Here is a 44,294-nt window from a genome sequence, read left to right on the forward strand (position 1 = left end):
GCAGTTCCAGAAACCGCTGACATTCCTGTACAGGCACTGACGCCGGCCCGGACTGATCCCGTGCGCGGTCTCCGCTTGCGGTGTCCGCGCACGGCCGGACCCGTCCTTTCGGCTCACGGCTCATCGTAACGGGTTCTCCCGGCAAACAGGCAGAGAGATATCTCTGTCTGTTTGCCATGCCCAAAAAAGATCCTGGATCCCCGCTTGTCCCTCTTGCTTATATGCAAGCCTTTATCGGACCTGCCTATACGTCCTTTTTCGCCCGATTATAGTGCATATGCGTCATCCGAGGGATAACTCAACTGATTGACATTGGGTGTGACCAGAAACCAACGGACTTAGATGTGAACCCTAATGTGGGGTGATTAGGGAATGGCTTCATGCCCCGGAGGACCAGAGAGGAAGCCCAAGAGACGGTTCCATGGTCCGTTTTCCGGCATACATACCTCGGCGTATGGACCAGAGAATAGTCCCGTTCCTTGGCCACACTGCCTTATAGAAATCATAGTGACATTAAATCAGCCCTGCAGTGTCTAATCCCTGCAGGGCCGATTTTTCTTGACGTTATATCAGTTTCATCGAATCATTCTCCATCTTCTCCACAGCAATACTCCCGTTCCAATGAGTAGGATGCTGTCGAGGATCGTGAAGAACCGTGTGCCGGGGCCGCCGGTGCCCGGCAGTTTCACTCCGGCATCATTAACTACTTTTAATTGGTAACCAGGAATGTCATTGAGACGGTCCTTTTGTGTCTGTCCCCCTGTTTTTCTACTGGCATGAACAAGGGGACGGATACAAAAGGTCCGTCCCCGCAAGTCTTTTGAAGTTATCATGCTATTAAATCAGCTCTGCAAGGTTCTGTACCTGCAGAGCCGATTCTTCTTGGAATTATTTCATTATCGTCAAATTGTCAAATTAGTCTCCGTCTCCTCCAAAGCAGCCATCCTGCTCCTGCAATCAGGATAGATCCAAGGATGGTGAAGAGCCTTGTCCCAGAACCGCCGGAGTTCGGGAGGGCTGCGCCGGGTTCGTTGCCAACGACAATATCATAATTAGCAATACTCACCATGTCTGTCGCATTACCGTTAATAGGATCACCCGCTTTATGACCATCATTGTCGTCACTTCTATATACGAGTAAGACTGTCGGTGCAATGTTTTCATTATTATACTTCACCTGGAAAATCGGGTTCTCGGTTACCTGGATGTAGCCGTCGGGACATTTCATCTCTACAATCTCATAATACCCGGCATCCAGATTGATGAAGGAGAAGATCCCAGGATTCTGAGGATTGTCCTTAACCACTACAGACTCCCCGGCAGGCACTTCTGCGGACTGTCCGTTTGGACGCCAGCTCGTGTCCTTGACCCATTCCCAACGAGAAACGCCCTCATCTCCGCTCATCTTCACCAGTTTTTTCTTCACCAGCTGGAACTCGGCTCCTTTCAGCAAAGTAGAACGATCTGGGATATTATCCTTGTCCACCTTGTAAAGGGTAACCTCAATCGGTGGCTTTTTCTGGTTGGTAAGTGTCCACAAGTCGGTTTTTTCTTCGGTTTCTTCATCGGTTTCTACACTCTTTTCCCACTTCACGAGATATTCCGAAGTCTGCCCATTCCAGTATGTAGGCGGATCGGGATTCAAATCGATCGGCGGCGGATTGGTTGTATTCACTGAATCCGCAGTAGAACCTGCAGCAGGGCGAATTCCTGTTTCCTTGACCTCATACTCGTAAACATAAGACATAGTTTCGCCTTCATGGTACTCGAATAGCATGAGGTTTGTGAAGCTGCCTTCCCAAATATTTTCCTGGGAGCCTGCTGCTTGCGCCCCTCCTTGTATACCCGCGTCATCATTTGCAATAATCGTGGGCAATCCATTGGCGTCTGTTGTTGTGAGCTTCATAGTGTATTCGTGCGTTTCTTCAAGGACCATAAGATCCGTGACATCTTTCTGGTTGTCGAGTACTTTTTCCAACAGCTCACTAATGTCCCATATGATCCCCTGAGGACTATACATGGTGACTTTCCACTTGTGGTAGTCTCTCTCATTCTCAGCAAAATCTTCATACCACTGGTCATTACCGGCATGCAGATCAAGGGTAATCTCTGTGGCAGAATTGATCGCAGGAATCGTGTATGTTACACCGGAACGGTGGTCTATGCTGGCAGAATCCGCACTAAACCCATAGCCCTCTACAAAATGATCATACTGATTAGTAACTCCGGTCGGGTTTGCCTCAATTGGAGTAATATTGAATTCGGCTCCTGCCGGGACATAAACTACAGTAGATAATTTGTTCTTAACATGTCCTGAACCAGGAACACCCTTCTCATCCTTCAGAACGACCGTTATCGGATAAAGCTTAGCCGTATGTCCATTCACATCTGTCGCCTGTGCTTTGTATTTCCGTTGTGTAACAGTGAAAACAACTTCTTCGTTCTTGTGGTTGTCAAGATTCAAATCCGGCTCGCCGTTTGCATATTTCCATTGTTTCTTGACATCGAAGTGTGTCACTTGATCCGTCGGACCCAGAGGCTCATTTGTGATGGTGAAAGAGTAGTCGCCAGGCTGCATTTCTCCATCTTCCTGCTGGGTATCATCTCCCGGCTGTGGATCATCTCCCTGTAGATCATCATCCCCCTCTTGCTGGCTACTATCTCCTTCTTGCTGTGGATCATCCTTTTCTATTATCTCACCACCTGAGATCATAGATTTGTACTCAGTGAGAGGAGTATCCTCTGTAATGAAGTACTCGTATTTATAGTATACATACTCCCCATTCTCCCCAATCTGCTGATCCCACGAGGCACCGGTCTTCGGAAGCTTATAGACAGTTTCTTTCCATTGGTTCACGGCATAACTAAGCTCCCCTGTATATCCGTCCATCGCTGAAACGAGGATCTTAGTCACATCTTGTGAATCAATATATTCCCATTTCTTTTGCCCTGGATTCTCATCATCATCAACCCACTGGTAGCGTTTTCTGTGGATCGAGTATTTGATAGTCTCAGAATGGTTAGCACCATTTGGCTGATCATCTGTCCATACCTTCTCCACTTCAACGGCGGTGGTATTGATGTTGTTGGTGAAGATTGCTTCAGGCGAATCATCTCCATTCACGCCGGGCAATACCTTTAACGTTGTGTAATTGATAACATCTGATGCTGTTCCATCATCCGGGTCATCCTCATTACCCGGGTCATCTCCGTTATTCGGGTCATCCCCATTGCCCGGATCATCTCCGTTATTCGGATCATCCCCATTGCCAGGATCATCTCCGTTATTCGGGTCATCCCCATTACCCGGATCATCTACGTTATCCGGATCATCCTCAGGGATTTTGGATACGCTGACCAGCTTTGTTCCGTTAATTGGATCTATCTCGGTAACTGTATACACACCCGGAAGCATATCTGTCACAGTGACGGTATTTTCAACCCCGTTTGTTATTGTAATGCTTACCTTGCCATCTTCGATCAGAGTTCCGTTTACCTTACCCTTTGCAGGTTTTCCCTCTGCATCTGTAATGGTAAAGAAGTATACGCCATCTGCATAGTCTGCCCAGTCGGTTTCTACTGCAGAAGCACCATCTACGGTTACATTCTTTGTGATCTTCAGGGAGCCTGTATCAATCTTGTTCTTAAAAGTAAGGTGGTTATCCCGGTTCCCGACAATTTCTCCGGTAATAGTATTATTACTTATGGAAGTAATGGTCTGGCTGGATTCAACTGTAGTGCTGACAGTGCCATCTTCATTTTCTGTCTCTACTTTGATCTGCTTCAGAATACTTATCAGATCATAATCGTCATATCTGTGATCATCGGGATCCTCACGATCAAGAAGCTCTTCGATCGTATAAGTTGTTCCCACCGGTACATTCGCAATGTAGAGAGTCTCAGTCTGGGTGATCGATAAAACCGCAGAAACCGTTGTCGTGGACGTTGTTTCAATTGGATTGCCCTCTCCATCCTCACCGTGATCTACTGCCGGTGTCATCTGATTGCCATAGAGCACAACCGTGCCAGTCTCGGGCTCCTCTCCTTCATCACTGATAAGGTAGGTAATAGTCTGTGCCCCAACCCGGTTTGGGTCACACTCACCTTCGTGAACAACCTCAACCATATTGCCGGTTCCATCGTCTTCTTCCCACGTGCTGCTGATAACTTTATAGCTTTTGCCGCTTTCATCCCACAGCATCCACACATTTTCATCCGTATCTTCATCATGAACGATATCTATCTGATAATAGTTTTCGTTTCCATCGTTATAGAAAAGTCCCTTAATATATGAGGGTATGCTTATACCATACCAGGGAATATGATCTCCTTCAAAAGGCCCTGGATCCGTTGGGCTGACCAGCGTAATCTCATATTCAAATTTCGTATCATCATAAGGAATGTTGTTCTGGTTCTGGTCAACCACAACTTTGTCCAACTTGATATAACCGCGTAAGGTGTTCTCAATTTGAAGTGCTGAGAGACTCGTCCCTGCAGCTGTCATACTCTTAATTGACCCGTCCTGATTAAATTCTACATTTCGAATCACACCGTCAACCAGCATGGGATGATATACCGGCGCGTCAAAGTCAAACTCATAGCCAATATTTTCTCCACGCTCTTTGATCGTATAATCGTGCCCAGGTTCCAAAATGTAATATGTCGTACCCTCATGAGTGACAGAGGGATAATCATAATCATCCGGATCCATATTATGGGCTATCATCTGAGCATAGCTGAGCATGAGGCCCGCAGAAATGGAGAAGTCCGCCGCCCAGCGAGTGCCAATCTGATGCGTTACTTTACCATATCTTACTGTCTTCATTGGGCTGCCAGGTGCCCAGACATAATGGCCTCCCACAACCTCGCCCTGATCATTATATTCGTTTTCCCATCCAATATTGACCGTTCTATAAGGAACTGTGTTATCTCCCTGATAGATATCGAACGTAACCTTGAATTGTTTTGAAGTACCATCAGGATTATACAGATACTGTGCCAGGATGCTGGCATCTCTTTCCACGTTCCACTGCTTCTCCAGCCTTGACTTGGTATCCTCCAGCTTCATTGGATCCGGGAAATCCATGGGGATCGGCTCCTGTGGTACAACACTGACCACTTCTCCGTCCTCTGTTGTGAGGATCGAATAATCAAGTTGCTGCCCATCATTTGTCAGAACAGCAAATCTGCCATTGTATATACCTTTATCGAAATCGTCACCGACTCCGGGATAATATGAAATACTTGGATATTCGGAACAGCCGCCCGTATAACCTGTTATATTGCCGTCTTCATCCGTCACCGGTTTTGCCCGATAATACAACACGTTGCCGTTCTCATCTTTAACAGCTTCTGTGCCGTCCTGGTCCCAGCTGATAGGAATCAGGACAGCATATGTCCCTGGCTGCTCATCTTCTCCGGGATAATATGCCAGTTCCGGATACTCTGTAGACCCGCCAGTATAATACAACACATTACCTTCTGTATCCGTTACCGGTGTAGCGTTCTCCTCATTCCAGGTACTATCGGCACCCTCCGGTACGTTATTGAAATCAGGAAGCACTGTAAGCCCATTGTTCAGCGCCGATACATAGTCATACGCATCCTGATTGGGCCAGACAACAAAATCCGCCTCATAGGTGTAGTCGTCCATGAGCATCCCAATGGGTGACAGATCCCAGATAAGCTTACCATTGTTATTGACATCCGCCAGAGCCATCTTATACACCGTCTCTGTTCCGTCGTCCCCGGTCAGTGTGACGGAGTAATACACACCATCATCATAGGAATTCTTCGGGTCAGATGCTACCGGATCGTTCGGATCTGACGTTTTTTCGTGCCTGACCACCTGAACATCACCATTCGGATAAGTTACATTGTTGATCGTGAAGGTCACATCAGGATCGCCGCCATCCCCAGGCATAGAAGCTGTGACGGTGTATAGAGGCGTCGTGCTTCCTTTCTTTGTGACTTTATAAAGGGCACTGGTAGGCTTGCCATCCGTAATATTGAACGTCATGGCATCCTGCCGGAGACCGTCTGTAATCTTGACCTGGGCGTGAGACTGGGTCACAGATATTTCAGAAAAAATATTCTGGAATGCCTGAACAAGTTTTTCGGTGTCTGTGGCGTTGGTGAAATATTTCTGAGCTGCTGGAGAATCCGGAAAATAGTCTGTTGGTTCCTGATTGTCATGAACGTTATCATATTCATATTCAGATTCACCATATGCGTAATTCGTTAAACGAACCAGATATTTATAGTCGTCGTTAGTACCATATGTGAAGATATTGTACAGCTTATAACCATTTTGTACTATTTTTCTGGCTTCATCTGTAGAATCCTCATAAGCCGGTTCACAGGAATTTCGGGGACGATTTCGATTATCTTTCTGCGTCGCATTATGACCACTTGTTCCATAATAAGCACCGTCTTCTTCAGTAATCGACCATGTGGTTGCAGTCGGACCGCCGTCGGTCAAAAAAACGACGTAATAATCTTCTTCGTCACCATCCCCGCCTACTCCATTCACTCCATTCTTTTTTTTGTCAATTACATCATATGCATATTTTAATGCTTCTTCCCAGTTAGTTCCCCTGGCGACACTTGAATCATCGTTGATACCGTTCATCAAATTAGTCTTATCAGTTCCCGTTTGCCAGTCTACCTCAGTATGGCTATTCCAATTTCCACCAAGATAGTTCTTTTCCTGATCCTTCCCTTTAAAGGTGGCAAAGCTGATAACAGCTATCTCGACATTATCACTATTCTCTCCGCTGGCATCATTCTTTCTCATGAGGTTGGTAATTACACCATCAAGGGCTGCCTGCTCTGCGTCTAGCCTCGTACCATTTGTAATTCGATAATAGATTCCATTTGCGGGATTATACTCGTACGGAATCCCCATTCGTGAATAACGCCATACACCGTCATGATAAGTAATCCAGACATAAGAACCATTAACATTGCCGTACAATGTTGGCCCATTCTCATAATCGGTTCCAGAATATTCAATATAAGCTTCTCTGACAGTATTAGTCACCATACTGCTCGAGCGGTCCATAACAAACAGTACATTAGATTTTTTTGTCTCTGTAACGGTATATTCTTTACTGTCACCAGTCACGCTCAAAGACAGTGTATACGTACCATCTTCTTTTCCATTTTTCTCGTTCGGAACAAGACTCTTCTTAGGGTCAGGTTTTTCTAAAGGTGCAGGCGTACCTAAAGACGACAGCCTAAGTTTGGGAACATGAAGTGCTCCTTCAACATCTTCCGTCTTATGACCGACATATGTTCCTATTACAGAGAAGCTGTCCTGATCATAACGATATTCTATCAAACGACCTTCTTCGTCTGTCTTTGTCTCAATTTCTTCAATCAGTTCAACCTCTTCATCATTCTTAAAATGAGAAACACCAGTAAGATACTCTTCAATTTCGTCAACACCTAAGCCTTCTTCGTAACTGATATCCACCTGTACGGATGTTTTCGGTTCAATCTTATTTTCCCCATGCATTAGAGTGATGTCGAAGAAACGAGCCTGGTCAATATTCACCATCGGGACATCTTCAGGAATATAATCCTCATCCTGATCACGTTGTTCTTCCTGTTCGAAATAATCTTTATTTACCTCTATCCAGGTTCGGCCAATAAGCTCCCGGTATTCGTCTGTTCCTTTCTCGATTTCCGTCACTACAAGTTTCGTTCCCGCTGGAATCTCAGCATCATCGTCGAATGTCAGCGTAATTTTATATGTCTTTCCATCTGCAGTCAGAACATTTGTACTAATTTGATAATCTGTCACCCGGATGTTAAATACTTCTCCATCCTTCATCGTCACAGTCAGACTCTCTTCGCTAGTGAACGGGAGCATGCTAATTAAAGCCCAGTCACCGGCTTCCACTGTCTGCGCATTAATCTCCGCAATTTGCTCTTCTGTCAGCTCCGCGCTGTACTGACACTCCAGCTCACGACTCTCCTTAATCTGACCAACTGTGGTTTCTTTCCCAACTTTGCTTACATCAATCAACTCAGGGCTGCTGAATTCCACAGAAGCAATATCCGTAACAAATTTCTTCGCCGCATCGTTTGCCTCAACATCAAGCATGCCCTTAGCATCCTGTGCTTCATCGTCTTCTATTTCAGCATCATTTTTATCTGAGTTTGTATCACTAATTACACCCAGCACTTCCACGAGATCAATAAAGCTGACAAATCCTCCCCCGGGGAGTGAAAATTCGTATACTTTTCCATCCACTTCCCAGTGAAAGTCCACGGTATAAACAATGGCGTAAATGGAGAAGGAATCAGCATCAAAAGTCAGAGTATCTGCCGGTTCATTTCCAGTTTCTTTTTCTGTGTCTTTGGCAGTTTCGTTTTCATTTTCCTTCTCAGTTTCTTTTTCCCCGTTTATATCCTTTTCCGCATCTTCCTCTTTATTTGCATCTTTTCCGATGTCAGTGGAGGATTCCTCTATAGTTTCCATTACAGTCGGTTCCTCTTCCACATGCACGACAACAGGAGCCGTGGTCTGGTCTTCGACTGCGGCTTTTATAGCGTCTGATGTCATGCTGACCCGGATCTGTTTTCGCGGTTCAATCTCTTTACCGTTTGCGTCACGGAAGGAAATGTCCACGGCATGGAAGCCGCGGGTCTTATTGCTGACGGAGTCGTTGGAAGTCACTGCATTTTCCACAGCCTCTGCGACGCTGTCCAGGTCATCTCCGGTCACATTGGCGAGGACCATGGTAGTACCCTCCGGGAAGGTGTCTTCATCCGCTTCGACATGAACTTTTATGGTCGTTGTCTCCGCAGCGGACTCCATCGTATCTGTGTCAGATCCCAGTTTTCCGCCATGGACGAAAATACTCTGGTCAAAGGTAACTGCGGGCATACGAACAGAAGACTGCCGATCCTCCTCTTCAGCCTTTTCTGAATTGTCCTCTTGAGATTCATATTCCTCAGATGCTTCTATTTCTTCGACACGCACTTCCTCCATCTTCAGTGTTGTACTGATTTCGTCAGTGCCCTTAATACCGAGTTTTTTATCCTCCTTTACTTTCTCTGCAAAAACGATTTTCGCTTTCTTTTTGACAGTTGTTGTAATGATTTTTTTCACAAGCTGCTGTCCGGCGAGGTTTTTGTCTTCAGAGACCTCTTTCTTTTCATCGGTCTCAGCATCATCTTCTTTTGTATCAGCTGTCTCAGCTTTGTCTGCCGAATCTGCCTGGTCTGAGGTCTCTCCATCGTTGGCTTCCGCATCTGCCTGGTCTGCATTCTCACCATCGGCAGCTTCCGCATCTGCCTGCTCTGCGTTCTCGCCATCGGTGGCTCCCGCATCTGCCTGCTCTGCGTTCTCGCCATCGGTGGCTCCTGCATCTTCCATCCTTACATCGGTGTCCGTATCCGTCGTGATCCAGTCCACCTGCTGCATATTGAAATCCAGGGTCAGCCAGCCGCTGACTGTCTCCCCGGCCTTGGTCGGCTGTCCGCCGGCATCGTAGCCGTGCCGGTTTTTCTCGATCGTATAAGGAGAGAAGGTGATGATCAGGTCCTGTCCGATCAGCTCTCCGGATCCACGGCCGGATTCGTCCAAATCAAAGACATTCTCAACCTTGACGGTTGCGCTGACGCATTCTGTGCCGTCTTGTTCCGGATGCTCTGCCAGGTACTTTTCCCTGTCATCAGAAGGATTTCTGCTACCTTCCACAGCCTCCAGCCCCAGATAGGCTTCATGCTTTTCCTGGTCAGTTATTTCAAGAGTGTTGAGATTCACATAGCTCTTTGAGATCCCGTTCTCAGTCTGATTGATCGCCTCGACCTGCCGGTCGGTGAGGTGCAGGTTTGAAGGCAGGCGGTATCTGGCCACCGGATTCGTCGCATTGAGATTACCCGCCGGAATCGTGTATGCCAGATAAATACGGATGAGATCACCGGGAGCAAGAAGACTGTCAGTTCCATCTTTGTCATCTTTTGCGGCATCATCCATTTTCTTCCAGTCGGTAACTGCCAGACTGTCTTCCACCGCTTCTCCGTCAGATGCTTTATGATAGTAAATCCCGGTACTGTTAGTCAGAGCCCTGTTGAAATCAATCGTATCCAGAACAGGGGTATAAGTGTTCTCTGCCTGGTTGATTCCTCCGGTCTGTGCGATAGCGCTGTTTTCCGGAACTGCTGCAGCTGCCCCCGAGGAGCCTGTTCCGGCTGCGGCATCGGTACTCGTCTCTGTATTTGTAACAGTTCCTGTTTCTTTACCTGCATCTGTTGTGTTTTTGTCTGTGTTTGCAGCTGTATCCGTTGGAGCTGCATCGCCCGCATCTGCGTCCGTTGACTGTGCGTTGGCTGCATCCGGATCAACTGCATCTGTTCCTTCTGCATTATCGGCATTGCCGTTCTCAGAATCTGCGTCGACGGCTTCATCCGGGTCTTCCGATGATTTTTCATCTGCTTCTGAATCCGCTTCCGCCGGGTCTATTGAGTCCGCCGGATCCTGTGATTCTGCTGAATCCCCTGTGCCTTCATTCAGCTCGTCCCCGGAAGCAGAAGCATCCCCGTTGTCCTGCAATTCTTCTTCAAAATCTTCCTGCAGGCTGTCATCATCGCTGCCTTCATGGCTGTCTGTATACTCATCGTCCGAATATCCATTATCTGCCTGGTCAGCTTCCTGGCTTCCGGAATCCTGATCATCTGTCTGCTCACCATCAGTGAGTTCCAAATCAGCCATTTCCTGGCTAATGTTTCCCTCGACGGACATAGTATCGAAATCAGACGCTCCATCTTCAAACGACAGATCATCCTCTGTTGGCAGACTATCCTCAACCGACAGACTGCCCTCAACCGACAGATTTCCCTCCATTGACATGTCAGACAAATCCGACATATCTGACAAGCCATCTTCAAAGGATGCGCCAGCCTCGTCAGACAGGTTGTCCTCTACTAAATCGCTTTCTTCGGCAGGCAGGCTGCCATCTTCTGACGCGTTTTCTTCAAGAGACAGACTGTCCCCTGCAGACGTTGTTTCCCCATCAGGCAGACTATCCCCGTCAAACGTGTTTTCTTCGAAGGGCAGATCTTTCTCATAAGATGAATCTTCCCCGTAGGGCAGATCATCTCCATAAGACGAATCTTCCCCATAAGACAGATCTTCCCCGTAGGACAGGTCTGAAGTTTCTGCTGCTGCCGAGTTCAGGCCTTCTGTCACCTCAGTTTCTTCAAAATCTGCCGTTTCTTCCACGCCTTCATAACAAGCAGCAGAATGCGTATGCGCCTCAAGCCCACATATCAGAACCTCTTCATAGCAGTCCTCTGTATGTTCGTGGTCTTCGGACTCCTCCAAGCCGCACACAAGCATCCTTTCATAACAAGAATCATCATGCTGATGCGCAGGAATTCCGCATAAAGCCTCCTCCTCCATTGTAATAGCGGGGAGCACAAGCGCATATGTAGTGATAAATACGACGACAGCCGCGGTAATCGAGACAAAACGTGTAAGAAGCCTGCGATTCTGACGGCTGCGAAGCTTTTCATAAACACGATTGATTAACGTTTTCATAAACACACTCTTTCCCTGTACTTTTACAGTTATTCCGAAATCATTGCACAAGGTTTTCCCATCGATATGTCAATATGTTTATATCTCTCCAAATGTTCAATCCGTTTTAACGTACCTGATTAAATCTGTCTGTTACTGTGTCTGTTACCATCTTTGTTTTCTTTGTTTTGCGCATCAGGTTTCTGTTACAAGGCTGAAGTTTATCCTGGATTTATACTAAAATAGCTTCAATTTATACAAATAAATATAGGTATACTATCATACTAATTTTAGCAAAGACACTATCTAATACTCCGTCAAAACATCGGCTATCAGTGTGCATTTTCGGGTGTTAAAATGTAAATTTTTTGTGTCTAAAATATGATGTTAAAACATACTTTCAGGGTTGTGATATTCCGGCTCCGAAAGGCTAAGGTCACCTATGACAGGGGAAAGATAAAGCGATATTCCGGCTCAGAAAGGACAAGGTCACCTATGACGGGAAATAGTAAAGCGATATTCCGGCTCCGCAAGCACAAGGTCACCTATTCCTGCGAGACAGCAAAGCGATATTCCGACTCCGGAAACACAAGGTCTCCCACTTGGAAGTCTGCCTCTAATTTGAAGAAAAAAAAACCGGCCGAAGCCGGATTTTCCCTAATTTTAAGTGAACCACTGCTTGCTTAATGTGATAGCCCCCTGCCTGTAAAAATCAACAAAGATCACCCGTGGATTCTGTCTGGAGGACGGCAGAAATACAAGCCTGGCAGACTGCAGAGATACAAGCCTGGCAGACTGCAAAGATACAAGCCTGGCAGACTGCAAAGATACAAGCCTGGCAGACGGCAAAGATACAAGCCTGGCAGACTGCAAAGGTACAAGCCTGGCAGACTGCAAAGATACAAGCCTGGCAGACGGCAAAGATACAAGTCTGGCAGACAGTAGAAATGCAGAAGGAATGCAACAGAAATACAGACGAAATGCGAATCAGCTGCGCTGTCGCCGAACGATTTCGGGGATCTCGCTGAGTGCAAAGATTCGTGGAACTGCGTCCAGAACGGCGCGGCTCTCCAGAGCTTCGGGGTCCTGCAGCGCCCTGGCAAAAGCGGGCTCAAGGTCTTTGGAAGCTTCTTTTGGGAAAAGACCGTCTGCTGCTGTGAGGAATCCGGACGCCGGCTTTCCTTTACCGTTCATCTCGCTATCTGTTCCATGCTGTGCTATGCCGGGATGTACTGTACCAGGCTGTTCAATGTCGACTCGTTCAGTGCTGGTTTTTGCCCGGTCGGGATGCAATGTGCCGGGCTGTGCCGTACTGATCTGAGCCATACCAGGCTGTGCTATGCCGGGATGCACTGTACCGGACTTTGCAGTACCGATTTGTGAAGTACTAATTTGTGCAGTACTGGTTTGTGCCATACCAGGCTGTGCCAGGCTGGGCTTATCGGCAAAAGCAGTTTCAGAATGACGTAAGTGATTCTTTTGTTTCCAAGGCGGGATAAACCAGCGCGCCTGCATGCCGGCCGCTGCTGCGCCGCCGTAATCGCGGACGATATTGTCGCCGATAAAAAGGCACTCTCCGGGCAGGCAGCCGGCCTTCCGTGCACAAAGCATGAAGAAGGCGTTTCCGGGTTTGTCAGTGCCGGCTTCCTCGCTGGATACAATGAAATCCATGTATTCCATGAGTCCCAGCCTGATCAGCTTTTCATACTGCATATAGACAGTCATGTCAGTCCCCAGCCCGATCCGAACGCCCATCCTCCGAAGCTCCTCCATTATTTCCCGGGCTCCGGGAGACAGTGCCATATTGTCAAGCACTCCGCGCCAGTAGGCCTTTGCCATCTCCAGGGCATGGGGATGGAGCGGCAGCTTCTTCTCCTCCAGAAGGTTCTGAAAGCGGAGCAGGCGATTATGGGCAGAACCCACATCTCCCATTCGCTCTGTGAGTTTCTCCCTGGACTCCTCGTACAAATCCTTCATCCTTGGATAGTCCCATCCGAAAACCGGCTCCGTATAAGCTGCAAGCGCCCGGATCCCGAACTCATTCGCTGCGTCAAAATTGTACAGCGTGTTATCCAAATCAAAAATAACAGCTTTAATCATCTCCACCTCCCGGAGAGTGCGCCAATTCGATAACTGATATGTGCCAGTTATAACGATCTATCCGAAATGCCGGCTAAAGCGGTTTACGGTAATTCCCAATAAAAAACTGCCCCTTAAAGACCATATTAATGACCGTAAAGCCATTATGTGTAAACAGGGAGGCGTGAAGCCTCCCTGCTGCGTTCTTTCGGACATATTTTAAACACAACGCATTAAAAATTCCATACATTATCATAAAAATTATAAAGGCCTTCAGCGCAAAATTATAACAAATCTTCAGCGTAAAAATCTTCAGCTCAAAAATCTTCAGCGTAAAAATCTTCAGGTTACAGGAGTACAGACCTACCTGAAGAAAGGAAGGGGACGGTCTGAACTATAATATCTTCTTCAGAAAAGCTCCACTGCACCTGCCGCTTCGCCGTTCACGACATAATAGGCCCTGCCTTCTTCCGCCTTGACATAGATTTCGAGAGATGTGATTTCCTGAACTGCGACAGCATCCTGAACCTTCTGGACAACAGCATCATATGTGATCCCATTATCGGCTTTATTCTGAATCACGAAGTTCGGAACGACTGCTTTCTTCCCGGGCTTCCTGGTGCGCTTCGGCTTCTCTGCAGCAGCCTCACCCTCAGAAGCGGTCTCTTTTTTCGCAAGAGATTTGCGCGTGCGCTTCGGCTTCTCTGCAACAGCCTCACCCTCAGAAGCGGCCTCCTTTTTAGCGCGGGGTTTGCGCGTGCGCTTCGGTTTTTCAAGTGTGGGTTCTGCAGTAGCAGCTTCAGCCCCGGGAATCCCGGAAGGCTCTTCGGCCTCCTGAAGAGCCTGCATCTCCCTCATTGCTTCTTCCAGAGCTCTGTATTCAATCTCCGCAAGTTCTTCTCTTGTCTTTTTTGCCATTATCTGTGCCTCCTTTGTCAGAAATTGAGTAACCCCTTGAATTTCCGGACAGCCGCCTGCTTTTTTCAGGTATCATAGTCTGTAGCAGGAGGATCAGGATTGTCCACGGGGGGTTATAATTCTATTTAAAAAGTTTTGAATGTACTAACTGTATATATTGAACACTTTTCTGTCAAGTAAAGAGCACAGACATCAGCTGACATCACCGGCTGCCCCCACGGAAAGCTTTACCGGCTGCGTCCACGGAAATCATCACCGACTCCCTCCCGGGAAAAAACACCGGCTGCGTCACAGAAAAGGCCACCAGCCGCCTCCGCGGAAAACATCACCACATCACCTCTTCGTTCCAGTAAATACCACCTATGCACCCCGGCAAAAAATGAACATTGCGTAAACATAAAAATACGACAGTACAATCTCCCCTCTTTCTGTGGTACAGTAAATCAGAAAGGTAAAACAAAGACAGCAAAGACATAAGGAGCCTTTTATGTACGATTGTCCAAACTGCGGGGGAAACCTGCGCTTCGATATTTCTCTCCAGAAGCTCCACTGCGATTATTGCGGCACCGATCTGGATCCTTATTCCTATGAAAAAAAGAAAGATGCCGTCGAGAGTCAGGTGTTTGAGACAACGGTTTATACCTGTCCGCAGTGCGGCGGGGAGATCATGACCACTAATGTGTCCGCGACGGGGTTCTGCACCTACTGCGGGGCCTCGACGATCCTGGACAGCCGGATCCGGAATGAGAAGAGGCCGGCCCGGATCATCCCTTTCCAGAAGACCAAGGAGGACTGCAAAAAATCTTTTGCCTCCATGATGCGGCGGTCTCTGTATGCGCCGAAGGAACTCAAGAGTTCGGAATATCTGGAAAACTTCCGCGGGATCTATATTCCCTACTGGATGTACGATTTCAAGATCAACCAGATCAAAGGTATGCGCGGCTCAACTTCCGCGAGGCATGGGGATTATATTGTCACAAAGCATTATTCCCTTAACTGCGATATGGACACCTCCTATAATGGTGTCTCCTTCGATGCGTCTTCCTCTCTGGATGACAGCCTGAGTGAGTCCATCGCCCCCTTTGACGCAAACGGGGCAAAGGACTTTACGCCATCCTTCCTCTGCGGTTTTTATGCGGATACGGCGGATGTACCGGCGAACACTTATAAAGGTGATGCGCTTTCTCTCATTGCTGAAGACGTCGTTGACCGGGCAAAGTCCCAGATCTTTCCAGGCAGAGGGGCCGTGACTCCCGCGGACCCGGAGCGTGTCCTGCGGTACAGCAGTTCCAAACCCGCCTGCGCAATGTTTCCCGTCTGGTTCCTGACCTACCGGCACAAAGACCGCGTCGCCTACGCTGTCATGAACGGGCAGACAGGAAAAATCTCCTCTGACCTGCCTATCGTAGAAGGAAAATACCTCGCGGGTTCTCTTATTTTCGCAGTCCCGCTCTTTTTCCTGTTTAATGCGGTACTCACCGTGACCGCCCCCACCGCCCTCCTGCTCACCATGATTCCCGCCGCCGCGGCCGGATTCGCTTTCCTTTCGGAGATCCGCGCGCAGATTGCCCTGGAAGCGCATGAAGGAGACAAGGGATACCAGACTGTCGTCCGCATTGCTCCCGAGGCCAGTGTACAGGAGACAGCACAGGTAACTGTTCAGGAAACAGGTCAGGAGACAGATCAGGATTCGGTTTTTAAAACTGCCCAGGAGGCAACGCAGGAACCTGTCCAGGATTCGGTTCAGGAAACAGCCCGGGAGACAACACAGGAATCCGTTCAGGATTCAGTTCAGGATTCAGCCCAGGAGACAACACAGGAATCTGTCCTGGATTCGGTTCAGAAAACTGCTCAGGAGTCAGCTCAGGATACAGCTCAGGATACAGCTCAGGAAACGATTCAAGAAGCCGGCCCGGAAGACAAAACCACAAAGAATTCTGTAAAGAATCCTGAAAACGATTCTGAAAATAACCCTGCCGGGAAATCAACAAAGAAAACCACAAAGAGTTCTGCAAAAGGCTCTGTTAAGAAGAATGTCAAGAAGGAAAAGAAGAAAAAGGGCGGGAAAAGTTCCCTGACGTTCGCCATACTGGCCATCTGTTACTTTTCCTACTTCATATTCGGATCTATTGATTCCTTTACAGATGTCGTCCGCCTCGCCCTGACTATTGTTCCTGTCCTGCTGGGAATCTGGCTGACTATCCAGAGCATACAGCTGCACCGGGAGCACGGTGCAGCGAAAGCCGGCGTTTTTCCGGGCATCGGCGGTGCCATCCTTGCGCTCGCCGTCGTTGAACTGGTCACCATTTTTCACCCGGTCTCCGACCTCTACTATTACGGTGCGGGAATAGCTTCGATCCTCCTCACCGGCTTCACACTGATTGCGGTCGTCCGCCGCTACAACCTCATGGCAACAAGACCGCTGCCGTCCTTCTTTGACCGGAAAGGGGGTGATGTACGTGGATAAAAAATATAGTATCCTGTGCCGTTCACAGCAGGAAAACAGAGCTGAAGCGAAGTCTCTCCTCACAGCAGCTCTGGTCCTGACCCTGTTTTTTGCTGTAATTCCCTTCCTGCAGATAACGGCAGAAGCCTCCGTTTACAAAAACTCTGAAACCGGCTGGCAGGTCATCGTGGACGACAGGGCGGACCTGTTAACAGACGAGGAGGAATCCCGACTGGCTTCTGAAATGGAGCCGGTCACAGCCTATGGAAACGCTGCCTTTATCAGCTGCTACGCGTCCGGAAGCACTTCCTCCTATGCAAAAGGCCTGTACCGGGATTTATTCGGCTCTGACAGCGGTACTATTTTCATGATCGACATGGAAAACCGCAATATCTGGATCCAGAGCAACGGTGCCATCTACCGCACCATCACCAAATCCTATGCCAATACGATCACGGACAATGTCTATAAATATGCCTCCCGGGGCGACTATTACGGATGCGCCTCCAACGCCTTTTCCCAGATCTGCACCCTGCTGGAGGGCGGACGCATCGCGATGCCGATGAAATACGCCAGCAACGCCCTCCTGGCCCTCGCAGTGTCCCTCCTGGTTAATTTTTACTACGTGTTCTTCTTATCCAGAAGACACGCCCCCTCCCGCAGCAGACTGACCGAAGTCTACCTCAAAAAGTTCCAGTTCGACAATGCAAGCGCCGTTTACACCCACACGACACGTGTCTATGATCCCCCCTCCAAATCCAGCGGCGGCGGTGGCGGCGGTGGAGGTGGCGGAGGAGGTGGCGGCGGTGGCGGCCACTCCTTCTAATGTACCATCTCAATCATTAATGAAAACAACGCACATGTACGGGGGGCAGCGAAAAAGATGGCAAGGAAAATAGCGATCATCATCTGTATTCTGATGACGGGAATGCTGATCTGCATATATCCCGGTGTCCGGGAAACACTACAGGAGACTTTTGAAGGGATAGCAGCGGATGAACAGACGGCGGATGCTGACACAGCCAACGCTCATGCGACCGATGCCCGTGCAGCGGATGAGCAGACGGCGAATGTTCGTGCAGCGGATGCTCATACACCTGATACTTACCTACCTGATGAGGCCGCGACAGATACGTTTGGTGACAGATTCCCCGATTTCCAGAATTATTCTCCGGTGACCGTGATTCCGGAAAATATTTCGCCCGGGTCCGCTGCAGGACAGGTTCTGAACAGCATTATGCCCGGAGATGAATTTGATAAAATAAAGTTGGATGCGAGCGGAAAGAGTCTGTCCTCCGATGATCTCTCCTGGTTCGGCGATGCAGCAGCGGCGGACTTCTCAACAGGTATTGTATATCTGCCCTGCAAAATAGTGGGCGCAGAAGCTGAAGGCGGAGGGATGTCGCCGAAGCAGAGCAAGGCTGTCTGGGGAAGCCTTCTGGCCGGTCTTACTCCGGTTTCCGGGGCAGAAAAAATCTGGTATCGCGAAGATCCAATGACAGAAGATCTCGCCGGAGCCATGGAAGAAGGGCACCTCTTTGAAGCCCTCCTGCAGAAAGCGGATGGCACTGTGGCATTTTCTGTGATGGTGTCAGGACTGCCCTTCCTTATGATCGACCAGACAGACGGGGAAGATATCGTCGACCAGGAAGACCATTCCGGCCAGATCGCGGTATTTCCACTACAGACATTTGATGTTTCCAAAATCCATGCAGGTACAGGTGATGAGAAAGCAGGTGCCGGCTCAGATGCAGAACAGGCCGACGCTGGTGCAGAGAAGACAGATACAAGTGCAGTGGAAACAGATGAAGAAAATACAGAAAAAGCAGATGCAGGTATAGAGAAGGCCGCGTCCGGAGCCGCAGGAGGTCTTGAAAGCATTCTTGAAAATATCGCGGATATTATGGAGACAATCGAGCGTACAGGTACAGGAAGTGCTGCATCCGGAACAACACTATCCTGTCCATGTAGCTTCCATGTGCGCGGAAATTTTGCCGCTTCCATGGATAAGAAGCCCTGGAAGGTATCCCTGAAAAACAAAAACGGAGAACAGCTGAAAGAGAGCATCCTCGGGATGCGAAAGGATGATGACTGGATCCTGAACCCCATGTACTCGGACATGTCGAGGGTGCGCGAGAAAACCGCCTACCAGCTCTGGGAAAAAACCTCTGCCGTGACAGAAACCTATGTGCCCTCCTCCCGCCTGCAGTACGTGGAACTCCTGTTCAACGGATCTTACCATGGAATCTACGGACTGACTGAACCGCTGGACGGCAAACAGGTCGGTCTTTCCGATGGTGATCTCCTCTACAAGATCCGCCAGTGGCCCTGGGAATTTGACTATCTCTCCCTGTACAGTCAAAGGGAAGGAGAGATGGAAGTAGAGAACGGACGCGGCGGTGCAGCCGTCCGGATGACCTATCCCAGGGAATGGACAGAAGCTGCGGACTGGGGGCCGATGGAGGCCTTTCAACAATTTTGCTTCAAGACCCGTGACCTTTCCACCCTGGAGGAAGCAGGAATCGGCTATGACCGCGACAGCGTCATCCAGCTCAGCCTTTTCTGCAGCCTGATTCAGGCGCCGGACAACACCTGGAAAAACTCTATCCTGATTGCAAAAAAGGTGACTGATGAAACAGACCAAAACGGCGATTCAGTTACAGCCGGCCTGCGCTATGTCCTGTACCGCGACACATGGGATCTGAATTACACCTTTGGCGATCATTCAGTAAAACCCGTTGAGATGAGACAGACCGAATTCAGCCTGGACAGAGTCGCCAGTTTTGACACCGGCTATGACTGCACCTATGATTACAGCACCTTCCGGGCTGCGGACAGCAGTGTAAAGCAAAGGACACTGGAACTCTGGACTCTCTGGCGGGAAAACGGCATAACTCCGGAATATCTCTGCGGACTTGCCGACACTGCACTGGAGGAACTCCGCGCCAGTGGTGCACTCTCCCGCGAGATGCAGCGCTGGCCCCAGGATCAGGATCCCGCAGATGCTGTCGAAAATATGAAAGAATGGATCCGTCAGAGATTTGCTTTTCTGGACCGGCACTATGAGCTGACCCATTGATTCCCGCTTCATCGGGATTGACCCATGCCGCGAAAAAACAAAAGCAATACTTCGGTTCCATAAGCACGGGGCATCCATACCGCAAAAAACAAAGCGAAAGAGACAGGGGACAGACCTGTGTCTCCTCCCCGGAGAAAACACAGGGCTGTCCCCTGTCCCTTTTTAAAAGATTTTCTTAAAAGAGATTGACATTATTGTCAGTAAAAATGCCTGTAGAAGGCGAACATGTACTGCTGGTAAATCCCGTTATAGGGTGAATATCGGTCAAAGGGATAACCTTCCGGATACTGCTCTGCCAGGATCCTCTTCATCCAGACGTCGATCGGGAAGGAATCTATATGATGAAGCCCGAAAAGAGATACGCAGCTTGCCACCTTTATACCGACACCGAACAGGCCTGTCAGAGCATCCGTGGCTGCTGCATCATCTGCTTCCCGCAGACTATTTAAATCAATTTTCCCGTCCTCAACCGCTCTGGCAGCGGCGTGGACGTATTTGCAGCGGTATCCCAGCCTGCAGTCCGAAAGTTCCTTCTCCGTGAGGGCTGCCAGCGCCGCGGGTTCGGGGAATGCATAGTATTCCAGTCCTCTTGAATCTGTTTTTTTCTCACCGCAGGTCTCCGACAGCAGTTCCACTGAGCGGCGGATCGCCGGGATGTTCCTGTTCTGGGAAATTATGAAGGTGATCAGCATCTCCCATGGATCCTGCCGCAGGATCCGGATCCCTTTTTCGTGCTCTGCCGCCTCCCACAGAAAGGGGTCCTGAACAGGGTCGATCCTCCTGCGAATGCTCCGATAGTCTTCTTTGAGGTCAAAATAGTCCTGCCAGAAGCGGCTGTATTCGTTCTCTGAGCAATCGAGTTCAAAAAAACCGTTTCCCAAATCAGTAATGTACAGGCAGGATTTCCCTGCAATAATGCGATACGTACAGCTGTCGGTTCCGCATGCGGGAAATGACTGGCTGACAGAAGCAGGGCAGGCAGCATATGCCAAGTCGGTTCCGCGTGCGGGAAATGACTGGCTGACAGATGCAGGACAGGCGGCAGATGCCAAATCGGTTCCGCATGCGGGAAGTACGTGCGCTTCCTGCTTTGTCCAGCGGAAGCATTGGCCGCTGTCGGCAATTCTGTCCAGATTGAAATCGTCGTCTGTCTTTATAAGCAGAGCAGCCATGCGTTTTTCTCCGTCTTAAAGGGGCGCCGCTCCCATCCGTGACGTTATCGGGGTAGTATACACTTTTTCTACGTCTTAAAGGGACACCGAAGGATCACATCAGGCAACCTGCACTCTGTGTCTTCCGGTTCTGTGTCTGTGTCCCACAACAGTCTTCTTTTCTCCGGGTCTTTTGATCAGGATAGAGATCAGGACGGAGGCAGCCACAAATCCGAAAAGGAGTATGAGGGAGCTGTAGAAGGAGTTCGTCCGATCATAGAGTCTTCCTGCGATGACGGTCGCGAAAGATGTAAACAGGGTATTTGTAGGGATGATGGAAAAGTTGATCGAATACCATGTCCTTCCGTAAAAGTCCGCCATAAGGGCAGGGCTGGTAGAACAGAAAGCCCCGTAGGCAAATCCTCCCACCGCGAATCCGATGACGATCAGCGGGAAGAATCCGGTATGGAAGGCATACAGCATCAGCAAAGAAGATAATCCGAAGGTGCCCAGTACCATATGCATGGTGCCCTGGTAGCCGAAGCGGTCAAAGACTGTCCCGTTGCAGATGCGGCCGATCGCGTTCATGATCGAGATCATTCCCACTACTGTTGCGATCGTATTCTCGGACAGGTTTCTGCCCACTTCCTCGGCGATGCCGCTTGCCTGCCCGATCAGAATGAGGCCGGCACCGGTCAGGAGCGAGACCCAGATGTAATACAGCCAGAAGGAGCCTGTGCGCAGCATCTGTGAGGGGGGGATATCGCATGCAGGTTCTCTGTGGTGTTTTTTGGGGGCTGCGCCCGTCTCAATTTCGTTCTGTTCAGGAAAACGGAAAAGAGCTGCGCCCGTCAGAACCGCGGCCAGAAAGAGCAGGGCAAGGATGCGGAGTCCAGTTCCCCAGGCGCGTCCCCCGTCTGCAGGGGCAAATGCCGCAAACAGTTTGCCGGTGATAAAACTGCTGAGTCCATAGGCTGCCAGCAGAAGCCCTGAAACCATCCCCTGCCGGTCCGGGAACCAGGCGGAAACTGTGCTGACAACAGAATTATAACACAGTCCGGTCGCCAGTCCACACATAGCGCCATAACCGATGTAGAGCTGCAGAGGGGTCTGTGCCAGGGTGGCAATGACCATGCCGCACGGATAGAGAATGGCAGCCGCGAGCATGATCGGACGCGGTCCGGTCTTTTTGATGAGGAAACCGCTGACCAGACCTCCCAGCGCGTAAACCATCATCGTGACAGTAAAAGTCATTGACAGGGTCTGTGCGTTCCAGGACGGGAATGTCGCGGAAATTGACTCTGAAATAATGCTCCATGCGTAGATCGTGCCAGCCAGGAACATGATCACAAATCCAACAGGCAGAAAAATAATACGATTTGTTTTTTTCATAGCTTCTTCTTTGTCCAACCTTCTTTTCTTCTTTGTTCTTCTTTGTCTGATCTCTTCTCTTTTTTGTCAACGTTGAGTATGGTACTCTTCCGACCAGCACAAAAAAACCCGTTTCGGGACAAAGATTGTAAAAATCGGGACAAATGTCCAGCAATGTCAAAGGTCAGAAGAAGGGCTGACCCGCGTCTTTTCACTGATTATCCTGTAAATTTTCCTGTAAATCCTGTAAAAAGAAGCCGCCACAGATCAGTGTGACGGCTTCTCCTGTATTTTATAGTTTGTTCATTGCCCCGTTAATGGCAATACCGGGTTATCAGAGGCAATAATCTCTTACAGCTGGGGACCGGCAGAAACGAGAGCCTTGCCTGCATCGTTGCCGGTGTACTTGACAAAGTTCTTGATGAAGCGGTCTGCCAGGTCTTTTGCCTTCACTTCCCATTCCGCGGGGGTGGCATAAGTGTCGCGGGGATCGAGGATCGCGGGATCAACGCCGGGCAGCTCAGTGGGAACTTCGAAGTTGAAGATCGGGATGTTCTTGGTGGGTGCCTTGAGGACATCGCCGTTAAGGATCGCGTCGATGATGCCGCGGGTATCCTTGATGGAGATGCGCTTGCCGGTGCCGTTCCAGCCGGTGTTCACGAGGTAAGCCTTGGCGCCGCTCTTCTGCATACGCTTGACAAGCTCCTCACCGTACTTGGTGGGATGGAGCTCCAGGAATGCCTGGCCGAAGCATGCGGAGAAGGTAGGGGTGGGCTCTGTGATGCCGCGCTCTGTGCCTGCGAGCTTTGCTGTGAAGCCGGACAGGAAGTAATACTGGGTCTGCTCGGGGGTCAGGATAGAGACCGGAGGCAGTACGCCGAAAGCGTCAGCGGAAAGGAAGATCACGTTCTCAGCGGCAGGGCCTGCGGAGATCGGGTTGACCTTCAGGACGATGTTCTCGATGTGGCTGAGCGGATAGGAGACACGGGTGTTCTCTGTGACGCTCTTGTCCGCGAAATCGATCTTGCCGGCAGCGTCCACGGTGACGTTCTCGAGGAGGGCGTCGCGGGTGATGGCGTTGTAGATGTCGGGCTCGGATTCCTTGTCAAGGTTGATGACCTTGGCATAGCAGCCGCCCTCGTAGTTGAAGACGCCGGAATCGTCCCAGCCGTGCTCGTCGTCGCCGATGAGGAGACGCTTGGGGTCGGTGGAAAGGGTGGTCTTGCCGGTGCCGGACAGGCCGAAGAAGACAGCGGTGTTCTTGCCTTCCTTATCGGTGTTGGCGGAGCAGTGCATGGAAGCAATGCCCTTGAGCGGCAGATAGTAGTTCATCATGGAGAAGAGGCCCTTCTTCATCTCGCCGCCGTACCAGGTGTTAAGGATGACCTGCTCACGGCTGGTGATGTTGAAGAGGACTGCGGTCTCGGAGTGAAGGCCGAGCTCTTTATAGTTCTCAACTTTCGCCTTGGAAGCGTTGTAGCAGACGAAATCGGGCTCGAAGTTCTCAAGCTCCTCTGCCGTGGGAACGATGAACATATTCTTGACAAAGTGTGCCTGCCATGCGACTTCGACGATGAAGCGGATCGCCATGCGGGAATCCTTGTTGGCGCCGCAGAATGCATCGACGACGAAAAGACGCTTGTTGGAGAGTTCCTTCAGAGCGAGCGCTTTGCAGGCTGCCCATGTCTCCTGGGAGGCAGGGTGGTTGTCGTTCGGATACTCATCGCTGGTCCACCAGACGGTGTCCTTGGAGTTTTCATCCATAACGATAAATTTATCCTTGGGAGAACGGCCGGTGTAAATGCCGGTCATGACATTGACAGCGCCCAGCTCAGTCTCGACACCTTTGTCAAAGCCCTCAAGGTCTTTGTTCATTTCTTCATTGTAAAGAAACTCATAGGAAGGGTTGTGGACGATCTCGGTTACGCCTGTGATACCATACTTTGTCAGATCAAGATTTGCCATTCTAGTACCTCTTTCTGGAATTCTATTTCCGGCTTCTATAGTTAATTATAAGTTAATTATAAAAAAGTAAATTATAAAAACTACCTGTACGTCAGCGGGACTTTTCACACAGTAGTCGGGAAAAATCACGCGGATTTTCGGAAATAATTAAGCAGCGGTTCTTTAGTTCCTGTGTCATTATATACAGAACACAGCCTGAACGCAACTGATAGAACCGACTTAATTACCTGTCCGGGCATATTCAGTTTTATTTTGAACTGTTTTTGCTGTTTTGTCTACTCCCGTCTGCTATACTCAACTTTTCCTCAATTTTCAGTCAATTTTAAGCCATTTTTCACATTTTAAACCATATCAAAATCAGACACCCCTAAAAATCAAAGTTGTCCTTGACAAGGGGTACACTTCAAAATCATATTTTGTTTCCCCCTGCTTCAGATCACCTCCTTCATGGAGTGGTCAAGGGCCTCGACGATGGTCGGGACGACCAGGGTGACCCGGTCCTGAAGTTCCTTCGGTGCGTAGGGGAAGGTATAGGAAACATCGGAGGCTTCGATCAGGGGCAGATCGTTCATGGAGTCTCCTATGCCGTAGAGACGGATGTCTCCGTATTCTTTTTTCATATATTCACGGAGGAAGCGGACGCCTTCGCCCTTGGAACAGCCCTTGGGCGCGATGTCGATCTCGATGACGTTCTGGAAGGCGTTGACGGCGTCGCCGAACTCGGCATTGATCTCAGCGGCCATGCGGGCGGCGTCTTCCAGGCACTCTGTGTGGATGGAGACCTGGTGGATCAGGCCTTGGGGAGCATCCTCTACACCTGTGATGATGTAATATTTTCCGGGATAATCCATTTCATTGAAGACGCAGATATCGCCCTCAACATCAAGGGTAAAGCGGAAGTTATCGACACCGTATTTTTTGATGATGGCATCAGCGACTCCGGGATCGACACCCCTCTTGCGGATCTCTTTAAACTGAGTGTCCACGATGTTGGCGCCGCTGCTGGTAATATAGAAATCCGGCTCCACAAACCCGGTGATGAAGGGAGTGAGACCGCCGACCTGACGGCCGGTGCACAGGCCGAAAAGATTGCCCGCAGCCTGATATTTGCGAATCTTGGCCACATTTTCCGCAGGAAGTTTCCTGTCATCTTCGGCGAGGTAGAAATAAAGTGTGCCGTCAAAATCACTGGCAAAAACTTTTTTCATGATCAATTCCTATCCTTTTTTATTATTTCATCACAGATGCAGGTCAGATGACAAAATCATCCTTTACAGAAGGGGCCAGCCTGTAGATCTTAACACCGGCTCCGTCTGTGACGGTGTAGTGGAATTCCTCCGTTTCGGGGTAGGAGTGGGTGGTAAAGACGGCTTCGCCGTCGTTGACGAAGTATTCGGTGGAACTGCGGTCAACGAAAACGCGTAGGCTCCTCAGCGGGTTCTCGAGAGGCATGTCCAGGACCTCGCCGACAGCCATATTGAAGCGCTTGTTGAGGCCTGTCCGGTCGATCGTGCAGGTCTTTGAGGCAGCGTCGTAGTGGAGGCGTAGGCCGCCTGTACCGTTGACTTTGGTGTAGAGGTTAAAATCAAAGTCCTGAGTCTCAATGTCCGGGCCGGCGCCACGATTTACGAGAATCTCGCAGGCAGGCGGCAGGGTGCCGTCGGCGGGAGCTTCGCCGTCGCGGAGCTCTTCAATGCCGGAAATGGGGGTCTGGAGCAGCTTTCCGTCTTTAATGCGGAGCTCGCGGGGCAGACTCATGCTGCCCTCCCAGTCCTCTTCCTCCGTCGGGTAGTGGTTGTCCGGCAGGCCGATCCAGCCGATGAGGATGGCCTTGTCGGGATCTCCGACATTGGAGGCGCCCTGGGCGGCATAAAAGTCAAAGCCGTAGTCGAGATGCCTGTAGCCGGAGGCAGGGGTGAAGGTCAGGGTGTCATAATCCATCTTCCCGATCAGATAGACATTGTGATTGGTGCTCTCTGAACGCCCCGGAAGCTTTGTGTACTGAGGGGAGAAGATCAGGACGTCATAACCGCTGATGTTGACAATATAGGGGCACTCCCACATACCGCCAAAGTCCTCGAAGCCGACCACATTCAGCTGTCCCGCAAAAGACCAGCCGGAAAGAAGATCTTCGGACTGATAAATGAGGACAGTGCCCTTCTTGTCGAGGGTCTGGGCTCCTATAAATATGTAGTATCTGTTCTTTTCTTCGTTGTAAACGACCTTGGGATCACGCTGATGCTCGCTGTAGTCATCGCGGGGGCCGAAAAGAGGTTCCGGGAGCTTCTCGGGCCTTCCGTCGGCCCCGAGCTTCGCGGCGCAGGTATAGGGGGTGCGCACCCAGTTCTCGTCGCGGTGGTTCCCCGTATAGAAGAAATAGAGGTCGTCGCCCGCACAGATCGCGCTGCCGGAATGCGTGCCCTTATTATCATAAAAAGTGTCCGGCTTTAAGCCCACACCCGCGTTGGACCAGTGCACAAGATCCGGAGAGGTCACGTGGTACCAGTATTTCAGACCGTGCACAGCACCCCAGGGGCACCACTGATAAAACAGATGCCAGGTTCCCTTGTGACAGGTAAAACCGTTGGGATCACTCGAAAGACCGGTCACAGGCTGTACATGATATGTCTGCCTGTAAACTGATTTGCTGATCCGTTCATACAAATCCCTGACATCTTCAGGGCTTTCCAGCACCCTGTAGCGTTCCTCCTGTGTCCATTCTCTCATGACCTGTCCCTGCCTCCTTTCTGCTTCGCTGCCTGCATGGCGGCAGCCCCGCCAGTATTATTTCCACAGAAAAATCATATCGGAATCATTTCTACAGGAAAATTATATTGGATTATTACCACAGAAAAATTATACCGAAATTCTGTTTTTTATACAATTCATATTACATGTCTCAAAATGGAAAAACCGGGAAGTATTGTTCATGCCTCCATAAGTAAAGACGGAGCGGCTGAATAACTCTCCTCTGGTCTGGATGACTTAGTCTTGCGGGCTTAAATTTTTTGGCATATACTGACAAAAGAAGGGCTTCAGGAATTGAATTTTCCTGATATAATCGCTGTACAGATACTGTACAGATATAAGCAGAACAGCTATAAGCAGTTATAAGCAGTAAAAACACTGTACAGCTTTTTCAGCCCGCTTTTGATCTATTTGTCATCACAGGGACTTCTGGAATGAAATTCAACAAAAACCTTTTAAAAGAAAAATGGGTGGCCTATACCATCGCTCTGTGCACTGCCGTGCTTTTGTATATGGTCCTGACACATCTGGGGGCCATAGGGGGAATACTGGGTAAACTGTGGAAGGTCTGCTCTCCGGTAATCATGGCCTTTGTGATCGCGTTTGTGCTGGACCCCCTGGTGAAGATCTACACAAACTATGTCTTTAATGGTATTTCCTCTGACCGTCTGCGGCACAATCTGTCCGTGATCCTTTCTTTTGTGACAGTGATCGTGTTTTTTACGATCCTGATGGTCGCTCTGGTGCCTCAGATCGTAGACAGCGCGGTGACCTTTGCGGGAAACCTGAACAGCTATGTCCGGTCCTTTCAGGGTCTTATGCGGCAGCTCAACCGGTTCGCCTTAAATCACGACATTGACCTGTCCCAGTTCATCACATCCAGTGACGAGCTCCTGCAGTCGATCACCAGGACCCTTCCGGATAATCTGAACAAAATCGTCAACGTTTCCTATGGATTCGGCACAAAGCTTTTTGACTGGATCATCTCTATCATTCTCGCAGTCTATCTGATGATGGACGGCGCCACGCTCAAGGTCGGTTTCGTTCGTCTGATGCGCGTGCTCCTTCCGGACTCTGTCTACGAAAATACGGTCTCTGTATGGAGCCGCTGCAACAAGATTCTCGTACAGTACATTGCTTTTGATATCCTGGACGGCATGATCATCGGCACGCTCAACTGGATCTTCATGCTGATCATGAAGATGCCCTATGTCGCGGTCGTCTCGGTGATCGTCGGAGTGACCAACCTGGCACCCACTTTCGGACCGTTAGTTGGCGCACTGCTGGGCAGCTTTATTCTGGTGCTCGCCAATCCGGTGGCCGCACTGTGGTTTCTTTTGTTTACTGTAATCCTCCAGACGGTCGACGGATATATCCTGAAACCCAGACTGTTCGGTGAAAGCCTCGGAGTTTCCTCTGTATGGATCCTGATTTCCCTCATCATAGGAGGCCGGCTGCTCGGAGTGCCGGGGATCCTTCTGGCGATTCCTTTCGCCGCCATAGGAGACTTCCTCTATCACGATTACATTCTCAACAGGCTTGAAGAGCAGAAGCTGGCGCAGGATCTTCTGAGGGCCAATATAGAGATGACGTCCAAAAAGACCGCTGCGGAAATAGCCGGAGAGATCAGCCGGGCTGCTTCCGCAAGAGCCAATGCGGTGAAGGCAGGGCTGCTCAGATCCAAAAAGGAAGAGGTTCCGGATCCACATCCGGATTCAGATACGGCCGCGCAGCCGGGACAGGAAGATAAACAAAGAATGGATCCTGCAGCGGGATTTGAAGAACCGGATGCCACAACAGACCCTGGAGAAGCAGATTCCTCAACAGACCCTGACGAGGCAGATTCCTCAACAGACCCTGAGGAAGTAGATTCCTCAACAAATCCTAAAGAAGTAAATTCCTCAACAGACCCTGACGAGGCGGCTGAAAAGAGCTCCAGATAAAAAGAGACAAGCCTCTCACGATCAAGGGGGGAGCAGTATGGATTTCAAGTGGACGAGAGAGCCGAAGCAATACAGCATTACAGATGAGACGATCAGGATAAAGACCGAACCGCATACCGATCTGTGGCAGAGGACCTATTATCACTTCCGAAACGATAATGCACCGGTTCTGCAAATAGAAACAGAAGAGAAGTTTTTTTCTTTTATTGTCAAAACAGATTTTTCAGGCTCGCACCATCGCTTTGACCAATGCGGCATCGTCATGTATCTGGACAGTGAAAACTGGATGAAGGGATCCGTTGAGTATGAGAATGACCGGTTTCAGAATCTCGGTTCTGTGGTCACGAATCATGGCTATTCCGACTGGGCAACAACCGAAATTCCTGCTGATGTAAAAGTGATGTGGTACCGCTTCAGCCGCCGGGAAGATGATTACTGTATCGAATGCTCTCCGGATGGGAAGACCTTCTCTCAAATGCGAGTCTGTCATATGTGGGAGGGCTCCGGCAAGATCCGCTTTGGCATCTACGCCTGCAGCCCGGAAAATTCCAGCTTTACAGCTGTGTTTACCGACATGCAGATCACAGAATGCGCATGGAAAGCCCATGACGGGCAGAAGCCGGATGAAGAAGCCGGACAGTGAGGGACCTTATTCACCTCCCTTTTGAAAGTCCCGGACTATTAAATTAAAAAAGCCCTGGATCAAATCGCTTTCAATGCACTGGATCAGATCATTATACTTTCGAAGTTCTTGGTCATTTTACTTTCAGGCGCTGGTAAATGTCCCGCCGGCTGAGGCCTCTGTCGGCAGCGACTCTGCGCATGGCTTCTTTCTGGGAAAGTCCCTGATCAAGATATTGCTGCATGTGCTCTTCCAGGGGCATCTCTTCAAATACAGCCTGTTTTTTTTCAATGAGCCTGGCCGGATCCGCACCCTCTATGACGAGGACGTATTCGCCGCGGGGCTCATTTTCTTCGTAATAGCGGACCGCTTCGGGCAGGGTGAGGGGCATGGCCTCCTCAAAGCGTTTGGTCAGCTCACGGCAGAGCGTGATTCTGCGGCTGCCGAGTGTTTCGGCAAGTTCAGCCAGCGTGGCGCGCAGGTGGTGGGGCGCCTCATACAGGATCGTAGTGCGTTCCTCGTCCTTAAGTTGGCCGAGGATCCTTTTGCGCTCCTTCTTTTCAGAGGGAAGAAACCCTTCAAAACAGAAGCGCCGGGCGGACATGCCTGACATGGTGAGGGCTGTGATCAGGGCACAGGCGCCGGGAAGGGAGGTGACCCGGATACCCTCTTCGATACAGAGGGCTGCTAGTACCTCTCCGGGGTCTGATATCGCAGGTGTCCCGGCATCCGTGACAAGAGCGATATTCTCACCGCGGTGCAGTCGATCCAGGAGTTCCCTGGCTTTTTCATATTTATTGTGCTCATGATAACTGGTCATGGGCTTTTTAATCTCAAAATGATTGAGGAGGCGCAGGGTATTGCGTGTGTCCTCTGCGGCGATCAGGTCCGCCTCCCGAAGAGTATCGAGGACACGAAGGGTGATGTCCCCGAGATTACCAATCGGGGTCGCGCACAAATATAGGGTTCCCGGCATTTTAGTTTTTTCTCCTGCTGTATTTTCTCTTTCTTTTTTATTGTCTCTATTGTCCTGTCTGTCTTTGTATTTCCTTGTTGTTTTTGGGTATTTCCTTGTTGTTTTTGCGTATTTCCCTGTCTGGTTTTAATATTTTCCTGCCTGGTTTTTCATTCCGGATTATATTTTCATTTCGGATTATTCCATTCCGGATCATTCATAGTAGATTTGTTTGAGTTCAGGTGTGTAGGTCCCGTCTTTTTCATATACAATGAGGGGCGGTTCTACGCGCAGCTCCGGGGCTCCGCCGCGGACGCAGTCCAGAAGGACCATATTGGGCTCTTTATCAGCGTAGGGATACACCAGGCGCATGCGTTTAGGTTCAAGGCCGGCTGCGCACAGTTTTGTCAGGATCTCAGGAAGGCGCATGGGACGATGCACCATGTAAAAATGTCCTCCCGGGCGCAGGAGCCGTGAGGCTGCGCGGACAACATCGTCCAGCGTACACAGGATCTCGTGTCGGGCGATCGCCCGGGGGTCCGGCTCCCCGGGGATTCCTGATCCGGTTTCAATGCTCCCTTTTTGTACCGGCTTAAGCCCGGAAACATCCCCCGCGGTTCCCGCCGGTGTCCTCGTAAGCCCGGAAGTGGTTCCGGTGATCCTGCCGCTGCCTACAGCGCGATAAGGCGGGTTGCAGGTAATCAAATCAAAAGAAGCAGGTGCAAAAATGCGGTCTGCTTCTCTGATATCTCCCTGTACGATATGGACGCGGTCCTGAAGGCCGTTGAGTGCGATGCTCCGGACGGCAAGACCGGCGCTTTCAGGCTGAATCTCCAGACCTGTCAGCGAGGCGCAGTCAGTCCGGTCCGACAGGAGCAGGGGGATGATGCCGTTGCCGGTCCCCATGTCCAGTCCCCGCCGGGCCTTTTTTATCCTGACATAAGCTGACAGGAGAACAGCATCCATCCCGAAACAGAAAAGGGAGGGATCCTGTATGATGCGAAGTCCGCCCCTCTGCAGGTCATCAATGCGTTCGCCTGGGCGGAGCAGGCTTCCGTCTCCGGCACTGCTGCTTTTGTATTCTGACCTGTTATCACGGTATTTCAATCTGTTCTCACGGTACTCCGACCTGTTATCACGGTCTGTCCCGGTTTTACCTTCCATTCTGTCTATCTGTTCTTCCTCTATAACTATTACGGGGCTATTACGGGCTATTACGTATTACGCTTTATGACGTGTATGCGTTTATGCGCTTGTGCAGCTCAGGAATTATCTCTGGAAGTTTCTGCGGGGGAATTATCTTCTCTGCGGAAATCATCCTTATGGGACCGGCGGTCGCCTCTGCCTCTGCCGCGGTCTCTCCTGCCGTGTTCTCTGCCGCCGCTCTCGCGGGCACCCTGAGCTTTTCCGGCGCTTTCGTCTCTTCCCTCTCCTCTTTCTCTGCCGTCACGGGATTCCCGGGGTTCCCTGCCCTCTCTGAAAGGCCTGCCCTCATGGCGGGACCGGTTCTGGTAATCTCCTCTTTCTCTGTTGTCACGGGAATCTTTATTATCACGAGGCTCTCTGTTGTCACGGTTTTCTTTACCGTCGCGGTTATCTCTGCCTTCGCGGCTTCCCTCTTTTCCGCTGGACTGTCTGGGGGGAGCTTCTTTTTCTTTCGGAGTATTTTTCTGGACAGGAGTCTTCTGCATGGTCGGACGGCTGGCTCCCCTGCGGCGTCTGCGCAGGATCGTCAGATCACTGACATGATATTCGTGGAGCTCTTTTTCGTCATCAACTTCTACGATGATCCGCGCAGTCTGACGGAGAATATTGACGCTCTCGACAAGGCCGTTGAGCCCGTCTGCGGATTCCACCTCGTCTCCCGGATGAGGCAGGGTCTTATTGAGCTCCTCATAGGTCTCCGCTTCGTTCTTGAGGCAGCACATGAGTCTCCCGCAGACGCCGGAGATCTTGCCGGGGTTCAGCGAAAGATTCTGCTCCTTGGCCATCTTGATGGATACAGGAATGAAATCCGAGAGCCAGGTGTGGCAGCACAGGGGTCTTCCGCAGCTGCCATAACCGCCCAGGATCTTGGTCTCATCCCGGACACCGACCTGGCGCAGCTCAATGCGTGTGCGGAAAACACTGGCCAGATCCTTGACCAGCTCCCTGAAATCGATACGGCCGTCCGCAGTAAAATAAAAAAGCACTTTGCTGTTATCAAAAGTATATTCCGCGTCGATCAGTTTCATCTCGAGGCCGCGGCGCTGAATCTTTTCACGGCAGATCCGGAAGGCTTCCCTCTCCCGCACGCGGTTACTTTCCATCCGCTCATCATCTTCCCGGGTGCTCAGACGCAGAACAGCCTTGAGAGGCTTCTGGATATGTTTTTCACTCACTTCCATGGGCGCTCCGACTACAAAACCGTATTCTACGCCTCTCGCGGTCTCCACAATGACGTGGTCCCCGCGTGTCATCTCAAAATCTCCCGGATCAAAAAAATATATCTTGCCGGCAGTCCTGAACCGGACTCCTACGACCTTTACTTTTCCATTTTCAGTTACTTCCATATACTTTACACCTCTGAAATACTGCTTCGAAAATCTATATTCTTTAAAAAAATGGTTTTCCTGTTTTAACAAATGATTTTTTACTAAATAGTTTTCAACTAATGGTTTTTACTTTTTAAAAAGTGCTGTTGCGCCTTTTGCGGGATATTTATACCGGATAAAATCCTCCCCGGGTCAGCGGCCCCGGGTCCTGTAAGCGGCGCGCAGCTCCAGAAGCATCATCTGGAGGGTCAGCTCCGCATTCACGTTGGAAAAAAGTCTGCGCCTGGCGCGGAACACCGCTTCGGAGGCCGCCTGGAGCCCGCTCCAGGAAGCTTTTTGCGCAGCTTCTTTAATATACTGTACTTCATCAGTAAAAATCAAGTTTTCTGTGGAGAGTGTGCTGCGGCAGACAAGGAGATCCCTGTTCCAGGTCAAAACAAAATCTATGAGGTCCCGGGTCTCCTCCTGCGCCGCCGTATCGCGGGCAAACGCCGCGATCTCCGCTGCGTCTTTTTCCGTTATCCTTCGCAGAAAGGAGATCGTTTTTTCCCGGAGTTTCGCAAAGTTATCATTTTCCAGAAGAAGGGCTGCCCTGCCTATGCTGCCGCCGGAAAAACGGGCGCAGAGACGGGCGCGTTCTTCCTCCGCGCCGAAACGTTCCCTGAGGCAGTTTTCCACAGCGTCCTCGGGTACCGGCCTGAGGGGCAGGGTGACGGCGCGGCTCATGACGGTCGGCAGGAAATTTGTCGTCCCGTCGGCCAGAAGGAGGAGGACCGCATAGGAGGGGGGCTCCTCGAGAGTCTTGAGGAGGGCGTTCTGGGCCGCGGGTGTCATTTTTTCCGCGTCAGGGATTATGTAGACCTTATGCGCTGCCCTGTAGGGGCGGATCATGATATCGGCGCGCATTTTACGGATGTCGCCCACACCGATGCTGGTCTCCTTTTCCCGCTCCAGAGTGATGATGTCGGGGTTTGTCCCGGAAGCCGCCTGAATACAGGAGAGGCACTGCCCGCAGGGCTCGAGATCTCCCGCATCCACACCGGCAGGAGCCTTTCCTCCCGTATCCGCCGCAGGGGCGTTATCACCAGTTTCCGTCGCAGAAACGTTTTCTACCTTATCTACTGCAGGAGCGTTTTCGCCGTTTTCCGCCGCAGGGGCGTTTTCGCCGGGAGCTTTTTTATCAGACACATATTTGGCAGGCCGTGCATTTTCGCACAGCAGAGCAGCCGAAAAACTCCGGGCGATCATATGCCGCCCGGAGCCTTTTGCCCCGTTGAGGATATATGCGTGGGATACGCCGCCCGTGCGCAGCGCGTTCTGAAGATGCGAGACGATGATGTCCTGCCCTATGATCTCTGAAAATCTGTTCATAACTGACAGTATACCTCAGAGGATTTCAATACGCAATGGATGGCCTCATGACCTGTGCAGACTTATTATGGATTATTTTTGGATTATTAAAGGAAAGGGTCATCACCTGTATTTTCGGCGATGACCCTGACATTTCCATTTCCAGTTTTGACAACAAAATTCCCGTCAATATCTACGGGGGAGAATGTCTTGTCGACTTCTCCCAGATCCGGGACCGTGTAAAAATGTACGAAGCCCAAAAAGACAGGCTGAGAAAACGCCCTACTTAAATATCAGAAAGCCAATATCAGAAGACCTCGATCACGCGGATCATGTTGGTGTTGCCGGCCTGTCCCAGAGGAATGCCCGCGGTGAGGACGATCTTATCACCCTTGTCCACGATACCCGATTTCCTGGCAGCGATCACGGCGGATTCAAAGAGCATCTCCTCGTTGTCCTCCTGAGGGATATTGAGGGGGACGACACCGAACAGAAGGTTCATCTGACAGGCGACGGTCTCATGGACAGCGCAGGCCACGATGGGGCAGGTGGGTTTGTACTTGCTGATCCTGTGGGCGGTGAAGCCGGACATGGTGACGGTCACGATGGCTTTTGCCTTGACATCCTGGGCAACCATACAGGTCGAATGGGAGATCGCGGTCGTGATGTCCGCATTGATCTCTTCCGGCCGCTGCATAAAGCGGAGCCGGTAATTGATGTCGTTCTCCGCGGCCTCCGCGATCCTGGACATGGTCTTGACTGCTTCCACCGGATAGGCGCCGCTGGCGGTCTCTCCGGAAAGCATGATCGCCGTAGTCCCGTCATAAATGGCGTTGGCGACATCCGTTGCTTCTGCCCTGGTGGGACGGGGATTGTGCATCATGGAATCCAGCATCTGGGTAGCGGTGACGACGATCTTTCCGCGGATCTCGGCGAGATGGATGATGTGCTTCTGGTAGACAGGCACTTCCTCCATGGGGACTTCGACACCCAGGTCGCCGCGGGCAACCATTACGCCGTCCGCTTCGTCAAGGATCTCATCAATGTTGTTGATACCCTGCGTGCTTTCGATCTTGGCAATGATCTTCATCTTGCTGCCGTGAGCATCCAGGATCTTGCGGATATCGCGGATATCCTGCGCCGTCCTTGTAAAGGAAGCGGCAATATATTCATAGCCCAGCTTGCAGCCGAATTCGATGTCTTCGCGGTCCTGGTCACTGATGAAGGGCATGGACAGGTCCGTGTCAGGGACATTCACGCCCTTGTGGTTGGAGACGGGGCCGCCGTTGATGATTCTGCAGTGGATATCTGTATCGGTGACGTTTTCAACCTTCAGCTCGATCAGGCCGTCATCGATCAGGATCACGCTGCCCTTGGATACGTCTTTGACCAGGTTCTTGTAACTGATGGTAGCGCGTTCAGCTGTTCCCATCACTTCCTCGGTCGTAAGCGTGAAGCCCTTGCCCTTTTCGAGAACGACTTTCCCGCCCTCAAAATCGCGCAGCCTGATCTCCGGTCCCTTTGTGTCCATCAGCGTGGCGACGGGTTTTCCCATTTCCTTGCGGATACGCACCAGACGTTTAAATTTATTTCTGTGCTCCTCATGGGTCCCGTGTGAAAAATTGAATCTTGCGACGTTCATACCGGCGTCGATCAGCTCGCGGAGCTTCTCCTCGCTCTCACTGGCCGGCCCGATCGTGCAGATGATCTTTGTCTTGCGCATAAAGTTTCCTCTCCTTCCATACTGCTGAATCCCGGGAACTGTTTGTAAAAAAGAGTTCCCTGCTCCTCTGTGATCATCACTTGGAAATGTGAGATCCCCATCTTCGATAACAGTGCTGTGTGTGTATGTCCTGTTGATTGTATTATAAATGAAACATCCGCTTTGATAAAGAATAAATTATATGAAATTATTTTAATCACTAAATTGTAGTAAAACCTACGGATTCTCGTGACTTCTGTCTTCCGGGTTGTATGAGCGAGTCTTGAATACAGGGAAATGTTTTTCACGAGGCAGCAGTCCGGGTAAAGAGAAATGCAGCATAACCAGGTACAGATCTGCGCAAAAAATGGTATATCTGTATATCTGTATATCTGTACATCATGATCCGGGGCTTTACAAAAAACAGCAGCCGCATGCAAATAAGCGTGCGGCTGCTGCTTTTCCTTGTTTTACGGGCTGTAAAGCCCTGTTTTACCTTGTTCTGCGGGCTGTAAATCCCTGCTGCTCCTTGTTTTACGGGCTGTAAAGCCCTGTTTTACCTTATTTTGTGATCTTCACGTTCTTGACCGGGCTCCAGGCGGAGAAGTATTTGGTACTGCCCGCGGTCTTGAATGTGCGGATCCGTACATAATAGGTCTTGCCCTTTGTGAGGCCGGTGATCGCTTTGGCCACTGTGGAGGCGCCCGAAATGGTCACCGAATTGTTTCCGGTCTTGAAGGTCTTGTCTGTGCTGTACTGGATCTGATAGCCACTCGCCTTGGCATTTTTGCCCCATTTGACTGTCATCTTCTTTGCGCCGCTGTTGGTCAGCGTGCTGATGGCCGGTCTGGCAACCCGGTAGGTCGTGACGCTCTTCGAGAGCGTGCTCCTGCCGGTGGAGGAGGCGCTGGCGATGATCTTGTAGGTGTATTTCGTCCCGTTGGTATTGGCTTTCTTGTCCGTGTAGGTGACGGTAGAGCCGTTTTTGATGGCCGCGATCTGCGTGCTTCCGCGATAGATGATATAGGCGTTCGCACCGGCGACCTTCTTCCAGGTCAGCATGATGCCGGTGACCTGGTTATCCGCCTTAAACGTCGAAGTTGCGGCGGGGACAACGCTGATGGTAACTGCTTTGGAGACAGCGTTGAAGTCGGATGTCTTCGCCGCGGTCACCGTGATCTTGACCTTGCCGACCTTGACGGCCTTGACAGTGCCGGTCTTGCTGTCTTTCTTCTTGACTGTGGCCAGTTTCTCTGAGGCGGACTTGAACGAGATGCTTCCCTTCGTGCCGGAGACCTTGATGGCCGTTGTCTTTCCGACAGCGATCTTTGTGGCATCCACGGTCAGTTTGATCGACTGGGCAGCCTTTGCGATGGTGAATTTCTTCGTGACCGTACCCTTGTAGTTGCCCTTGCCGGCGACCTTCACCGACGCGGTCCCCGCGTGGACGTTGTCGCTGTAGGTTACAGAGTAATCCGTTCCGGAAGCGAGTTTCTTTCCGCCGTGTTTTACTGTGACGGCAGGTTTCTGGGATTTTCCGTTGTAGGTATAAGTGCCGGAGGCAAGCGTCACATCGGCAGAGGCGAGCGCCGCCCTGGCAATGCTGAAGGTCTGTTCAAGGGTTCCCTCGTAGAGGCCTGTGCCCGTGACGGTCACCTTCGCGGTGTCCGTTCCGGCTTTAATATTGTTGCTGTAAGTGACGGTGTAGTCCGTGCCTTCCTCAAGGCCGCTTCCGTCATAGCTCACCCTGACAGCCGGTTTTTTCTCCCTGCCGTCGTAGGTGAGTCCCTCTGTTTCAAGGGTGATGGCCGCGTTTCCGTCTTCCAGGGACCGGATGGCCGATGCTGCCTGCCGCGCGGTCACAGTGATCTGTTTTTCTTCGGCGATCTTTGTTCCGTCGAGGGCGATCTCCAGGATGCCCTGGCCGGGAAGACTGCCTTCCAGGGTGACACTGGCCAGGCCGTTTTCATCCGTCGTGACGGTCTGCTGTCCGACAGAGACAATACTCGGTGAGTAAGAGGTGATGGTAAGGGTCCGGCCTGCCCCTGCTTCCGCGGGAAGGACACGGATGGTCAGTTCCGTACTGTCGTGGTGGAGCATGCCCGTCTCCCCGGTGATCTCCAGGCTCCTGGGCATGACCGTGACTGCGTGCTGTCCGCTGTAGGCGGCGGCGATGGCCGTTCCGGCGTAGTTCTTCACATTTTTGACAGCTACGGTGACAGTCCCGGACAGTGCGCCTGCCGTCTGCGCCGGTCTGAAGGCGAAGGAGGAAGCATACCGGGCGGTTCCGTCATAGTTATCCTCGGCGTTGAGCGGCTCAATGGTGCCGGTGACGGCAGTTCCACCCGACGCTGTGACGGTGACATTGGACGTATTCACCGTGTCGATCTGCATGTACTGGCTGAAATCGATGTCAATCTCGCCCTCGTAGGCGCTGACGCCTGCTACTTCGGGCGCAGCCGTTGAGACCATGGCCGTGTTGACTTCGGTCTGGATGGGCGGCACGGGCAGGTAGTGCTTTCCGTTTTCTCCCGCATAGGTCGCCGCTGCGTCATTATAACTGTCGGCGTCCTCATATCCTTCCTTGTTGAACTTGACGACCCAGCTGCCCTCCGGAACATCCCATCCGAAGATACCGTAGGTGTCCGTGGTCTGCGGGTTCACCTGGTCGTAGTTCTCCGCGTCCCATTTGACTTCTTCTTTTCTTCTGCCGGTCTCCTCTCCGTATTCATCATAATCGATGATCTCCGCATACTGGTAGATCGTCGCCGTGACGCCTTCAACACGGTTGGAAGGCACAGCCTCGTAGACGTAGCCGGACGGGTCGGCGATGGGTGTGGCCGACCGGATTCCCGTATAGCCGCCGCCGTCGGGGCCGCCGCCATGTTCGTCGGGTTCTTCCTCCGGCTCTTCGTCAGGATCCTCCTGATTGGGATCGCACTCACACTTTCCGCCGCCCTTCTCGCAGGGGCATTTATAGACATTCAAGGCCCTGATACTGTTGCGGATATAGTCTCTCAGCGAAATGAAGCCATCCTGGACCACGCCCTTGACGTCGAACAAACCTGTAACGTATTTTGTGAGGTCGCCCATCTTTTTCTCGACGTAGCCCCCGGCTTCATTCGCGATGATGGCAGCGCCGTGGAAAACAGCCCTGCGGACGGATCTGGACACCTTGCCTCCATACCGCTTCATAGCGGCCTTGTAGAGCTTCTTGCAGCCCAGTTTGGCAAGCTTTCCGCCGAATTTCAGGACCTTTCCGCCGCAGTAATCCATCACAAGACCGGCGGCATAGGTTCCGCCCATAAGGATATTGGCCCGCCTGACATAATCATCGATCTGCTTTTCTATATCCTCGGCATCTCTCCAGTATCCGTCCTTCATGTCCTTCGTGATGCACTTGCAGTTTTTCCGGATGATGGCGTTTTTGTACTCGCCAAGGGCATAGCGCAGGGTACTTTCATTTGCCCCGACGTTCAGGAAATCATTCCCGAGGTCGATCGCGTCCTGGATCCCCGTGATCTGCTTAAAGCCCTTGCCTATGTCGCCATTTGCCTTATAGCCGGCGGTAACAGTGTCTGTCCACTCATCCAGCGACAGGGACTTTCTGGCCGGATCGTAAACCGCCGAGCCTGCCAGCGGCGCCCTGAAGCCTGCGCCGCTCTTCGACGCAGTCCCCTGGGCGGACGCGCCGGGAGTCAGTCTGACAACTTCTTTTATATAAATCTCATCATCAGGGTATGCCGTATAGATCGTATAGGTTTCGTCCGTAAGCCATCCGGCTTCATAACTGATGGAGCCGTCCGACCCCTCGAATTCCACATAGCGGTCCTTCTTCCATGCTTCAAGGTCGAAATCCGCGTAATCCAGGAGGACCATGCTGTACTCGCCGAGCTTTTCGTCGCCCGCTGTAAAATCAAAGGAGACGCGTTCGTTGGCGATCGTCTCGTTCTGGATATTGGCGAACTCTTCCACCAGCGGTCCCGCAGATTCGTCGATGTTCCTGGCCTCCGCGAGGAATTCCGCCATATCGTCCATATCCATACTGTCATCGATGGCATCGCCGCTCGCATTGTCGCATTTGACGGCCACTTTGCAGGGGACGTCGGAGAAAGAACGGTAATCGCGGGTCCCGACCCAGACCCCGCCGGCCTCGTCGTAGGTACAGGTCACTGCCGTCCTGTCGCCGGCGGCATTTGTGGTGATCACGCGGACGTTGCTGATGCCTTCCACACTCTCGCCCGTAAACTCCACCAGGAAGGTGAAGGTCGGATAGGACGGCCAGTAGTTATAGGTCGGCACAGTGCTTTCGGGGTGCAGGAAATCAAATACGGTCCTGTACTCCGTCGGGCGGAGGTTGGAGCTCGGATGCGCCGTATTGATCATGGTCACTTTCGAGACCTGGACAAAGTTGGCGTTATAGAGAATGCCGGCCTTCTCCGTCTCGATATCGCCGTATTCGCTGTTCTCAACCTGTGCGTAGATTTCGTGGTAGGAGTATTTAAGCGGCCGGACCAGGTCGAATTCCAGACTCCAGGTGCCGTTCTTGTTCGTCTCGGTGGTCCCGACTGCCTGGCCGTTGTCATACACTGTTACTTCACTGCCCCTGGCGGTCTTGCCCGAGACTGTGACCTTCTTAAATCCTGTCCTGGAAGGGACGGAAATGCTGGCTGCTTCGACGCCCACAGAAACCGCGCCGACGGGCTGCATGACATCTTCCGTTCCTTTTTTGAAAGAAAGATAGGCATGGGCCTTTTTGACGCCCGAGGACGTGGGCACGACGTAGAACCGCACTGTTCCCTTTCCGGTATTCATCCGGACCGTGACCTGTGTACTGCCGGTCTCGTCATCCTCCTGCACCGTGCACGCTGCTGCCCTGCCGTCAGACGTAAGGCTTCCCTGCACGAAGGTGAGGCCGTCGGGAATTTCAAAAGTGAGCGTCTCCCCGGAGGTCTGTGCAGCCTTCTGCCTGTCGATCTCATAGGTCGCCCGCAGAGTCACATACTGGCCTGTCGTGACCTTGCCGGCAGCGGTCCAGAAACGAGTGGCGTTATCCACTGTATAGTACAGCTTCGTCTCGTCAAGATCCGGAACGGTCACGTTCTCCAGGACCGTGATCACGCCGTTGTTGATGGTTACGTTCTGTCTGACAAAATCCGTACCTTCCGCAAGTCCGAGTTCCGCCAGTCTGCCAAAGGAATCCAGTCCCTGCAGAAGGGCTGTCTTCTCGATCAGGACCAGGGTATAGTCTCCTGCGGAAAGCGGTTTTGACGCATAGCTGCCTGCAGCTGTACCGGATTCCATGATCCTGCCTGAGGCATCGAAGATCATCACGGTACTTCTGGAATTCTCCGCGTCGGAAGCCTTGATCCCGTCAAGCCGGAGCTTTCCGTTTTCCACAAGGAGCCACTCTGCGCTCCCGCAGCGGTTCTCGTCGAGGGTGACGGTCACATCTTCCGCCGTCAGCACTTTGTTTTCATCCTGCAGGGACAGGCGGATCCGGTCCCCGGCTGCCGCAGCGTCTCCGCCCAGATTCAGATAGGGATACTGGAAACGGAAATCCTTGACGGATTTCTGCTTTGTTTCATTGTAAACAGACAGGACAAGCCCGTTCGCATTAGTCTGCACAGTGATTTCGGGTTCTTCCCCCGGTACCGCCGCAGCCTGTCTGCCAAGCGTCAGGGTGATCTTGTCCGCCGGTATCTTTTCCAGGACGGCGTTCACAACAGCTGTGCCCTCCTGGATACTGCTCTCGGAAACAGCATAAGCGCCGTCATAATATCCTTCCGCTGAGACAGTCAGTGCGGCACGTGCCTTTTTGGCATCCAAAGTGAAGGCTCCGGCTTCATCCGCCTGTGCCTCTACTGTCTTGTCATACATGCCGTTCAGGGTCTGCTTCAGCTCCAGCGCCGCATTCGGGATGGCAGCGCCTTCCGCGTCCTTGACGGTACCCCGGACTGTGATGGTCTCAAATGCCCTCAGGGTGATCTCAGCGGTGCCGTCTGTACTGCCGGCGGTATAGGTCACGTCATCGGGCTGGATATAGAGGCTTCCCAGTTCTTCGTTCAGGATGACCCTGCAGACGACCTGCGTCCCGGCCTGCACGTTCCGCAGCTTTTTACCGGTGCCCAGAAGGGTATCGGAATCTGATGCGTACCAGGAGACGGAATATCCGTTTACAATTGTTTCTCCATTCGGATCCGTGACTTTGACGCTGACCGCGGATCCGGTATTGGTCAGGTTCTCATAGGAGATCCCATGGTCGATGGCATACTGCTCAGCCGTGCTGCCCGGGACTACATACATCACGAGGGAGGAGCTGTTGGTCTCCAGGATCGCGTCGTTGTCCAGTGTAGTGACGCTCTCGGGAACGATGAGCTGGGTCAGATTCTTTGCGTTTTTAAAGGCCAGCGATCTGATCGTGGTCACGCCGTCCGGAATCTCCAGAACGGTCAGAGACTCACAGTTTTCAAAGGCCCAGCCCCTGATCTCCCGCAGGGAATCGGGAAGAGTCACCTCTTCCAGGGACCTGCAGTTGATCAGACATCTGTCCGGAAGATAGGTCAGGCCCTCCGGGAAGGCGACGCCCATAAGGCTCTTGCAGTCGGTAAACGCATAGCTTTCAATTTCCTCCAGGCCTTCGGGCAGGACGATCTCCTCCAGGGACTCGCACCGCTCAAACGCGCTGTTTTTGATCGTCGTGAGAGAAGCCGGCAGAGAGACCTCCTTCAGGGCCAGGCACCGGCGCAGCGCTCTCGTGGGCAGGATCCTGATCCCATTGGGGAAGTCGATCCGCGGCAGCTTCTCACAGCCGCTGAAGACCTCCTCTCCCATTGTCCGGAGGCTTGCGGGAAGTCCGACCTGCGTGAGGGAACGGCATTCCGCAATGGCATTGCGGCCGAGCTTCGTAATGCCTTCGGGCAGCGTGATCTCAGTCAGGGTGTCGATCCAGTCAAAGCCATAGGCCGGGATCTCCGTGGTCCATCCGAGCTCATAGTCCGCCCCGGAGCCAGTGGGGCCGGCTGTAGTGAGTGCCGTGTTCCGGAAAACCTGGATGCCCATTTCATTGACTGTACCCGGCATGGTGACTTTTTTCAGAGCGGAGCAGCCATAAAAAGCGTATTCTCCAATTTTGGACGTGCCTTCCGGGATCGCGACAGACTCGAGCAGCTTGTCGTTCTCAAAAGCGCTGTTTCTGATCGTCTCCAGTGTACTGCCCTCCGAAAAGGTCACTGTCGTCAGGGATGTGCAGTCGCGGAAAGCATTGCTCCCGATCACTTTGAGCGCGGCAGGGAACTCGATCCCGGTGAGGGCAGTACAGCCGCGGAAAGCAGCTTCGCCGATCTCTGTGAGATTTGCGGGAAGCGTGATCCCTTCCATCGATGTTCTGTTCCTGAAAACCTCTCTCCCGATACCGGTGACAGTATAGCCGTTCAGCTGATCCGGGATCACGATCTCCGCGGATTCATCCTTCCAACTGAGGATCGTCAGTGTCTTGTCTTTTTCATTGACAGAAGCTGTATAGGGAATCGCCGCGACCGCTTCGTCGCCGACAGGCTCTCCGTTCCGCGTCAGAACGGCCCAGCAGGGAACGAGGCCGAAAATGTATTCGGAAAGATCATTTTGCAGATCCAGGATGTTAAACCAGCTGTCAGCGCTTTCCATCTGGACAGCCTGCACGCCGTCACCCCGCAGAATGGTCCTGTGGGAGCCGGATGCGCGGAAGGCTTCTCTCCGGCCGTTCTGGCAGAAATTTCCTTCCAGTTCCAGTGTACCCGCGGTCAGGGTATTTTCCACATAGACATCATTTCTGTCGCGGAAGTCGTGGAAGCCGCTTACATAGAGCTCCCCTTCCACCTTCACATAGTCATTTTCGTTGGTCATGACGAGGACGCCGC

18 protein-coding genes and 1 pseudogene are annotated in these 44,294 nt (G+C 51.4%); 5 read left to right on the top strand and 14 right to left on the bottom strand.

The window, feature by feature from the left end; translation table 11 throughout:
* Positions 1-910 precede the first annotated feature (910 nt).
* From BLT02_RS05385 to BLT02_RS05400, 3 genes are all read right to left on the bottom strand, one after another.
* Entirely contained in the window at positions 911-11,554 is a 10,644-nt protein-coding gene (locus BLT02_RS05385; RefSeq protein ID WP_092992344.1) for a SpaA isopeptide-forming pilin-related protein, read from the bottom strand.
* 966 nt (positions 11,555-12,520) lie between these two features.
* Entirely contained in the window at positions 12,521-13,633 is a 1,113-nt protein-coding gene (locus tag BLT02_RS05395; RefSeq protein ID WP_092992348.1) for an HAD family hydrolase, read from the bottom strand.
* 387 nt (positions 13,634-14,020) lie between these two features.
* On the bottom strand, positions 14,021-14,530 hold the full coding sequence (locus BLT02_RS05400; RefSeq protein ID WP_092992350.1) for a DUF6465 family protein: 510 nt from the start codon (positions 14,528-14,530) through the stop codon (positions 14,021-14,023).
* A 487-nt stretch (positions 14,531-15,017) separates the two neighbouring features.
* Here BLT02_RS05400 and BLT02_RS05405 point away from each other — a divergent pair, with 487 nt between their 5' ends.
* Genes BLT02_RS05405 through BLT02_RS05415 form a run of 3 tightly spaced genes read left to right on the top strand, consistent with a single transcriptional unit; the run spans position 15,018 to position 20,055 of the window.
* The gene (locus BLT02_RS05405; RefSeq protein WP_092992352.1) at positions 15,018-16,997 is read left to right on the top strand and encodes a zinc ribbon domain-containing protein; all 1,980 of its coding nucleotides are present in this window, start codon (positions 15,018-15,020) and stop codon (positions 16,995-16,997) included.
* Positions 16,990-17,802, top strand: a complete 813-nt coding sequence (locus tag BLT02_RS17095; protein WP_175453704.1) for a TPM domain-containing protein — start codon at positions 16,990-16,992, stop codon at positions 17,800-17,802. The genes BLT02_RS05405 and BLT02_RS17095 overlap by 8 nt, the downstream gene beginning before the upstream one ends.
* A gap of 57 nt (positions 17,803-17,859) precedes the next feature.
* On the top strand, positions 17,860-20,055 hold the full coding sequence (locus BLT02_RS05415; RefSeq protein WP_092992356.1) for a CotH kinase family protein: 2,196 nt from the start codon (positions 17,860-17,862) through the stop codon (positions 20,053-20,055).
* Between the two features lie 197 nt (positions 20,056-20,252).
* Here BLT02_RS05415 and BLT02_RS05420 read toward each other — a convergent pair whose 3' ends face one another.
* From BLT02_RS05420 to BLT02_RS05440, 5 genes are all read right to left on the bottom strand, one after another.
* On the bottom strand, positions 20,253-21,227 hold the full coding sequence (locus BLT02_RS05420; RefSeq protein WP_092992358.1) for a DNA-3-methyladenine glycosylase 2: 975 nt from the start codon (positions 21,225-21,227) through the stop codon (positions 20,253-20,255).
* A gap of 99 nt (positions 21,228-21,326) precedes the next feature.
* The gene (locus BLT02_RS05425; RefSeq protein ID WP_139187432.1) at positions 21,327-22,598 is read right to left on the bottom strand and encodes an MFS transporter; all 1,272 of its coding nucleotides are present in this window, start codon (positions 22,596-22,598) and stop codon (positions 21,327-21,329) included.
* 330 nt (positions 22,599-22,928) lie between these two features.
* Positions 22,929-24,542: a phosphoenolpyruvate carboxykinase (ATP) gene (gene pckA, locus BLT02_RS05430; protein ID WP_092992362.1), complete on the bottom strand. Its 1,614-nt coding sequence runs from the start codon at positions 24,540-24,542 to the stop codon at positions 22,929-22,931.
* A gap of 431 nt (positions 24,543-24,973) precedes the next feature.
* Positions 24,974-25,750, bottom strand: a complete 777-nt coding sequence (locus tag BLT02_RS05435; RefSeq protein ID WP_092992364.1) for an HAD-IIB family hydrolase — start codon at positions 25,748-25,750, stop codon at positions 24,974-24,976.
* A 43-nt stretch (positions 25,751-25,793) separates the two neighbouring features.
* Positions 25,794-27,269 (bottom strand): sucrose-6-phosphate hydrolase, encoded by a 1,476-nt coding sequence (locus tag BLT02_RS05440; RefSeq protein ID WP_092992366.1) that lies wholly within the window; start codon positions 27,267-27,269, stop codon positions 25,794-25,796.
* 455 nt (positions 27,270-27,724) lie between these two features.
* Between BLT02_RS05440 and BLT02_RS05445 the strand changes: the two genes are divergently transcribed.
* Both BLT02_RS05445 and BLT02_RS05450 read left to right on the top strand, forming a co-directional pair.
* Positions 27,725-29,233, top strand: coding sequence for an AI-2E family transporter (locus BLT02_RS05445; protein WP_092992368.1), 1,509 nt, complete (start codon positions 27,725-27,727; stop codon positions 29,231-29,233).
* 37 nt (positions 29,234-29,270) lie between these two features.
* Positions 29,271-29,876, top strand: coding sequence for a DUF1349 domain-containing protein (locus BLT02_RS05450; protein WP_092992370.1), 606 nt, complete (start codon positions 29,271-29,273; stop codon positions 29,874-29,876).
* Positions 29,877-29,988: 112 nt separating this feature from the next.
* Here the strand turns inward: BLT02_RS05450 and rsmI are convergent, their stop codons facing one another.
* The 6 genes and pseudogenes from rsmI to BLT02_RS05485 all read right to left on the bottom strand — a co-directional run bounded on the left by rsmI (position 29,989) and on the right by BLT02_RS05485 (position 44,280).
* A complete protein-coding gene (gene rsmI, locus BLT02_RS05455; RefSeq protein ID WP_092992372.1) occupies positions 29,989-30,831 on the bottom strand; it encodes a 16S rRNA (cytidine(1402)-2'-O)-methyltransferase in 843 nt (280 codons plus the stop codon).
* Between the two features lie 192 nt (positions 30,832-31,023).
* Positions 31,024-31,974: a tRNA1(Val) (adenine(37)-N6)-methyltransferase gene (locus tag BLT02_RS05460; RefSeq protein WP_092992374.1), complete on the bottom strand. Its 951-nt coding sequence runs from the start codon at positions 31,972-31,974 to the stop codon at positions 31,024-31,026.
* 578 nt (positions 31,975-32,552) lie between these two features.
* A pseudogene (locus BLT02_RS17730) lies at positions 32,553-33,362 on the bottom strand (stage 0 sporulation family protein); the annotation flags it as partial.
* Positions 33,363-33,536: 174 nt separating this feature from the next.
* Positions 33,537-34,715, bottom strand: a complete 1,179-nt coding sequence (locus BLT02_RS05470; RefSeq protein ID WP_092992378.1) for a DNA polymerase III subunit — start codon at positions 34,713-34,715, stop codon at positions 33,537-33,539.
* 286 nt (positions 34,716-35,001) lie between these two features.
* A complete protein-coding gene (gene pyk / locus BLT02_RS05480; protein WP_092992382.1) occupies positions 35,002-36,417 on the bottom strand; it encodes a pyruvate kinase in 1,416 nt (471 codons plus the stop codon).
* 540 nt (positions 36,418-36,957) lie between these two features.
* Positions 36,958-44,280, bottom strand: coding sequence for a leucine-rich repeat protein (locus BLT02_RS05485; protein WP_139187434.1), 7,323 nt, complete (start codon positions 44,278-44,280; stop codon positions 36,958-36,960).
* Positions 44,281-44,294: the final 14 nt, after the last annotated feature.

This window comes from Sarcina sp. DSM 11001 (genome assembly GCF_900101015.1).
Classification (GTDB): domain Bacteria; phylum Bacillota; class Clostridia; order Lachnospirales; family Lachnospiraceae; genus CAG-791.

What these genes read in the sequence shown, in the direction of transcription:
- BLT02_RS05395 (WP_092992348.1), bottom strand. Translation starts at nt 13,633, where the DNA reads ATGATTAAAGCTGTTATTTTTGATTTGGATAACACGCTGTACAATTTT.
- BLT02_RS05440 (WP_092992366.1), bottom strand. Translation starts at nt 27,269, where the DNA reads ATGAGAGAATGGACACAGGAGGAACGCTACAGGGTGCTGGAAAGCCCT.
- BLT02_RS05485 (WP_139187434.1), bottom strand. Translation starts at nt 44,280, where the DNA reads ATGACCAACGAAAATGACTATGTGAAGGTGGAAGGGGAGCTCTATGTA.
- BLT02_RS05460 (WP_092992374.1), bottom strand. Translation starts at nt 31,974, where the DNA reads ATGGAAGGTAAAACCGGGACAGACCGTGATAACAGGTCGGAGTACCGT.
- BLT02_RS05425 (WP_139187432.1), bottom strand. Translation starts at nt 22,598, where the DNA reads ATGAAAAAAACAAATCGTATTATTTTTCTGCCTGTTGGATTTGTGATC.
- BLT02_RS05385 (WP_092992344.1), bottom strand. Translation starts at nt 11,554, where the DNA reads ATGAAAACGTTAATCAATCGTGTTTATGAAAAGCTTCGCAGCCGTCAG.
- BLT02_RS05405 (WP_092992352.1), top strand. Translation starts at nt 15,018, where the DNA reads ATGTACGATTGTCCAAACTGCGGGGGAAACCTGCGCTTCGATATTTCT.
- BLT02_RS05415 (WP_092992356.1), top strand. Translation starts at nt 17,860, where the DNA reads ATGGCAAGGAAAATAGCGATCATCATCTGTATTCTGATGACGGGAATG.
- BLT02_RS05400 (WP_092992350.1), bottom strand. Translation starts at nt 14,530, where the DNA reads ATGGCAAAAAAGACAAGAGAAGAACTTGCGGAGATTGAATACAGAGCT.
- BLT02_RS05435 (WP_092992364.1), bottom strand. Translation starts at nt 25,750, where the DNA reads ATGAAAAAAGTTTTTGCCAGTGATTTTGACGGCACACTTTATTTCTAC.
- BLT02_RS05420 (WP_092992358.1), bottom strand. Translation starts at nt 21,227, where the DNA reads ATGGCTGCTCTGCTTATAAAGACAGACGACGATTTCAATCTGGACAGA.
- BLT02_RS05445 (WP_092992368.1), top strand. Translation starts at nt 27,725, where the DNA reads ATGAAATTCAACAAAAACCTTTTAAAAGAAAAATGGGTGGCCTATACC.
- BLT02_RS05450 (WP_092992370.1), top strand. Translation starts at nt 29,271, where the DNA reads ATGGATTTCAAGTGGACGAGAGAGCCGAAGCAATACAGCATTACAGAT.
- pckA (WP_092992362.1), bottom strand. Translation starts at nt 24,542, where the DNA reads ATGGCAAATCTTGATCTGACAAAGTATGGTATCACAGGCGTAACCGAG.
- pyk (WP_092992382.1), bottom strand. Translation starts at nt 36,417, where the DNA reads ATGCGCAAGACAAAGATCATCTGCACGATCGGGCCGGCCAGTGAGAGC.
- rsmI (WP_092992372.1), bottom strand. Translation starts at nt 30,831, where the DNA reads ATGCCGGGAACCCTATATTTGTGCGCGACCCCGATTGGTAATCTCGGG.
- BLT02_RS05470 (WP_092992378.1), bottom strand. Translation starts at nt 34,715, where the DNA reads ATGAACAGATTTTCAGAGATCATAGGGCAGGACATCATCGTCTCGCAT.